Origin of the sequence: Paenibacillus sp. FSL R7-0312 (assembly GCF_038004445.1) — a bacterium.
Taxonomy (GTDB): domain Bacteria; phylum Bacillota; class Bacilli; order Paenibacillales; family Paenibacillaceae; genus Paenibacillus_AQ.
In genome coordinates, this window is record NZ_JBBORE010000001.1 from 3,687,662 (window position 1) to 3,745,332 (window position 57,671).

Here is a 57,671-nt window from a genome sequence, read left to right on the forward strand (position 1 = left end):
GCTGATCACTTCTTCCTGCAAAACACCGGAGATTGCCGCACGCTGGGCGGACCAGTTCTACACGAACGAAGCGAGCATTCAGAACTTCTGGGGAGCAATCGGAACGGTTATCCAGAAGAATGATAACGACACCTATACACTGATGGACCCTCCAAGCGGAACCAGCGCAGATGCCTGGTACTGGGATCAGTCCCTGCGGGACTTCGGACCGAAATATGTCAGCCCGTCCTTTGAACAGAAGATCGTACTTAACCCGGAAGCGGGCGACGGTCTTAAGCTGGAGCTCGACAAGCTGGGCAGTGAATATGTAACGACACCGTTCCCTAACGTAATGTACACTTCCGAGGAGTTCGAAGAGCTTCCGACGTTGACCACGGATATCGATACTTATGTGAACACCATGCGTGCACAGTTTATCAGCAAAGGGGATATCGACGGGAACTGGGATGCTTATGTGAAGAAGCTGAACGATATGGGTCTGGATAAGCTGGTGAAGATCCGCACGGATGCATACGGACGTTACAACAGCGTGAAATAAAGGCCATAGCTCTAAAGATTCCACTGATCCGCGGAAGGAGGCTTCTATAATGACGGTTACGATGGCAAAAGTCGCCCGGAGAGCGGGAGTCTCCATCTCCACGGTCTCCCGGGTGCTGTCCGGTCGGCCGGTGGTCCGGGAGGAAGTCTCCCGCAAGGTGAAGCAGGTGATGGAGGAGCTGGGGTATACGCCGAATATCATCGCGAAGAGCCTGGTGTTGAAGTCAGCCCGTTGCTTCTGCATTCTGCTGCCGGGACCTTCAGAGCAGGCCATCTTAGGTCTGATGTTCATGGAGACCCTGCGCGGAATTATAGCGGAGGCGGGCCGCTTAGGATATGACACGATCATCTGTTCAGGTGCGGATGAGCAGGAGGAACTGAAGGCTGTCTCCGGTCTCTTGAAGGGGCACCGCGCAGACGGAGTCATTCTGCTGCCATCCAGCGGGGAAGAGGCTGTGATGGGGTATTTGCAGAGCAGCGGCTACCCTTTTGTCTTGGCAGGCCGCTGCGGCGGTGATGAAGGGATCATAAGTGCGGGTACGCAGCAGAATATGTTTGAGGCTGCGCAGCATCTGGTCAGGGAGGGATATGAGCTGGGAACTCTTGCTGTCCGGGCATTAACCGGGAAGATCAGGCTTCCAGAGCATCTCAAGGCAAGCAGAATCGTGTAACCAATAGGAGTGTAAGTATGGCTAAATTAACGGAAGTAACCCTGCGGAACCAAGTAGTCTATTCCATCTATGTGCGCAATCACAGCGAAGAAGGAACCTTCAAGGCGGTAGAGAAGGATCTGGGGCGCATCAAGGAGCTTGGTGTGGATATTATCTGGCTGCTGCCGGTGCACCCGATTGGCCTTGTGGCCCGCAAGGGCGGGCTTGGCAGTCCTTATGCCAATCAGGATTACCGGGAGATGAATCCGGAGCTTGGCAGTCTGGCGGATTTCCGGAGTCTGACGGAGGCCATTCATAGGCTCGGGATGAAATGCATCATTGATGTGGTCTATAACCATACTTCGCCCGACTCCTGGCTGGTGGAACATCATCCTGAATTCTTCTACAGGACTCCGGAGGGCAAGCTTGGTAACCGTGTTGGCGACTGGGGCGACATTGTGGATCTGGACTATAACAATCAGGAGCTGTGGGATTATCAGATCGAATCGCTGAAAATGTGGGCCGGAATGGTAGACGGCTTCCGCTGTGACGTAGCCCCTCTGCTGCCGCTGGACTTCTGGCTGAACGCCAGGGAAGAGGTGGCTGCGGTTAACCCCGGCTGCCTATGGCTTGCCGAATCCATCGAACCGGACTTCACGATGCATCTGCGTTCCCGGGGCATGGCCAGTCTGTCCGACAGCGAGGTGCTCCAGGCGTTTGATGCCTGCTATGACTATGATGTGTACCCGTATTTCACGGGCTATCTGAACGGCAGCGTTACGCTGGGCAGCTATATAGAGAAGATCAATGCGCAGGAGTATATCTATCCGGGCAATTATGTGAAGCTGCGGTTTCTGGAGAACCATGACCGGCCGCGGGCCAAGGCACTGTTCCCGGAGGAGAATGAGCTGATCAACTGGACGGCATTCATGTATTTCCAGAAGGGCATGCCGCTGATCTACGGCGGGCAGGAGACGGAGAATGAGGTCTGTCCCGATCTGTTCGACAAGTGTACTGTCAGCTGGAATACGGGGAAGGACCTGTCCTGGCTGTTCAAAGCGCTGTACCCCATTAAGCACAAAGCAATTATGGCCCATGGTGTCTGTCAGTTTACGGCACATGAAGAAGACGGAATGGTCTGCGGCATGCATACCTGGGGTGAGCAGAAGCTGGCTGGTGTGTTCAGCCTGAGAGGCAGGCAGGGAGATGTGGAGCTGGAGCTTCCGGATGGAGCGTATGTCAATTTGATTGACGGCAGCGCGGTAAACGTGGCCGAGGGCAGATTGCACTGCAGCGGCCGGCCGGTGATCATCGAAGCATGAAATAAGCAGTGTGAGCAAGCTTCAGGCTGCCTTTTGATAAAATGCCGTCCCGCAACGATGTCTGCTGCAGGGCGGTATTTTTGTTGACGAAGGGAAAGTCCCTTTGCTCCCTCCGGAAGTGGGCGGAAAGAGGGAAATAAAGGGATAAACCCCTTTAATTCCGCCGTGAACGCTGGATGGGTTAAGCCTGATTCGCAGTATGCTGCAGGATTTGCCTTCCGGAAGCATCCGTTCCCTGCTCAGGTGTCCGACATATGGGTTTATGCCCCAAAAGTCCGGATAACGTTAGCGGAAGTCTGCATACCGTCTGGCTTAGTGTCTCCCGGGTAACGGGCCGCGCGAAGTTCTCTCCTGCGGACAACGAAAGTCCGGTTTACGCTGTGAGGAGGTCCGGCTGGCGCGGCGGGGGGCAGGTATACTGAATGAAAATATAGATAAGCGTAGGCTACCGGAGCGAGTTTTGCCGAAGTCGATCATGAAGCTTATGCTAACAAACTCAAACTTTTAGGAGGGGTCACAATGAAATCCGGTCAGTCCAGTCCGGCAGCAGCCATCGGACAGATCAAACGAAACTGGGGACTGTATCTATTGCTGCTTCCCGCAGTTGTGCTTACGTTATTGTTCGCATACAAACCGATGTACGGGGTGCTCATCGCCTTCAAGAATTACAGCCCGGCGCTGGGAATTGACGGCAGTCCGTGGGCGGGATTCAAGTATTTTGACAAGTTCTTCAATTCCTATCAATTCTCGAACACGATTAAGAATACGCTGATTATTAGCGTGTACAGCCTGATCACCTTCCCGATCCCGATTATCCTTGCGCTAATGGTCAATCAGATGCGGCCGAACCGGTTCAGACGTTTTTTCCAGACCGTGTCATATATGCCGCATTTCATCTCCACAGTCGTAATGGTAGGCCTGATGATGATTCTGCTCTCGCCAAGCACCGGGCTGGTCGGTAATCTGTACAGCCTGTTCGGCGGGGAGGCTCCTGATCTGATGGGCTCGACCTCGCTATTCAGCAGTGTGTATGTCTGGTCGGATGTGTGGCAGCATGTCGGCTGGGACAGCATTATTTTCATTGCCGCGCTCTCGTCGGTCGATCCGAGCCTGTACGAAGCTGCTACGGTGGATGGGGCCAGCCGCTGGAATAAAGTCCGTTATATCGATATCCCGATGCTGATGCCGACGGCGATCACGCTGCTGATTCTCCGGGTGGGCGGTCTGCTGGGCGTAGGATTTGAGAAGGTCTATCTGATGCAGAATGATCTGAATATCACCTCCAGTGAGATTCTGTCCACCTATGTTTACAAAATCGGCCTGCTCAGCAGCCAATACAGCTTCTCGTCAGCGATCAACCTGTTCAATACGGTCATCAACTTTATTCTGCTGATCATGGTGAACCAGCTTTCCAAAAAACTTAGTGAAAACAGCCTGTGGTAGAAAGGGGAGCAGCACAATGGGAGTACTAGAGCCTGCAGCCAGCAAGAGAACTGGCAAAATCAAAAATAACCGGTCCTCGGATTCGGTAATGGAAATTATTATGTATGTTATCGCTGTCCTGTTTCTGATCATCCTGATCTATCCGCTGTATTTCATCGTCATTGCTTCATTCAGTGATCCGTCTGCGGTGGCGGGCGGCAAGGTCTGGCTGTTCCCGAGGGGGTTCACGCTTGACGGTTACCAGGAGCTGCTGCGGCATAAAAACATCTGGATTGGCTACCGGAATACCATCCTCTATACGGTGGTGGGGACGGTCATTGGTCTGGTTGTGAATATATCGGCAGCCTACGCACTGTCCAGAAAAGACCTGGCGGGACGCAAAATCCTCTCGCTGTTCTTCATCTTCACCATGTTCTTCAACGGCGGGCTGATCCCGACCTTCCTGACGATCCGGGACTTCCACATGTATGATACCTTCCTGGTTATGGTGCTGCCGTTCTCGGTTGGCGTCTACAACATTATCGTAGCCCGGACCTTCTTCCAGACGAGCCTTCCCGGAGATCTGTGGGAAGCGGCGCAGATTGACGGCTGCGGGAATCTGCGTTATTTCCTGCAGGTGGTGCTGCCGCTGTCCAAAGCGATTATTGCCGTGCTCGGCCTATGGATTGCCGTCGGGTATTGGAACTCCTACTTCAACGCGCTAATCTATCTGAAGAATCCGAATATGTATCCGCTGCAGCTGATTCTCCGTAACATTCTGATCACGAATCAGATGCAGTCGGGCATCGGCAGCGGTGAAGCGGCACAGATTGCCCTGCGTCTGGCTAATATGATGCGCTATTCCGTTATTATCATTGCTACAGTTCCCATTATGTGTGTGTATCCGTTCGTCCAGAAGTATTTCAATCAAGGCGTCATGATTGGTGCCGTGAAGGAATAGACAGATTGCTTATCTACGCAGAAATGAGGTTTATCGATGAAAACAACAACTCAAGAGCTGCTGCCGCTGCCGGAGCACTTACGGTTCGCATCTGAACCGGCCGCAAGTGCTGGGGCAGTCATTCAAGGCGAATGCTACCGGTTCACAGTGCTTACTCCGGCGCTGATCCGGATGGAATACAGTCCTAAGGGAGGCTTCGAAGACCGGGCGACCCAGATGGTGATGAACCGTAAGTTCCCGGTTCCTGACTTCCGGGTGACCGATCTCGGGAACAGGCTTGAAATTATGACGGACCGCCTGCAGCTCACCTATGACAAAGCGCCCTTCTCCCGGCATGGGCTGAGTGTGAAGGTGAGGAATGAATCCGGACATTTGCTGAGCGTTTGGCACTATGGGGATGAGGAGCAGGATCTCGGCGGTACCGCGCGCACGCTGGATAATGCCGACGGTGTCATTCCGCTGGAGCCGGGGTTGCTGTCGCGTGGAGGCGTTACGGTGGTGGATGACAGCCGTTCTCTGCTCCTGGAAGCAGACGGGACGGTGCAGCAGCGGGAGCAGGAGGGAATCGATCTGTACCTGTTCGGCTATGGACATGAATACCTGAAGTGCCTGAAGGATTTCTACCGGCTGTGCGGCAGCACTCCGCTACTGCCGCGGTATGCGCTTGGCAACTGGTGGAGCCGGTATTACCGGTATTCCGAGGAAGAGTATATTACGCTGATTGAACGTTTTGAACAGGAGCAGCTTCCGTTCTCCGTAGCGGTGATGGATATGGACTGGCATCTGGTCGATATTGATCCGAAGTACGGCAGCGGCTGGACCGGCTACACCTGGAACCGGGAGCTGTTCCCGGACCCGCAGCGTTTCCTGGACTGGCTGCATGGCAGGGGCTTGCGCGTAACGCTAAATGTCCATCCCGCTGACGGGGTACGGGCCTTCGAGGAGCCGTATCTGGCAATTGCGGGGGAGTTGGGCATGGACCCGGAGCAAGGGGAGGCAGTGGAGTTTGATATTACCGATCCGCAGTTCCTGCAGGCCTACTTCAAGTTCCTGCATTATCCGCTGGAGGAAGAGGGCGTTGACTTCTGGTGGATCGACTGGCAGCAGGGCGGGATGACTAAGGTTCCGGGTCTTGATCCGCTCTGGATGCTGAATCACTATCATTACCTGGACAGCGGCCGGCGGGGGAAGCGGCGGCTTACCTTCTCGCGTTATGCAGGTCTTGGCAGCCACCGTTATCCGGTAGGGTTCTCCGGCGACACGATCATCACCTGGGAGTCGTTGGACTTCCAGCCGTATTTCACGGCAACGGCGTCCAATAGCGGGTATGGCTGGTGGAGTCATGATATCGGCGGCCATATGGGCGGGTATCTGGATGATGAGCTGGCATTGCGCTGGGTGCAGTTCGGCGTATTCTCCCCGCTGCTGCGGCTGCACAGCTCAGCCAGTCCGTTCAACAGCAAGGAGCCATGGCGGTTCAATCGAATTGCCGGGGAGGCTATGAAGGATTCCCTGCGTCTGCGGCACCGCCTGCTGCCCTATCTGTATACGATGAACCGTTATGCCAGCCGGGAAGGACTTCCGCTGGTGCAGCCGATGTATTACCATCACGCGGAGCAGCGGGAAGCTTACGGGGTGCCGAATCAGTATTATTTCGGCACCGAGCTGATCGCATGTCCGATTACCCGGCCTGTACATTCCAAGACAGGCGTGGCGGAGTTCAAGGCCTGGCTGCCGGAAGGGCTGTGGACCGACTTCTTCAGCGGAAGAGTCTATGACGGCGGCAGAAGGCTGTCCTTGTACCGCACGCTGGAGCATATTCCGGTGCTGGCGAAGGCGGGGGCCATCGTGCCGCTGGCCGATCTGACGGAGTATACGTCATCGGTGGCCAACCCGGAACGGCTGGAGGTACGGGTGTTTGCCGGAGCGGACGGCCAGTTCCAGCTCTGGGAGGACGCAGGTGACACTGCGGAAGACCTGGACGGGAACTGGTGTGTTACCGGGATGGCCCTGGCATGGGGACAAGCCGGACAGTCGGCGGTCTTCACCATTCAGCCTGCGCAGGGTAATACTGCGATGGTGCCGGAGCGGCGGAGCTGGAAGCTGCTCTTCATGGGCTGTGCAGAGACAGAGGTGACAGTCATGGCTGGAGGAGGAGCGGTTGCGGCCGAAACTAAGTATGATGAGGCTTCGCATACCCTGACCGTTACTGTGCCGGAGCTTGAGGTGACTGAGGAGCTGGCGGTAATGCTCACTACGGCGCGGGTTGCGGTGAACAGGGTGGAGGAGGAGGTATTTGCGCTGCTAAACCATGCGCAGATCCGGTTCGACCATAAGGAGCAAATCTACCGGCTGGTGAAGGAGAACGCGGGTCCTGCGGCGGCACTTGCCGCGCTATCCTCGCTGGAGCTGGAGCCTGCGCTGTATGGGGCGATATGTGAGATTGTGACGGCCCGGTTGTAAGCGGCCTGCGTCTCCGGATGTGAAGCAAGGAGTATAACGTGAAGCGCGAAATGTGAAGCATGGAGCATGAGGCATGAGTATTGAGCATAAGCATTCAGCATGAACATGAGTATGAGTATGAGTATGAGTATGAGTATGAGTATGAGTATGAGACATAAGCATGAAGCATGGAGCGTTCAGTGTTGTCCCCCTGAGAATTACCCGTCTGCATAAACGGGGAATTCTCAGGGGGACTTTTTGAAGCCGAACAGGTGGAGCATTCAGGATGGAGAATTAGATTCTGATAGGTGGATACGGAAATTCTTACAGTTTCTAGCATATATTAGCGGCTTTATCGCATGGTACACCTGTTACGGACTGAGGAGACCTTATTTCCTCGAAAAGCACCTTTTTTCTGTGCTAACGGACTCAGATGCAGCTATTTGCCAGGATTCACCTGAAATCGGCTCCGTGGCGAGACAATAAGCGCGCTGGAGTCCGTTGGCCTGGCGAATCGTGCCCAGGACTGAAAATAAGCGCGGTACAGTCCGCAAGGAACAGGTTAAAGACCTAAGCAAGTCAGAAGCAAGTCAGAAGCAAACCAGAAGCAAACCAGAAGCAAACCAGAAGCAAACCAGAAGCAAACCAGAAGTGAACAGCCAAGCTAGCGATATGTATTCCAAGGAGATTAAGGCCTAACCACCTCATCATACCCGGCATTCGTCCCGGCATCCGTCCCGGCATCCGTCCCGGCATCCGTCCCGGCATCCGTCCCGGCAGCGGTCCCAGCAGCGGTCCCGGCATCCTCTCCATCCTCATGGCTTCCCTTCAAATGGCTGTTGAAGAAATCCAGCACAAGCTGATTCACAATTTCATTGCTTCGCCCGCCGTCAATGCCGCCCGTCATTCCGGTGTACTTCAGCAGGCTTGAATAGAGCTGCAGATCTGTAAAGTTGAAGTGTGCTGTGCCTTTGATATAGAGCTTGCCGCCCCCGCTTAGCCTGGCGTTATTCATTATTTTTTCCTCGGCATCGATATCCGGATCTGAAATCTGCTTCTTCCGGTTATTGTAATCCTCTGACTCTATGAACAAAAACGGTTTACCCAGGGACGGACCTGTGAGGGTATACAAGCTTCCATCCAGATCAATTCCCGCTTTAAGCTCAGGAATGGAGAACATCGCCTCGTACGCAGCTGCTCCACCGAAGGAGTGTCCTGCTATCCCGATGAGATCAGTATCTATGTAATCTGCGAATTGCTGCTTCAATTGGCTGAGGACAAAGCGGTTATCGTCGTTCCATACGTTGCCCAGCTGCTTTCCTGTTGCTATGAAATGATCACTGCTTAAAGACTCGCTGAACTCGGTAACTGTGCCGTCTGGAAATAAAGTAGCCGCTGTACTGTAAGTATGATCTACGGCCGCTACAATATAACCGTTCGCTGCCAGGTTCTCTGCAAGTGTGGTATGCAGCAGACTTGAGGTACCGAGGCCGTGATTGATCAGAATCAGCGGATAAGGTCCCTCTGAGCGCAGCCAGTCCGCATTCCGGTAAGCATACGTATGAATATATGCCCAATAATCGAGGGAGAAGGATGGGATTCCTAATGATCCGGCAAAAGCGGACATAACCTTCCGGTTGCTCTGTTTATCACCAGGCAGCAAAGGTGCAGTCTGGTGACCCTTCTCCGCCGGGGCCGGATACCAGACATAAACCATCAGCTCTCGTGAGTCCCCGGGGTCAGGTGTCTGAGATTCAGGCCGGCTGCTGTCGGTGAGATGTAGAGTCTGCATGCCAACGGCAAAAGGCCCTGAAGGAGCGGGTAACTCCACAACCGGGATCATGGAAGAGAGCACTGCCGAGCAGATCACTATAAGTATACCTGCTGCGGTACCTGCTATTGCCCAGCCGCGTTTCAACTGGCGGAATGCAGATTTCCTGGTTTTTTGGCCAGTGGACAACAGCTTCCGCGAACGGCCGCTAATTATTCCTGCAATGCGGATGATTAGGCCAAGCAGCACAATTACATACACGCCCGCCATTTGCCAGCGGTACCCTTCGAGCCCAAGCTGTGCTGCGCACAATGTGCCGCTAACCGCAGTTAAAGCTATTTTCACCTTGAGAACGCCATTGCCAGACACGAAGCTGAACATTAATAATAACGCGGACACAGTCAAAATAATCTCCAATACTCTCATATGTACCTCCTATATTTACATCCCCAGTAAGACCGCATGTTTCATAGATTCAGCCTATCTAAAGTGTACATATGGAAGGTTAAATACCGGTAGCTGCCGGGTTTAAATTTGGGTTAAAAGGGTTCTTCGGACAGGCGTTTCCAATGGAATCACCGGCAAATGTCGGCACAGGCGGCTGTGAAATGGTAGAATAGTAGTCATAGTCTTTGACGGGGAGTGAATTTCTTATGAAAAAGATTGCTGCCGGATTCATTGCCGGGGCGATACTGATGGTGGGTGCGCAGGCGCTGGGCGCTTCGGCAACACTGGTAGGAAAGGCAATTCAGGCGGAGTATACCGTGAAGGTGTATGGCAAGAAGCTGGCCGATCCGGCCATCGTAATTGACGGCAAAAGCTATGCACCCGTCCGTGCAATCGGAGAATTAGCCGGATTCAAGGTTTCCGTAGAAGGTAAAACGATCAGTCTGGATGAAAAGACAGAGGGAGGCGCTTCTTCCTCAAGCGATAAGAATGCCATTCTTGGTCCTGTGCCGATTGTTACGCCTGATCCCGCCTTGAGCGTGACCAAGAGCAGAATCGAAGTTATCGACGCTAAAATTGATACGGCGGTCAATAATATCCTGGCCACCAGCAGCCTGCTGAAATCGAGTCCGGACAGCGCCGATTTGAAGCTGAAGCTGGAGCAGTACAAAGCGGAATACGCTGATCTGCTGAAGCAAAAGGATCTGGAGCTGCAAAAATAAACAGAGGCAGCTGTGAAAAAGCATGAAGAAGCAGGAAAAATTGAGACAGGATGTCCCTAAAGCCGAATGTAATGGATCATGGGCTTGGGGCATCCTTTTTGCTGTGCATTCGATCGAATAAACAGTTATCTGGTACGGCCTTAGCCAGCTCTTTCAGCGGCTGAAGAATTCCCGTTAGGCAGGGCCAGCCTGCGGACGAGCGGAGGCAGGGCGAATCCGTAATACACGCTGACCAGCAGGGTGCATAGGCCCAGAATGTAGTGAAGCCAAGTGATCGACACGACAGCCGGAAACGCAATAGCGACAAAACCAAGCGCCAGGGAATGGCCGAGCATCATCACCGGCTCAATCATTGCATTCACCCGCCCCATGTTCTGCGGGATGACCAGCTCCGGCAGCCAGCTGCCCAGCGCGATATTCACCGGCGCAATGCAGATGCCTTCGATCAGAACGAGCGGGAGATAGATCCAGAGGGTGTCCGCCGAGCCCAGGGCAACAATCAGCAGGCTGGATAACAGCAGTCCGAAGATCAGCACCCGGGGGCGTGTGAACCGGTGGATCAGCGCGGAGCCGGCGAGGCTGCCGATCAGGAAGCCGGTGCCCAGGCAGAGGGTGATCAGCGAGGCGTGAAGCATATAGTTATCCGGGCTGAGCTTGTATTTCATTGCAAAAATAGGCAGGACGGCAAATACGCCGTTGACGATGCCGAAGAACAGGAAACCGGAGATGAGTGTAAGGAGCAGCTTGTGCCCGAGGATATAACGCAGCCCTTCACGGAAATCTTTAAGCAGCTGCGGAAACCGGATATCCCGCAGTGCGTAGTGTCCGCTGGGCATCCGCACTTCAGCTGTGAACCGGCAGCTTAGGATCAGGAGTCCGGAGATGAGGAAGCTCGCCCCGTCGATAAGGATAGCACCTTCAATCCCGAGAAAGCGGTAAGCTGCCGCGCCAAGGCTCATGCCGAACAGCATAAACAGCCCCATAATCATCTGGTTCAGGCCCGCTGCCTGAACATATTGCGCCTGCCCGATGCTGCCCTGCAGCAGGCCCATCTCGGCGGGGCCGAAGAACTTCGCAATGGCGCTGCGCAGGAACAACACCAGGAAGCATAAGGTAAGCAATTGACCATGTACGCATACCAGGAGCAGCAGCGTTAATCCGGCCCGGATCCAGTCGCTGTAAGCGGCAATCTTCTTGCGGTCGAGCAGGTCGGCGATGACTCCGACAAGCCAGAACACGGCAAGGGTGGGCAAGGAATACATCAGTTCAGCCGTTGCCGCCAGTGCCGGACGCGTGCTGAAATGGTCCACAAGGTAATAGGCAAAGGCCATGTTCCCGACAACTGTCCCGAGCTGTGAAGCGAAGGCGGCCAGGAACAGCCTGGTAAAGACGGGATTGCGGAAGAGTGCGGACATGTGGCGGGGCCTCCTATTCTTCAGCCGGGCGGCGCCCGGGCTTCAGTAATTGCTCCAGATAATTAAGCAGCGCGTTAATCTGGAATTCCGTGTGAGCGAGCTCCGGGCCTACGGCAAGAGTGTGGGTCATGATTCCTTCCTGGTAAGAGGCTGTAATTCTCGCCAGCTGCGCAAGCGGCATAAGCGGGCTGAATTCCCCCCGCTCCACGCCTGAGTGCAGCAGTGCCTCAAACCGGGCAATTCCGGTCTCGTACCGCTTCAGCAGCAGGCTTCGCCGCCGTTCATCCCTGGAGCCGCCCAGGAAATACTCATAGAAGGCCGGAAGGAAACTTCCGCCCGGCATGCGCAGCAGCTCTGCCTGCTGATCGGCGTACATCTGCCGGATGACTTCCCACACCCCAGGGTGTGCCGATAACAGGGCTGCTGTATAGGCCTCATATTCACTATCCTGCTGATCGAGCAGCGCTTCAAATATTTCCTCCTTGGTCTGGAAATACAAATAGATCCAGCCCCGGCTCATCCCTGTTTCCTCCAGGATATCTGTGAACGTAGCTGCTTCATAGCCCTTGGCGGTGAACACCACTTTGGCGGCACCGAGGATCTGCATCCTCCGCTGTTCTTTTTGCTGGTCGGATATTCTGGGTGACATCTCACTTCCCCCTCTCAAATAATGACACGCTTGTCATTAATATTATAATGACATCATTGTCATTTAACAAGTGGCAGTTGAATCCGCCGCTATATCCACTCCCCGGCCAGCAATATTCTCAGCACCGTATTGTCTGGCCTGATCCGGCATGCTATATTTTGACGGTAAAAGCAATCCAGCTTCGCAGAAAGGAATCAGCCTATGATGAAGCGGACAAGTCTCCGGGTCCGGCTCCTGGTCATCATGATTTGCCTGACCACATTGCCGGTGCTCACTGTTACCACCATTGCCACGTACAATACGCGGCAATCCGTGGAGAAGGAAATGATCAATGCGAATAACTCCCGGATGCAGTGGGCGGACCAGTATCTGGATGAGCTGATTGAGCAGCTGGATACCCTGTTCTACACCCTGCAGATTAACCCTCAGCTTATGGCGGGGTTAACGGGTACGGACAGCCCGGACATTAGTGTCCAGTACCGTTCGCTGAACAATATCCGCGAAGCCATAACCTCGCAGTTCTATACGAACTCCCGGAAGGTAGACGAGCTGACACTGTACATGCATGACCAATTAAAAGCCATCTCCGTTGACTTCGTGAATAGTGGAAGCGTTTCCCCGCTGGATATCGGTGAGGGCCCCTGGAGCCGGCTGCCCTACGGGCCGGTCAATATGTATTTCAAGCAGAACGGCACCGGCATCTATGCCTACCACGGCATTAACCGGTTCGAGGATCACCGGCTGCTCGGAGGCATAGGCGTGCGGATCAATCGGGAGGTATGGGAGGAGGTCAGCCATATACTCCAGTCCGAGGACGAGAGCTCGGTCTTCCTGCTGAATGATGAGGGCGAGCTGCTCTCCGGCTCGAGCATTTCCGAGAGCTCCGGTGATATCGGCAGGCGGCTGCAGAATCTTGCCGTCTCTGAGCATGAACTTGAATTCCGGCAGGAGGACGGCTATTTCTTCTTCATGAAAAAAGTGGCCGATGGCCAGCTTACGGTCGTGAAAGCCATTCCCTTGTCCACTGTCGCCAAGAGCGCACGGCCTACGATTGCTGCCGGTTTTCTGACCGGAGGCTTGTTCATGATTGCCTCCATTCTGCTGTCTATCCTGTTCTCGCTGCGGATTACCCGCCCGATTGTCAGTCTGGCGGTGTCGATGCGCAAGGCGCATGTCAGCAACTTCGAACAGCACTCGGTGCAGAGCCGTGATGAGATCGGGCTGCTGGAGCGCGGCTACAACTCGATGATGGAACGGATACGGGAGCTGATTGAGGTGGAATACCGCCAGGAGATTGAGGTCAAGAATGCCCAGCTGCTCGCTCTTCAGGCCCAGATCAATCCGCATTTCCTGAACAATACGCTCCAGCTGATCGGGGGGATGGCTTTGTCGAGGAATGCTGATGATATTTATAACATCACCCGGGTGATTGGCGACCTGCTGCGTTATTCGATCAGCAATGAAGGCGGGCTGGTGAAGCTGGAGGAAGAGCTTAAGCATGTGCGCAACTATGTGTTCATTCAGGAGAACCGCTTCCTGGGGCGTTGTACAGTGGTGACTGAGGCGGATGAGTTCTCCCGGGCCAGCCTGCTGCCGCGCTTCACGCTGCAGCCGCTGGTGGAGAACGCTTTTGAGCATGGCTTGCAGCCACAGCGCGGGCAATGGAGGCTGCTGATCCGGATCCGGACCGTTGGCAGCCGCACTGTATTCATGGTTAAGGACGAAGGCGTAGGCATGACGCCGGAGCGGCTCGAGGAGATCCGTGCGGCACTCCGGGGGAATGTCACGATGCTGGCCGATCCCGGAGCGGGAGAGCCCCGGCGGAGAAAGGGCATCGGCCTGCACAACGTCCATTCACGGCTGGTGCTGCAATTTGGAGAGAAGTATGGAATGCGTATATACAGCAAGGCCGGGGCGGGAACACTGGTTGTGATCCAGTGGCCTGCGGCCGCAGAGGGGGGAGAGCGGAATGCTGAAGGTTCTGATTATTGACGATGAGCCCTGGTCCAGACAGGTCGTGAAGTCGCTCGGCGCCTGGGAAGAACACGGAATGCAGGTGATCGGCGAAGCGGAGGACGGAATCGAAGGACTTGAGCTGGTGGAGAAGCTTCATCCGGGGCTAGTAATTACCGATATGCGGATGCCCGGACTGGACGGGGTCGAGCTGCTGGAAAGACTGAAGCATCAGTACCCGGAGGTGCAGATTATTGTGATGAGCGGATATGATGACTTCGTCTACCTGAAGCAGGCGATCCGCTCGAAGGCGGTTGAATATCTGCTGAAGCCGGTGGACCGGGCAGAGCTGAATAACGTGCTCTCGGAGTGCGCGAAGGAGCGGGAACGGCAGCGCTTAACCGGATCACCGCTGATGCTCATGGATCAGCCGCTGATGGAGCGTTATCTCGCCTACCGCCAGCGGATCTATGATCAGCTGCTCGCGCTGAACAAGCCGGCGGCAAGAGAAGAGCTGGAGAAGCTGGGACGGGAGCTGGAACGCTCGGTGCCGCAGCATCAGCTGGAAGCAATGATCGAGCGGACTGCCCGTGATCTGCTGCTGCTAGCCGGTGAAGCTGCGAAGACAAACGGGGGTGTCACGGCGGCGGATACGCCGGATACGTCCGATAGGCCCGATAAGCCATGGCCGTCAGTTCAGACCATGGTAACGGGGCTTGGGGATCACTTCACAGAGCTGATCAACACGCTTCTGGAGCAGCGCAAGAACCGCGTTAAGCTTGATCTGGCGGAGGTTGAGGATTATATCCGGAATCATTACCTGGAGCAGGTGTCGCTGGAGGGCATCGCCGTACATTTCCTGGTGACGAAGGAGCATCTCAGCCGCGCTTTCAAGGCCGCAACGGGAGACACGGTACTCGACCGGATTACCCGGCTGAGAATGGAGCGGGCCAGAGAGCTGATCGCAGGGCGTGACATGCCGATCAAAGATGCTGCTGGACTCTGCGGGTACGAGGATCTGGCATACTTTTACCGTGTCTTCAAGAAGCACTACGGCATTACCCCCGGAGAGCTGCGGAGCGAGAAGTGAATTTTGCGGATGATAAATAAAAATGAAAGCGTATCAATATAATGCAACTCCCGATGTTAATATCCTTAAAAGACGCTGCCCCTTATATCCCCTAGACTAAAGAGGCAGACATAACAGAAGGGGGTAACAGAAATGAAGAAAGCGCTTAATACAGCAATGGCACTGATGCTTGTTCTGGGGATTGTATCGGGGTGCAGCTCCGGTTCAAATGGAAATACGCCAAGGGAGAGCGCAAGCAGCAAGCCGTCAGAAAGTGCGGCAGCAGCAGCGACTGAAGGCCCGGCCCAAAAAGTGGAGCTGAAGGTATTCATGAGCTTCCCGCGTTTTAAGGATCAATTCGATAAATATTTCGAGCAATTCAAGGCCAAGGAGCTGGCGGAGAAAAATATTGATGTCACCGTCAAGCTGGAGATGCCGAACCCGGATCAGGCCAAGCAGATTCTGGAGACCCGGATGGCCTCAAATGATGCGCCGGATGTATTCACCCTCCATGCGATTGCGGATGTGCCCCGGTATTACAAGGCCGGCTATCTGAGCGATCTGTCGGATCAGGACTTCGTACCGAAGCTGTATGACAGTGTCCGGCAGACCGTTACCTATGATGATAAAGTTGTAGCTTTGCCGCTGGAGAGCCTGTCCTGGGGATATCTGTACAACAAGCAAATCTTCAGCGAGCTCGGCATTCAGCCGCCGCAGACACTGGATGACATGCAGGCAGCGATTGACAAGCTGAATGCAGCCGGGATTAAGCCGTTCGAGCTGAGCTTCCAGGAATCGTGGATTCCGCAGCTGATGATGGCGCTGTCTCTTGGAGGCATCGTATCCTCCGAGCATCCGGACTGGGTGGAGAAGATGAACAAAGGCGAAGCCTCCTATGCCGATGTGAAGGATGTCTTCAACATTATTGATCTGATTATGGCTAACGGCACGGATAAACCGTTTGAGGTGGGCAGTGCGGCAGGGTCCACGGATTTTGCGAACGGCAAAGCGGCAATGTGGGTGCAGGGACCGTGGCAGGCGGAATCCATCCTCAAAGCCAATCCTGATATGGAATTTGGTGTGGCTCCGCTGCCAGTCAGTAACGATCCCGCGGCTACACAGATTAATCTGGCGACCTCGACATCTCTGGCGGTATCCCCTAACAGCAAGAACAAGGCTGTGGCGCTGGATCTGGTGAATTATGTGCTGGATGACCAGGATTCTTCGGCGCTGTTCGAGGAGCTGAAATTTAATCCGGTGGCGAAGCAGCACACCTACAATACCTATCCGTGGGTGACCGAGGCCAGCTCTTATGTCTCCGAAGGCAAGGCTTATCTGGATCTGTCGCTCCCGAACGGCGTAACCGATGAGACGGCCAAGCTGCTGCAGAGCTATTACACCAAGGGTGTAACTCAGGAGGAATTCATTAAGACGCTCGACAAGACCTGGGCCAATGCGGTAAAAGCAGGTAACTAAGGAAACCCAGAAACAGCATAGGAGTGATAGAGATGAGTGGAAGCAGTAAAAGCAAACAGTCGCTCATTCTGCTGGCCTTCGTGTTTCCCGCCCTGCTGTTCTACGCCGTATTCATGCTTGCTCCCGCCTTCGGCGGGGCATGGTACAGCTTCACGGACTGGAACGGATTGAATCCCGCCTACCATCTGGTGGGATTCGCCAATTACATCGAAGCGCTGACGGATGATGCTTTTTTCATCGATTCAGTCTGGTTTACCCTGAAATTTGTAGTTTTTATGGTCGTGCTGCAGAATGTGCTGGCGGTGCTGCTGGCTGTGCTGATCGAATCCCGCCGCAGCAGCAAGGCCTGGTTCCGGACGATCTTCTTCATGCCGAACATGATCAGCATGATTATCGGCGGATTCATGTGGCTGTTTATTTTCACCAAAGCACTGCCTTATATCGCTGAGCATGCGGGCCTGGCTTTTCTGGACCAGTCGTGGATCGGCGACCCGAAATATTCTTTTCTGGCGATTGTCATTGTCTCCTTGTGGGGCGGCGTAGGTTACCTGATGGTGATCTATATTGCGGCGCTGCAAGGGGTGCCGGATGCGCTCAAGGAAGCGGCTGCCATTGACGGCGCGAATAGCTGGCAGACCTTCCGCAGCATTACACTGCCTATGGTCTATCCGGCTGTAACGATCGGTATCTTCGTGACGCTGAACAGCTCGTTCAAGGCTTTTGACGCCGTGTTCGCGCTCACCGGGGGTGGACCGGGAAGAGCGACCCAGGTGCTCGCGCTGAATATTTTTGAGGAAGCGTTCAAGATGAGCGGCCGCTACGGCTACGCCAGTGCCAAGGCGATGATCCTGTTCCTGGTGGTCCTGGTGATCACGCTGATACAGCTGAGCATTATGAAACGAAGAGAGGTGGAGGCATGAGTACCGTCCGGTTGAATTCAACATTGAAGTCCGGTATTGCGGGGCGGCGCAGATTGTCTTCGTTTATCGTCTTTCTTTTCCTGCTGGCAGGTGCCGTAATTACGCTCTTTCCAATCTACATGGGGGTGCTCAACTCTCTGAAGACGGAAGGGGACATGATGAATAATATTCTGGCCATTCCGAGTAAGCTGGAATTCGGCAACTATAGTGATGCTTTTGAGAAAACCAATTTCCTGCGCAGTCTCGGCAATACGGTGGTAGTCGCGGCTACTGGTCTCGTCGGTATTATTCTATTCTCGTCCATGGCCGGCTATAAGCTGTCCAGAACACCCGGCAGACTGAGCACGTTCCTGTTCAACCTGTTCGTCCTGTCGATGCTGATTCCGTTTCATTCGATTATGATCTCGCTGAACCGGATCTCCATGAAGCTGGCGGTGCAGGGCACCACGGTCGGCCTCGGCCTAATCTATATCGGGCTGGGTGTGTCGATGGCCATCTTCCTGTATCACGGATTCGTCAAATCGGTCCCCCGGGATCTGGATGAGGCTGCGGTAATCGACGGCTGCGGGGAGGTCAGGCTGTTCACTACGATTATTTTTCCGCTTCTGCTACCGATTACGACAACTGTGGCGATTCTCAACCTGCTGTGGATGTGGAATGACTTTCTGCTGCCGCTGCTCATGCTCACGGATGCCGATCAATATACGCTGCTGCTGTCCACCAATATGCTGTTCGGGCAATATGGCAATAATGACTGGTCGGCGATTCTGTCTTCGCTGGTGCTGACGATGCTGCCCGTTGTGATTCTATATCTGCTGCTGCAAAAATACATTCTGAATGGCATTGCCGAAGGCGCCGTCAAAGGGTAAAGGGAGGAAAAACAAATGATTCACCCGGACCATCATGAAGTAAGCGGGTTTCTCTATGCAGACGGGCACCGCTTAAGAAACGGGGAAGGGCGCGAGCTGCTGCTGAGGGGTGTGGGGCTTGGCAGCTGGCTGCTGCCTGAAGGGTACATGTGGCGTTTCCCGGAACAGGGAGACCGTCCGCGCCGGATCGAAGCGATGATTACAGCGCTAATTGGTGCTGACGGGGCGGAGGCGTTCTGGGAGACCTATTATGACCGCTATGTGGCCGAAACGGATATTGCGCGGATTGCCGCAGAAGGCTTCAACTCGATCCGGATTCCGATTAACGCCCGCTATATCCTGCGGGAAGAAGAGGGAGTGTCCGGCTGGCATGAGGAGCATCTGGTGCGGCTGGATCAGATCATTGGCTGGTGCAGGGAGCACAGAATCTACGCCATTCTGGATCTGCATGGAGCACCCGGAGGCCAGACCGGAACGAATATCGACGACTCCGCGCGGGATCTGCCGGAGCTGTTCACAGATGAGCGTAACAAGCAGCTGACCATCGCCATCTGGCGGATGCTTGCGCAGCGGTATAAGGACGAGTGGATCGTAGCGGGTTATGATTTGCTGAACGAGCCGCTGCCGGACTGGTTCTCGCAATACAATGACCAGGTGATGCCGCTGTACAGCGAGATTATTGCGGCTATCCGGGAGGTCGATGCCCTGCATATGATTATTCTGGAGGGCGTGCACTGGGCGACGGACTGGTCGATCTTCGAGGGATTGCCTGATAATAAGTTGCCGGATGATAATGTAATGCTGCAGTTTCACAAGTACTGGAACAACCCGGATACGGAGAGCATTCAGAAGTATCTCGACGTAAGAGAGCGGCTGAATGTGCCGCTGTTCATGGGGGAGGGCGGGGAGAATAATAAGGACTGGTATGCCGGCGCTTTCCAGTTGTTTGAGGATCACGGCATCTCCTGGAACTTCTGGACCTGGAAGAAGCTCGACACGGATAACTCCCCCTGCTCCATCGTTCCTCCTGAGGGCTGGCCTAAGCTGGTCCGCTATCTGGAGGGAGGTGCGAAGCCGGAGCGTGTGGAGGCTCAAGAGATTCTGGACGAATATTTGCTCAATCTGAGCCTGGACAACTGTGTGTACCATTCAGAGGTGGTCCACTCGCTGTTCCGGCGGCTGCCGGTGAGGATTCCTGCTATATTTTATGGCTACAAGGGGAGCGGTCTCAGCTTCGGGAGAGCTTCCGGCAGACAGGCTGCGGTAGGCACGGGCTTCCGGGAGGAGGACGGAATGAACTTCCGCTTCGTGGAGGGAGACCGGACGGTACCCAATTTCCAGCACGGCCGCGGCCAGGCCTGGCTGCCTGAGGAGAGGCTGTGTGTGGATCTGGCGGAGGGGGACTGGGCAGCGTATGAATTTACGGTTGCGGTTGCGGCTGGGGATATGGAGCTGCTGAAGCTGGGGGACTTGGAGGGCTTGCTGGCTCTGGAGCTGCGGGTCCTGATGAGCGGCTCGGACAGTGAGCTGATGGTGAAGCTGGATGGTCAGGAGATCGGCCGGATTCACGGTAATGCCTCGGACTCCGGGCAGGACTGGCAGACGGTGCGGATTCAGAGTGGTCAGCCGCTGGAAGCTGGAGCACATGAGCTGACAGTCAGCGCTGCATCGGGTGCGGCATCCCTGGAGTGGCTGGATTTGCGGTAGTGCAAAGGTGCTGTAAAGGTACAACATGAAGGTACAGTATGGATGCAGAGAAGGAACGGCGAGGGTGCAGTAAAAGTAGAGTAAATGGTAGGGTAGAGGTAATGTAAGAATAGAATATAGTTAGAGTGCAGGAAAAGTAGAGGTACAGCGAAGGTACAGCGAAGGTACAGCGAAGGTACAGTAAAGGTACAGTATGGGAATGCAGACAAGCATGCCCGTCTGCGCTAACAGGATCATTCAGCTAATGTGATAAGGCTCGTGAATTGCGTTTCCGCAGTTTACGGGCCTTTTTGTATGCAATAATACTTTGTTACCTTTGTTACCTCAGGAATTTCCTCATTCATCCGCTTTCCGTGGCAGGTAGCGGGTGACTATTTGTGAAATCCTGCACAAAATACAACATTTTCCGCCTAATATCGATTCAAATCCAATATTGTTGTATCAAATGCAACATTTTTCCTGTTTCAGACGGCTTAGCCGGATTATTCTTGTATTTTATACAACAATCCTCCCGAACACCGAGCTATCCGTGAATCAAAGTTGTAAAACATACAACAATTATGATTACAGGGCTTCCTGGATGTCTCCATCAGGGGGAGTAGATTTTCAGCCGGTACCGAATTAAGTGAAGTGTGGTTATGGAACGCGGATAGCAGATAATTGTATGCAGCGAGCAAATAACTGTATTTCGTACAATTAAAAGCCGGGAAAAGCCGGTTTTATTCCGCTAACTGTATTCTGTACAACTAAAACCGGCAAATGGTGATGCTCTAAGGAATAACTTTAAATATAACTGCAGAGAGAGAGTGTGCAACTATAGTACTCGTCTGACAAAATCTTGCTGTTTTAATTGCACTAAATACAGTTAAAGCCCGAAAGCTCCTCTGCTTTAGGCAGAAGTCCGATTCGTTCCGAAAGCTAGCACAAATTCATCTGCGCAATGCATAAGGCGAAAAGTCAGCAGGCATAAAAATGAAAGAAAGCGCTATACAACTTTTGATAACACGTGTTATACTCTCGGTGAGGTGCTGATATATGGGCAAAAAAAGAGTGACCAGCTTTGACGTAGCCAAGCGGGCAGGCGTGTCCCGCAGTGTGGTATCTGCGGTGCTGAATGATACTCCCGGCATCGGGGTTGGAGCGGAGACGCGCGAAGCCGTGCTGGAAGCCATCCGCGAGCTGAATTACCATGTGGACGCCGGAGCGCGCAGCATGAAGACGGGAAGAAGCATGACGCTTGCCGCTTTCGGTGATACGCGTCATCCGCTGTTCACCCGGCTACTGGAAGGCATGCAGCGGGAGTGTGAGCTCAGCGGGTATCATATTCTGCTCTGCTCTCCGCGCCATAAGGGGAACGCCAACGGCAGGACCGAGCTGCTGGAGCTATATCACCGGCGGAAGATCGACGGGATTGTGACGCTGGATCATACCAGCTACCACGATGAGGAGTGGGCTTCCCGCATAGGGAATGCCGGAATCCCCTATGTTTCTGTGGAAGGGTACGCAGAAGTGCCTGGAGTGTTTTCCGTGCTGGCCGATTATTCGGGCAGTGTGGAGACGGCGCTGAATTATTTGCTGCGGGAGGGTACACCGCAGCAGCCCGGCCCGGTCTATGCCGAGGTATACCATGAGCATAGCGCGGATAACTGGGCGGAGCGGAACCGCCGCGATGCCTATACCGGCTGGTGCAGCGCACATGGGATGGAGCCAATCGTGATCCGGCTGGAGGAACACCATGGCGACTGGACAGCGTGCCTGCAGAGGCTGGCGGATAGCGGGCCGCAGCATGTGCCGCTGCTGGTCAACTGGTCAAGCGCAATTCCCGATCTGTACAGGGCGGCTCACAAGCTTGGCCTGCGTATCGGTGAAGATGTGCGGATCATGGCGGCAGATAATACGATTCAGGGTCACCGTCTTAGCCTGCCGTCTCTAAGCTGCGTAGAAATCCCTTATGTGAGTATGGGGGAAGAGGCGGTACGCTGCTTACTTACGCAGATGAACGGCAGGAACGAAGCAGTACAGGCGGACAAAATCTGGCTTCCAGCAGTATTAAGGGCAGGAGAAAGCGCGTAACCGCGCTTGGTATGAAGGGGAGGCTAAGCCATTTAGGGTGTTGCACTTGCTGCCGGCACAGCCTGAACAGCTTCTGCTGGGGGACGATGTAGCTTTAGCTTGCACATAGTCTGAGCCGGCTGAGCTAACAGGCAATATGCCTTAAGCAGCGATTCACTTTGTAGTGGCAGCTTATCCTAATTAGCAGGGAACGGTACCATCCTTACACGGATGGACCGTCTTTCTGCCCATTTTATAACACGTGTTATACAAAAGGGAGGAAAATCGGAATGGGAATGTTTTGGACTGAAGAGAAGCTTGCACTGCGGTTGAAGGAGCTGGAGGGTTACCGGTACCGTGAGGTTATTACGCTTGATGAATGGCTGGTTACAGAGGATCAGGAGGGTGACAATGGTGTCTATCCATCCGCCCCGGAAGGAGACAAGAAGCTTCGTATAGGGGATTACTGGACCGGCAGTGATGTGTATTTGTGGCTGCACCGCAAAATAACCGTACCCGCAGCTTGGCAGGGGAAACGTATTGTAGGTATATTCGATTTCGGCCGGACAGGCGGAGGGAACAACAGCGGCTTCGAATCCCTGCTGTTTCTGGATGGCAAGCCGTATCAGGGCGTGGATTCCAATCACCAGGAGGTGTTTCTTGAGGATGCCGCTGGCAGGGAGCTGGACTTCACCTTCCGCTTATGGTCAGGCCTGAACGGAGACGGCCAGCTGATTGCTCAGGAACACCGGATCAAGCAGGCTGAGCTGGCATATCTGGATGAAGCGGCCGACAATCTCTATTATACAGGCCGGGCGGCACTGGGTACATTCAAGCAGCTTGCCGACAGCCAGATCGAGAAGCATGAGCTGCTGATGGCATTGAACCGCTCGTTTAACAAGCTGGACTGGTCAAGGCCCGGCAGCGCGGATTTCTATGCTTCAGTCCAGGAGGCCGAGAAGAGCCTGCTTGAGGCCCTGGTCTTGCTGGAACAGCAGCATCCGGTTACGGTAACCGCAATCGGCCATACCCACATTGATGTGGCCTGGTTATGGCGGCTTACCCATACGCGGGAGAAAGCGGCCCGCTCCTTCTCTACGGTGCTCCGGCTGATGAAGGAGTTCCCTGAGTACATCTTCCTGCAGACCCAGCCGCAGCTCTATGCCTACATCAAGCAGGATTATCCGGAGATTTATAGCGAAATTAAGCAGCGGGTGGAGGAAGGGCGCTGGGAAGCCGGAGGTGCAATGTGGCTGGAAGCGGACTGCAATCTGACCAGTGGCGAGTCGCTGGTGCGCCAGATTCTGTACGGGACAAAATTCTTCCGCGAGGAATTTGGCGTAGACTGCAAGTACCTATGGCTGCCGGATGTGTTCGGCTACAGCTGGGCGCTGCCGCAGATTCTGCGCAAGTCGGGCATTGAAACCTTTATGACGACCAAGATCAGCTGGAGCCAATACAACCGCATGCCGCATGATACGTTCCACTGGAGAGGGATTGACGGCAGCGAGGTACTGACCCACTTCATCACCACACCCGAAGCTCCTGATTCCAGCGCCTGGTACTATACGTATAACGGCCTTATCGAGCCTTTCTCTGTGCAGGGAATCTGGGACCAGTACCGCGACAAGAACCTGAACCGTGAGCTGCTGCTCTCCTACGGGTATGGAGATGGCGGCGGCGGTGTGAACCGCGAGATGCTGGAGATGCGCCGGAGGCTGGATACCATGCCGGGGCTGCCGCAAGTGAAGCCGGGCCGGGCGGATGACTATTTCGAGCGGCTGCATGAAACTATAGAGGGCACCGATCAATATGTGCATACCTGGGACGGGGAGTTGTATCTGGAGTTTCACCGCGGGACATACACCAGCCAGGCTTATAACAAAAGAATGAACCGCAAGCTGGAGCTGCTGTACCGCGAGGCGGAGTGGCTGCAGATACTCCTTGCTGCGGAGACAGGCGGATATGCACAATATCCTGCAGAGTCGCTCCTGGAAGGCTGGCAGATTATTCTGCGCAACCAGTTCCATGATATTATCCCTGGCTCCTCGATCCATGAGGTCTACCAGGATTCACGGCTGGAATATGCCGAAGCAGAGCAACTGGGCCGGGCTGCGCTTAATGCTGCGGCTGCGGGACTCATCAACCTTAACAGCCCTGATGCTGCATCAGCGGGTGAGGATGACCCGGCGTCTACCGATTCACACATGGAGTACACGCTGTTCAACAGCTCCCTCTTTGGAGGTCCTCGTCTGGCAGCCGTCCCACACAGCGCAGAGAATGCCGTCTGGAGTGATGCCGCCGGCAACCCGCTGTCCGCCCAGCGCTCCGGCGGCCAATGGCTGGTTGAGGTAGAAACCGTTCCGGCGATGGGCAGTGCAGTGATCCGCGCTGCACAACCCGCCGCTTCCGGAGAGAATACGGAACCCTCCGTTCCTTTTACCTGGCAGGATTCTACGCTAACTACCCCTTATTACATTCTGGAGTGGAATGCAGCCGGACAGCTGAGCCGGATCTTCGACCGCAGAGAAGCCCGTGAGGTGCTGGCACCGGGCGAATGCGGCAACCTGCTGCAGGTATTCGAGGATAAGCCGAAGATGTATGATGCCTGGGATATCGATCTGTATTACCAGGAGAAAATGCGGGTGGTGAGCGATCTGCGCTCTGTAGAGCTGACCGAATGCGGCCCGCTGCAGGCGGTGCTTGAGTTCACCTGGAAGTACATGGATTCCTCGATCACTCAGAAGGTTAGGGTATATGCCGGAAGTGCACGGATTGATTTCGAGACCCTGGTGGACTGGCATGAACAGCATCAGCTGATGAAGGCAGCTTTCCCGGTTGCGGTTCGCGCGACGGAAGCTACCTATGATATCCAGTTCGGGAATGTGAAGCGGCCGACCCACTGGAATACGAGCTGGGATTATGCGCGGTTCGAGAGCGTCGGCCACCAGTGGGCGGACTTGTCGGAGCGGGGCTATGGCGTCAGTCTGCTGAACGACTGCAAATACGGATACGACATTAAAGATCACACGATGAGGCTGTCGCTGATCAAATCGGCAACCAGCCCGGACCGGCTGGCTGACCAGGGCGAGCACCGCTTCACGTATGCCTTGCTTCCGCATAAAGGGGATTGGGCTGCGGCAGGCACCGTGCAGGAAGCCTGGGCGCTGAATAATCCGCTCCTCGCTGCAGAAGGGGGTTATGCCGCCGGTAACGGCAAGTCGCTGATCACCTGTGATGTGCCGAACATTGCCGTCGATGCCGTTAAGCTGGCCGAGGATGGCAGCGGATGTATCGTCAGACTGCATGAGTATACGGGAACACGCAGCACGGCGAATATCGGCAGCGATTACTCCGCCGTCTCCTGGCAGCTGCGCGATCTGATGGAGCGTCCGCTGGAGACTGAAGCGGTGGACGGACCGGCCATCCGCCTTGATTTCAAACCGTATGAGATTCATACGCTGCATGTTGTCTTTGCCTGATGTGAGCGTTAATTATGCATTGATTGACCGAAAGATCCCCGGACTCCGGGGATTTTTTGCTTTTTTGCGGGAGAAAAGCCGCCCTGCCGAATAATGGTAAGCCGGACCAAATCAAACCGAAAAGAGGCGATCCCCTGATGTTCAAAGGACAAAAGTATTAGATTGCGGGTACTTTCATTAAGCGCAGGATTGTTTAAATACTAAGCGAATACCCTAGATATGATGGGTTTTACAAATCAATTGGTGGTTTTTTTATGAGGAGGAGGGCAAATGTCAAAATTAATAACCGCATCCTTAGAGGCTTTAAAGAAGGTAATTTACAATAACAAAAATTTTTCTATACAAAGAAATTTAGGATTTCAGCTTACATGTAGATTTTCATTTTCTAAGCCCGTCTTATTGAAAGAAATCGAGGATTTTGAAGCGGAGACGGAGTTAAAGCTGCCTGAGGATTATAAGTTCTTTTTGTCTCTTCATAACGGAATGGAATTATATAAGGATGTTGAAGAATCGGCACCTCATTGGCATATTTTTGGAGTGGATGAAATTCTAGATGCATTGGAAAAGTTTCCAACCCCTGAGCACGTATACGTTATAGCAAAATTCAGTGAGACTTTAATATGTGTAAATAGCGATTATGTAAAGCAAGGCAGAAAAGACTATCTGTTTGACCAGTCAATCTATACCTCAGCTCGTGATAATGGTGAGCCGCTTAATTTAAGCTTTGAACTATGGCTCGATCGATTACTTGTATCGCAAGGGGATCAATTTTGGTTATGGAACGGCATCACACCAGAGAATCTTAATAAATATTTTCCATAAAACAGCAAAAGAAACCCTAAATATAAGGCTTCTTTTGTCGTTTTTTTCTGACAGGTGAATCCTATTTAGTTATCATTTACAGCTGTTTAATCAGCTCCTCCAGCTCATCCATCAAACCTTGTGCAAGTTCGAAATTAGCAGCTTTCAAAGCCAACTCGATTTTCGTTTCAACAGCTTTTTTATTTTGTTCCAGTTCCAGATAGTCTTTATCGAAATGCCGGGCATAAATCATCTTTTTGAATTTCTTGATCGTCATCTTTCTAATCGTCTTGCCGTCAATGATCAGAACATAATCCATCCCGTTTACCACCGAATAGAAATCATGCGAAATCATGAGAATCGCACCTTTATAGTTCTGGATAGCGTTCTCCAGTGCGATTTGTGTATAGGTGTCCAAATGGCTTGTCGGTTCATCAAGCAGCAGTACGTTCGCTTTACTGGCCGAAACTTTAGCTAACTGAAGCATGTTTTTTTCGCCGCCGGATAAGGATTCTATTCTTTGCTCAAGGATTTCCCCTTCAAAGCCGTAGCTTGAAAGATGCGATCTAATCTCATCATACGTTGCGAACCCGGCATCGATGAATTCCTCCAGGATGGTATTAGAATCCTTCAGCATTTCACCTTGAAGCTGAGATAAATAAGTCACTTTAGCATCCGGATTTACTTCAATTGCATCATGATTATTCCTATAAATCTCCCGGAGTAATGTCGTTTTCCCGGTGCCGTTTGCACCGATAAGGGCTACTTTATCCGTAGATTTGATCTCAAAGTTAATATTTTCTAACAGCAGCTCATCAAAGGAAACGCTATAGTTATTAACATTTATAACAGTTGTGTCTTCCAGTTCTTGATCGAACCCGAAACGGATATCCGGCTGCTTAATCTCTACGAATGGAGCTTTAATTCTGCGCGCTTCCAGTCTTTCCTGAAATTTAACTCTGGCTTTTAGCGCTCTCCCTCTGGAGGCCTCAGAATTATAAGTTGCGATTGCTCTAAGGTTATTGACGATGCTCTCGTTTCTCGCAATTTCTTCCTCTTCAGCGATGGCGAGCTCCTGCAGCTCAATTTTGGTTTGCAGCAAGGAGAAGTTGTAATCCATATACCGCCCGTCAAACTCCTGGATCTCCTTGTTTTCAAGGTGCAGGATTTTGTTGAAGCAATGATTGAGCAGATAGCGGTTGTGCGTAACCACCAGCAGTATGCCTTTGTGGGCATTAATAAGATTCTTAAGCGAATTTAGGTTGTCAAAATCTAAAAATACATCGGGCTCGTCCATTATCATGAAGTCCGGACGGCTGAGCATTTCCTTCATTACTTGAATGAGCTTGAATTCCCCGCCGCTCAGGTCAGATACCCTGACATCCTTTAGCTTCATGAGGTTTGCCAGATTTAGCTTCTTATTAATATTGCTTTCGTAATCATTCCCGTCCATAGCATCGAAGGCGTCTAGCGCCAACTGATACCTTTCCAGCAGCGAATCCATATCCGAGGAGGTTTCCATTTCAGCCAAAATAGAATTTATTTCAGTCTGTACCTTAATAAATTCTTCGCCGATATATTCAAAAACGGTTGTATCTTTAGTTTTTTCCGGTTGGGAGAACTGGCTTACATACCCGATGCTGCAAGTAGGATCTATCTCTAACCTGCCCTCAAACAGATATCTTTCCGGGTCCATCAGAATATCGGTCAGTGTACTTTTGCCGCTGCCGCTTGTTCCAATGAAAGCACAATGCTGTGCGGCTTCAAGCGTAAAGGAAATATCTTTATATAGTTCTTTTTGCGGGAATGAGAAGGATAAGTGTTCTACTTTTATCATAGTGTTACCTTTCTTTCTAACTAAATTTGTGACTATTTTAGGATGTATTGAAGAGCACAGATGTTGAGATTACCGTTGATAGCCTAACACTATTTACAAATAACATCAATCATTCTGCGTTAAAGTTGTTCCTCCCGGCTCCGGGCCCTCCAAATGTTTCTTGCCGGACGCCTGCCGGTAGCTCCCCGGAGTGGTGCCGATAATCCGCTTGAACATCAGATTGAAGGTCTTCGGGTCACGGTAGCCGACCTGCTCCGCAATGAGCTGAACATGCGCCTTGGGCTGCTGGACCAGCAGCAGACAGCTTTGCTGAATCCGGACATTCTGCAGGTAATGGTGGAAGGTCTGCCCGGTATGCGCCTTGAACAGCCGCTGAAGATGTCGTTCACTCCAGTCAAAGCTGCGTGACAGACGCTTCAGGGTGATTTCCTGCACATACTCCTGGTTGACATAATTCAGAATCTGCAGGAATTGCGTCTGCTTGTTCAGCGGAAACTGGACCTCGTCATGCACGAGCCGGTAGATACTTATCAGCAGTTGAATGAACAAGGTCAGCAAATAGCTGCCCGAGCCGGTCTGCGGAAGATGAACCTCCCGGTGAAGCGCCAGAAACAGTCTCTCGATGGAGCCGTTCTGGTCCGTCACGGAGAATGCGGGCAGCTGATGATTGCGGATCTGCTCCAGATAGGAGGCAATCGGCGGGTCCGGAACAACGGAGGCAAGGCTGTCCAGCAGCTCCGGCTTGAACAGACAATTGTAGACTACGAGCGGTTCCCGGAGCGGGCTGGGTGAAGACGGACGGAAGACATGGGAGACTCCGACGGGAATGTAATACAGCTGACCCTTGCCGGTCTGCTGAGCCTGCTGCCCGATATAATGAAAGCCCTTGCCTTCGGCAACGAACGTCAGCTCTATGAAATCATGGGTGTGAAGCGGAAGATCATAGTTCTCGGTAGCGCGGTTCACATATAACTGGAGATTGTTCTGGAAGAAATACTCTCCTTTTAGCGTATGATTGGCCGAATGCATCAGCTCACTCCTCCAAACAACAAAATGTCCTTTTTACCCCGGTGAAATGTCCATAATGCAGGTCATTTAAATGCTGCGGAATTCTATAATTGTAATAGAAAGCGTTTCATATTTATAGGGTCATTATTAGAAAAGACGGGGTGGAGTCCATGATAGAAGTCCGGAAATTACGTGTGGAGTACAAAGACAATCCGCTGGGACTGGATGTCCGTTATCCAAGAATCAGCTGGCAGCTGAGTGCGGATGAGCGGGATGTCATGCAGCAAGCGTATCAGCTTCAGGTAGCAATAGATCAGGACTTCGTAAGCACGGTATGGGATTCGGGCAGAGTGGAGTCCGGACAATCCCTTCATATTGAGCTGAAGGAGCTGGAACTGCAGCCTAAGCAGCGCTATTATTACCGGATTAGAATATGGGATCAGCAGAACCGGCCTACAGAATGGTCGGATACCGCCTGGTGGGAGACGGGCCTGTTCTCGCCGGAGGATTGGGAGGCAGAGTGGATTACAGCGCCGCTGGCTTGCCTGGATGTCCAGGCAGAGCAGGCTCCGCTGCTGCGGCGGAGCTTCCATGTAGACCGGCAGGTCACCCGGGCCAGAATGTATGTGACCAGTCTCGGTCTCTATGAAGTGGAGCTGAACGGTACAAGAGTCGGCGAGGATTATTTGACCCCCGGCTGGACCAGCTACAGCACCCGCCTGCAGTTCCAGACCTATGACATCACAGGGCAGCTGGCAGTGGGGGACAATGCGGTTGGCGCCTGGCTGGGGAACGGCTGGTACAAAGGAAACCTGGCCTGGGATAACAAAAAGCATGTGTTCGGCGACCGCACGGCCTTGCTGATGCAGATTCATCTCATCTATGCGGACGGGGTGGAGCAGATCATCCGGACGGATCAAGAGTGGATGGTATCGCCCGGACCGCTGCTGATGTCGGAGATCTATCACGGCGAAACCTATGATGCCCGTCTGGAGCAGACCGGTTTCAGCAGGGCGGAGTACGATGACCAGTTATGGACGCCTGCGGAGATCCTTCCGTACACCAAGGATATTCTGCTGGCCCAGGAGAATGTTCCCGTAAAAGCTATTGAAGAACTGTCACCCATCGCACTCCTGCGCACTCCGGCCGGGGAGACCGTGCTGGATATGGGTCAGAATATGGTCGGCTGGATGCGGTTCTCCATGGAAGGGCAGGCAGGACAGGAATTTCAGCTGCGGCATTTCGAGGTGCTGGATCAGGAAGGTAATGTGTACACAGACAACCTGCGGGCAGCCAAACAGACAGTTACTTATATTGCCAGAGGCGGAGGACGGGAGAGCTTCCAGCCGCGTTTCACCTTCCAAGGCTTCCGGTATGTTCAGCTGATAGGCTTCCCGGAGGACCTCAATCTGCAGGATTTCGCAGGGATTGTCTTACATTCGGATATGGAGCCGACCGGCAGCTTTACCTGTTCCAATCCGCTGCTGAATCAGCTGCAGCATAACATTCTCTGGGGGCAAAAAGGCAATTTCGTCGATGTGCCGACAGACTGCCCGCAGCGCGATGAACGGCTCGGCTGGACCGGGGATGCGCAGATGTTCATCCGTACGTCGGCGTATCTGATGAATGTGGCCCCCTTTTTCAGCAAATGGCTCAAGGATCTGGCTGCCGATCAGCTGGATAACGGCGGTGTTCCGTTCGTAATTCCCCACGTGCTGGATGAGAATTCCCATTCTTCCGCTGCCTGGGGCGATGCGGCTGTCATCTGTCCGTGGACGATTTATCAGTGTTATGGCGACAAGCGGATTCTGGAGCAGCAGTACAGCAGCATGCAGGGCTGGGTGGAGTATATCCGCCGGCAGGGGACGGATGAATTCCTGTGGAATACCGGCTTCCATTTCGGAGACTGGCTGGGCCTGGATGCCAAGCCGGACAGCTACATCGGCGCTACGGACAGGGATTATATCGCGACTGCCTTCTATGCCTATTCTGTAGAGCTTATGGGCAAGACGGCGGCAGTGCTAGGCCGAACAGAAGACGTGCAGTATTACTCGCAGCTGCATGCGCGGATCAAACAAGCTTTTAACCGGGAATTCATCACGCCTGCCGGACGGATAAGTGTAGCTACACAGACGGCCTGTGTGCTGGCATTAATGTTCGGACTGGTGGAGGGGAAGGCGGAGGAACGTACAGTCGCCAAGCTTATAGAACTGCTGGAAGAGAGCAAATATCATCTTACAACGGGCTTCGTCGGCACACCTTATCTGAATCTGGTACTGGCCGCGGCGGGCCATTATGATGCTGCCTACAAGCTGCTGCTGCAGACCGATTACCCTTCCTGGCTGTATCAGGTAACTAGGGGAGCAACGACCATCTGGGAGCATTGGGACGGAATTAAGGAGGACAGCAGCTTCTGGAGCAAGGATATGAATTCCTTCAATCATTATGCGTATGGTGCGATTGGCGATTTTTTGTACCGCTGTGTCGCCGGTATCAAGCAGTTGGAAGAGTATCCGGGCTATAAGCAGTTTCTGATCCAGCCGCATCCGGGAGGCGGACTGACTTCGGCTGCTGCCGGGCTGGAATCCATGTATGGGAAGATCCGCTCCGAATGGACGATAGCTTCCGGCAAAATAGAGCTGGTGGCCGTAGTTCCGCCGAATACCTCGGCTACTGTGCATCTCCCGGACTCTGTGCTGGCGGGTGTACTGGAGAACGGGCAGGAGCTTCAGCAGGTCCGCGGCATTCATGCCGTAGAGCAGCTGGAGCAGGCTGTGAAGATTACGCTCGGGTCCGGTGAATACAGATTTGAGTATACCCTGCGGACGATATAACATTACATTATGCAGAGCTCCTAGGGGACAACGGGCTCTGTTTTTTTAAAAATTGATATGCTCCGCGCATAAATTGTCCTTATCTTTCTCGCTGAAACGGTACCGTCCTAAAAAAGGACGGTAAAGCCGTATCCATTTGTTTGGTCATCGATCATAGAAGGAAATGGAAAAGGGCTGCCCTCTTGTAGCACCCGCTTGCATTCTCTCCTTATAGGGGTTATTATAGATCAATAAAGTCCGTGATTGAGGTGAGACATGTACGATGAAATACTCAAAGGCAACGAACTATGCGTTGCATACGATGCTGTTCCTGGTAGCGCACACCCCTGATAAGCCGGTAGGCGTGCAGCAGCTTGCCGAGCGGCAGAATGTATCGCCTACTTATTTGTCCAAGATCCTTACGAAGCTGGTAAAGGCGGGGCTGGTTGAATCGGCATCCGGTGCGAACGGCGGGTACCGCCTGAGACGCAGGAAGGAAGAAATATCGTTCCTCGATATTATTCATGCGATCGAAGGCACGGCTTCGCTGTTTGACTGCACGCTTAATCATTCCAGCGAGTGTCTGATCCAGCAGGAGATGGTGAAGGCCGAGGGTCAGATGGAGGAGTATTTGCGCAATAAGATGATGTCGGAGCTTGCCGATAAGATGATGCAGAGTCACTAAGTCTGAAACGGTATCGTCCTTATTCAAGGACGGCAAAGCCGTTTCTTCTTGGGGTTTTGTAGATATTCAAAGTCTGTAAAGTCTGTAAAATAAGAGAGGATGAATCAGAGATGATTAACGGATTATTTGATGCAAAAGTATGGGAACAGGCCTGGAAGGAAGATCCCAAGGCAATGGCCAACAAGTTCAAAGCAATGGGAATGAACCCGCACACCAGCTTCGATCATAAGGCGAAGGTGTTTAATGAAGAGGTGTTCAGCAGCGCGGGGAGAGACAGAAGTGAGCGGATTATCAGCTGGATGGAGGGCCAGGGAGTAGATTTCAAAGGGCTGACTGTCCTGGATGTGGGCGCGGCTTCTGGCGGCTTCACCGTACCTTTTATCGAGAGAGGGGCCAAGGTAACAGCAGTAGAGCCTAACATTCCACTGTCTGAACTGTTTCTGCACAACACCGCAGGCTACGCCCCTGGTCAAGTGGAACTGGTGCGCGAACCGTTTGAGGATATTGATATTGCGGCAAAAGGCTGGCTGAACGCCTTCGATCTTGTATTTGTGTCCATGTGTCCGGCGGTATTTGACTGGGAGAGCACGGAGAAGGTCATTAGCTGTGCCCGGCAATACTGCTATATCAGCACATCGGCGGGGGTTCAGGAGCATAGCCTCATGAATGAAGTGCTGCCTCTGCTCACGGGCCGGGCAGTGCATGCGGAATCTTCGGATATGGCCTACCTGATGCAGCTGCTGTATTTGAAGGGGTATTCCTATGAATCGATTGTGACCCGCGAGACGAAAAGCAAGGAGCTATCCGTTGAAGCTGCGCTTGCTGAAGTAATAGAGATGCTGCCTATGCATCATTTGGACGGGAAAGAGGCTACCCTGAAGGTCGTCACGGATTATTTGCATACTGCTTATTCTGATCAAAAGGTAGTGATACGCCAAGGCGGACGGTTCGGCAAGGTACTGATTAAGCTGCAGGATCTCAATATGTACAGCAGAGCAGCTGCAGCCAAGCAGTAAATCACAACAGCATATATACATGACATTGTCTTTCCATAGAAAGATGCTATCATAGAGAGTAGATCCCCACGCGGGATCTATTTTATTATTTGGGAGGACTGAGGGCTATGAGGTTGAGTAAGCGTATTTTCGAGCATGACCTGATGAAGAAAGTGGGTGAAATCTACTATGAGCCATAGTCTCGTTACGATTTCCCTGCGCCAGGAGCTGGTGCAGCAGCTGGTCTATCTCGATGAGCATAAATTTGTTATTCTGGACCGGGGAACATGGGAGTCACCGGCCGAACGGGCGGAGATTCAGTCCCTGATCAGGAAGTATCAGGAGGCGGTAGAGCAGATTCTGTCCGGCGGGGATGAAGCGCTGGAGCAATCCACTGTTCTGGTCGGGTCGCGGGTATCGCTGCGGATCGGCCAGGAAACGCTGAAGGATGCCTATAGAATCGTAATTCCCGGTGAAGCCGAGCTGGATGAATTCTGCATCTCCCTCTGGTCTCCGATGGGCAGGGGGCTGATTCTGGCACGTCCCGGCGATACCGTCACAATCCAAACCCCGTTTGGCAGCGATGAAGTGCTGATTCTGGATAATGTGTATGATTGAACGGGCAGGAAGTGCAGTAACTGTCTAGGGCGGTTAATAAAAAAAGGCGAAAATCAGCAGAGCAGCGATCCTCCAATAACGCGAGGATTGCTGCTCTGTTTTAAGATTGAAGATACGATTCCCGCTTAAACAGCGGAGAGGACAGAACGATTGTGTAAAAGCGGCAGCGGTCGCCTTTGTCCCCGGATTTTCACCGCTAAGGAGAATGAATAAAATCTGGGGACAACAGCGATTGGAACAACGGTCTGTTCGCGGAGCGTCCTCACCAGCGCCCGGGCGGTGATTACAATTCTTCGATTTCCCGGAGCCAGAGTGCAGCGGAAGCATCACTCGGCATGCGCCAGTCGCCGCGCGGCGAGAGGCTGACGGTACCCACCTTCGGTCCGTCCGGCAGGCAGGAGCGCTTGAACTGCTGGGTGAAGAAGCGGGTGATGAACACCTTCAGCCAAGCGACCAGCTGCTCCTTAGGGTAGGCCTCACCGAAAGCGTGCTGCGCAAGGTAGAGCATTTTGCCGGGAGAAGCCCCTGTGCGCAGCATGTAATACAGGAAGAAATCATGCACAATGTAGGGCCCCAGAATATTCTCGGTGAGCTGGACGATCTCTCCGGTTGCCGATGGCGGCAGCAGCTCCGGGCTGATTCCGGTCTCGATGATGCTGTACAGGAACTTGCCCACCGTCTCATCGGCTTCATGATCCGCATACCAGGCGACGACATATTGGATCAGTGTCTTCGGAATGCCTGAATTCACGCTGTACATCGACATGTGGTCGCCGTTATAGGTACACCATCCTAGCGCCAGCTCGGATAAATCGCCGGTTCCGATGACAATGCCGCCGTTTTTGTTGGCGAGATCCATCAGAATCTGCGTACGCTCCCGGGCCTGGACATTCTCATAAGTCAGGTCATGTACATCTTTGTCATGGCCGATATCCTCGAAGTGCTGGAGGCAGGCAGCCTTGATATCAACGACCTTAAGCGAGGCGCCGAGCGCTTTGATCAGGCCGACGGCATTGTCGTAGGTCCGGTTCGTCGTGCCGAAGCCAGGCATCGTGACGGCAAGCACATCGCTGGCCGGACGCCCGAGCAGCTCCATAGCACGCACAGCTACCAGCAGCGCAAGCGTAGAGTCAAGGCCGCCGGAGATGCCGATTACGGCTTGCTTGGTGCCGATGTGACGGATACGCTTCATCAGGCCGGAGGTCTGGATGGAGAGGATTTCCTGACAGCGTTCGGCGCGCTGCAATGGATTGCCAGGGACAAACGGATTGACACCTACTGTACGCTTCAGCTCCCGCTTACTATTCTCGCGGACTGGAGAAGTGAAGAGCAGCTCGCGGTAATTGCGGCCGCCTTTGCCGGCCCGGAAGGTGCCCATCACGGTGCGGGAATACTGAATCCGCGGCAGGTCGATGTCGGCGGTGATCATCCGGCTCTCGTGGGTGAAGCGTTCAGACTCGGCCAGCAGCTGGCCGTTCTCCGCGATCAGCGAGTGCCCGCCGAAGACAACATCCGTTGTAGATTCACCGGTATTGCAGCCGGCATAGACATAACCGGCCACACAGGAAGCAGACTGGCTGCCCACCAGCTGGCGGCGGTAATCGGCCTTGCCTACCAGCTCATTGCTGGCAGACGGGTTGAACAGCAGCGTGGCCCCGGCCTGGGCCAGGAGACTGCTTGGCGGAACAGGAACCCAGAGATCCTCGCAGATCTCAACGCCGAAGGACAAATTCCCGTTACTCTCGCAGGCAAAAATCAGATCATTACCGATCGGTACTACAGCTCCGCCGATCCGAAGTTCTGCCACTTCCAGCTCTTCAGCTCCCGCGAACCAGCGCGGCTCATAGAATTCGCTATACCCGGGAATGCAGGTCTTCACGACAATCCCGAGAATATGACCCTGCTGGATGACAGCAGCGCAGTTGAACAGCCGGCTCTTGATGGAGATAGGCAGACCGGCAATAACGATCATTGTATATTCTGCCGTTGCGGCAGTGATCCGGAGCAGAGCCTCCGTTGCGGCATCCAGCAGCTTGGGCTGCAGGAACAGATCGGCACAGGTGTACCCCGTGATGCACAGTTCCGGGAGTACCAGGTACTCAACCTCCTGTGCCGCGGCATTATTTATCACTTCAATAATTTGTTCGGAATTGAATACGCAGTCGGCCACCTTAAGCTCGGGGGAAGCGGCAGCGACTCGCGCGAATCCGTGATTCTGCATGCATTTCACCTGTCCTTTACCTGTCCTTTAGTAGAAGTACACTATCTAAATATTGTACCCATGAAATGGCATCGGTAACAAGCGGGGATTTGCAGCAATAAGCAGCAACCGAACGGGACGCGCTTTTTGATAGATTAGGAAATCACAGCATTGGCAGTTGGCAGGAGTGAGTGTGGTAGCGTTGGCGGCAGGCAATAGGTGGATTTTCTCCACTTGATCATGAACGGAGGCGCATTTGCCGGGCAGCTGCTAATTTCAATGCGGGATTCAGCCGGTACCTAACCATTAATTTTTGGGGTGGACTAACGGACCGGGGGGCTCCCCTTCTCAAATCCATAATCTCTTTCCACCTTGCAGATTCTTGTTTTATAGGTCAGATACCAATCCTCAATCCCTTTGCTCTGGGCGACCAGATGCCGTTCGTTGTGCTTCCATTGCTGGATAGCTTCGAGCGAATCCCAATAAGAGACGGTGATTCCTAGACCTTCTCTGGCACTTTCTGCTCCGAGATATCCAGGCTGGGCGGCTGCGAGTTTATCCATTTCCTCGGCCATCTCCGCATATTGGTTATCCCCGTCTGTCCGTTCAGATGTGAAAATCACGGCATAATAAGGGGGCTCTGGTGTGTTGGCAATTTCACTCATGACTTTCCCTCCATTTGATTGGAATGTTGCTATTTCATTTATCTATTTTATTATCTAATTCTTTATCTATAGTAGTGCATCTATGATCCGGATGTATAGCCTGGCGGACGAACCGGCCTGTCAGAGCTTCATGAAGCAAGCGCCGGTCCACAGAAGCGGGATGTCAGGGAAGGGATTATGCAGCGGTAAGACAACGGGCGGAGGAGCAAAATCCGCGATTGAAGCCACGGGCCTGCTCGCTGCGTTTGCGTGCACGCTGGTTTTGGGGTAGAATTTTGCCGAGAAGAAGGGAGGGCATGTACATGCCGTTAACAGGAAAAGAATTGATCGAGGAAGTCTGGGCGACCGAGGTGCCCTATGGCTGTCTGGCCGTCTGGTTTCTGGGACAAGCCAGTGTGATTATCAAAGGGGCAGAGGTGACCGTTTATATTGATCCTTATGTCTCTCCTGACCCGGACCGGACGTTCCCGCCGCCGATTCCGCCTGCGGAGATTACCAATATGGACGTATGTCTGATCACCCATGACCACTCGGATCATCTGGATGAGCGGGCATTGCCGATGCTTGCAGAGCACAATCCCGCAGCCCGGTTCATGGCTCCGGCGGTCTGCCTGGAACGATTGCAGGGACTAGGAATACAGAAGGAGCGCCTAACCGCAGCATTGCCTGCTCACGCAGCAGAGCCTGCACCCGGCCTGCAGGTGTTCCCTGTTGCCGCAGCGCATGAACAGCTGGAGCGCGATGAACAGGGAAACCCCAAGTATGTCGGCTACATCCTGCAGCTGAATGGGGTCATGGTGTATCATGCCGGAGATACGGTTCTGTTCCCTGAGCTGATTGAGGAAGTCGGCAGCCGGAAGATTGATCTGGCGCTGCTGCCGATTAACGGCCGTGACTACTACCGGGGAAGCCGCAATATTGTCGGCAATATGAACTACCGGGAAGCGGCGGAGTTTGCGGCGACCAGCGGGTTTGAGACGGTCATTCCACTCCATTATGACCTGTTCGCCGGAAACGCTGAGAATCCGGGATATTTCGTCGATCACCTGTACCGCCACTTCCCGGAGCAGAAATTCCATATGATGGCCAGAGCCGAACGGTTTGTCTATGTATCGGCGCAGGCTTTTAAGAACAGCACTCCAGACTTCAAGTGAGCGCATTCATAAAATCAGCCCGATTTCTTGAATACCATCCACAAAAGCGAAATCAGACACACACCGACGGCGGCGAGAACCAGCGGAAACCACAGTGGAGCGGAGGTTGCAGCAATCTGGATCATCCCCATTCTGTGGTTCACCTCCTTCCGGTGCAGAGTGTGCACTACTGCAGCGCAGGATAGAGCAAAGACACCTGATATTTGCTTAAGAATTCAATCCATTCTTCGGACGGCCGCTGATCGGTGACGATATAATCGACCTTGTCGAAGCTGAACAGCCGGATGAAGGCGATCCGGTCGAACTTGGAATGGTCGGCCAGGAGCACAACTTTGTTCGCCTGCTGCTGCATCAGCACCTTGAGTTCGGTCTCCGCTTCGTTCGAATCACTGAGTCCGCCGGTCATGGAGAGCGCCTTGCAGCTGAAGATGGCCACATCCACATTATATTTCAGGATCGTCTGCGACGCCGTCGGCCCTACAAAAGAGCTGGTCTCCGGCCCCAGGATGCCTCCCGTAGAAATGAGCTTCTGTCCGGAATGCTGGAACTCTGACAATACCGCCAGGGAATTGGTGATGATTGTCAGATTTTTTTTGTCCTCCACGATTCTCCGCAAGCCTTCAAAAGCTGTTGTGCTGGTATCAGTCATCACACTGTCCCCGTCACTAATCAGCTCCAGCAGACATGCGGCAATCATCCGCTTCGCTTCAATGTTGACCTGATGCCTATGGGAGTAGGAGGGGTCCTCGTTGGTATGGGCGTTCAGAATCGCCCCGCCGTAATTCTTCTTGGCAATACCCTCTTTATCCAACCGGTCGAGATCACGCCGGATGGTCTCCTCCGATACACCAAATTTCTGCGCCAGGTCCGCTACGTGAACCTTCTTATGCCTGTATAGCTCGTTGATTACCAGATCCCGCCGTTCAAAAGCCTTCATCCCGTTGCCCACCCTTGATTAAATAGTTCTAGCCATAGTATATCAACTAGTTTACTACATATTTCTGCAAAACTTAAATAATTAAAACGGGTATAATCCCACACTGTATTTGAATTATATCACACAATACCACATAAATATCAAATAAAAAGTGTGGAATATTGTTGACTTTATGGGTTTAGAAATCTATGATGGAGAAGAAAATGATTAGTCGGCGGAGGATGCCCATAGTTTGCAGACATTTGCGGGCTGTATTTGATAGCGCTTACTAATCGGAGTATGCAGCTCCTATGTAATTATTTAATCCATTATTCATTCCGGGGAGGAACAGCAGTGACAGCAAATTATCCGAAGATTGGCATCCGGCCTACGATTGACGGCAGAAGACGCGGGGTGCGTGAATCGCTTGAGGCCCAGACGATGGGCATGGCGGAGCGTGTGGCAGCATTTCTACAGAAGAATTTATTTTATCCGGACGGTTCGCATGTGGAATGTATTATTGCAGATTCTACGATCGGCGGTGTGAAGGAAGCTGCTGCGGCGGCGCAGAAGTTCGCGGGTGCAGGTGTAGGCGTATCGATTACGGTGACACCGTGCTGGTGTTACGGATCGGAAACGATGGATATGGATGCCTCCATTCCGCATGCGGTCTGGGGATTCAACGGAACGGAACGCCCGGGGGCGGTATATCTGGCAGCAGTGCTGTCTGCTTATGCGCAAAAGGGTATTCCGGCCTTCGGCATCTACGGCGAGGATGTTCAGGAATCCAGCAGCGAAGAGATCCCGGCGGATGTGCAGGCCAAGCTGCTCCAGTTCGCGAAGTCGGCACTTGCAGCTGCATTGATGAAAGGGAAGTCTTATCTGTCGATGGGCTCCGTATCTATGGGGATCGCCGGTTCCATCGTCAACGAGCAGTTCTTCCAGGAGTACCTCGGCATGCGCAATGAGTATATCGATATGTCTGAATATGTCCGGAGATTCGAGGAAGGGATCTATGATCCTGAGGAATTGGGGCGGGCGCTGGCCTGGGTGAAGGACAACTGCCGGGTGGGCGCGGACAATAACCCGCAGCATCTGCAGCTCAGCGAAGAAGTGAAGGAAGAGCAATGGGAGACCTGTGTCAAAATGGCGCTGATTGCCCGCGATCTGATGATCGGCAATCCGGAGCTTGCGAAGCTTGGCTTCGAGGAAGAAGCAAACGGTCACAACGCTCTGCTGGGCGGCTTCCAGGGCCAGCGTCAATGGACGGACCATTTCCCGAACGGTGATTTCATGGAGACGATTCTTAACTCCTCGTTCGACTGGAACGGCAGACGGGCGCCTTATATTGTCGCGACCGAGAATGACAGCCTGAACGGGATCACGATGCTGTTCAATTATCTGCTGACGAATACGGCGCAGATTTTTGCCGATGTCCGTACCTTCTGGAGTCCGGCTGCAGTGAAGCGTGTGACCGGATACGAGCTGGAGGGGGCAGCGGCAGGCGGTCTGCTGCATTTGATTAACTCCGGTTCAGCGGCACTGGACGGAACCGGTGAGCAGAGCATTGACGGCAAGCCGGCGATCAAGCCATTCTGGGACATCACGGATGAGGAAGCGGCTGCCTGTCTCGCACAGACCCAGTTCCGCCCGGCCTCGCAGGAATATTTCCGCGGGGGCGGCTTCTCGACAGACTACCTGACCAAGGGCGGAATGCCGGTCACCATGGCCAGGCTGAATCTGGTTAAGGGCCTCGGGCCTGTGCTCCAGCTGGTGGAAGGCTTCACGGTGGAGCTGCCAGGAGAAGTGCATGATACGCTGGATCAGAGAACGGACCCTACCTGGCCGACAACCTGGTTCGCACCTAAGCTGACAGGCAAGGGCTCGTTCCAGTCTGTATATGATGTGATGAACAATTGGGGCGCCAATCACGGAGCGATCAGCTACGGGCATATTGGAGCCGATCTGATTACACTGGCCTCGATCCTGCGGATTCCGGTCAGTATGCATAACGTGGAGGAATCGCGTATTTTCCGGCCGCGTGTCTGGTCGCTATTCGGCACAGAGGATCTGGAAAGTGCTGACTACAGAGCCTGCCGTAACTTTGGGCCGCTCTACTAAATCTTCAAAATGAAGCGGGTGCGGAGAACATGGGCGAAGAGATAATCAAGCTGCTGGCCATCGATCTGGGTGCCAGCTCCGGCAGGGCCATGCTGGGAACGTATGCTGGAGGGAAGGTGGAGGTGGAAGAGATCCGCCGCTTCCCTAACGGGCCCGTAGAGGCTGACGGGCAGTTGTACTGGGATGTCCAGCAGCTGTTTCATGAGATGAAGCAGGGGATTCTGGAGGCCGTGAAGTCCCGCGGCCCATTGCAGTCTATAAGTGTCGACACCTGGGGAGTCGACTATGGCTTCCTGGATGCAGAGGGAGAACTGCTGTACTCCCCGCATCATTACCGGGATCAGCGGATGGAGGGGATTGCTTTGGCGTTGGAGACTGCCCTGCCCCCTGAGGAGCAGTTCAGGCTGACGGGCAACCAGTCCAGTCCGATTAATACGGTGTATCAATTATTTGCCGATCTTCAGGCTAATCCGGAGCTCCGGGGGAAGGCGAGTCAGCTGCTGATGATGCCTGACCTGTTCAATTATATGTTCAGCGGCACAGCTGTGGCGGAGCAGACCATCTGGAGCACCAGCGGCCTGCTGAATCCGGATTCGTCTGCTCCGGCAAGCGAAGTGCTGCGCAGGCTGGAGCTCCCGGTGGAGCTGGTTCCCCGGCTGGTGCCGGCAGGCACTGTAATTGGCGAACTTCGGCCAGGCTTGCAGGAAGAGCTTGGTTCCGGCCCGCTCAAGGTCATTGCCGGGGCTTCGCACGACACAGCTTCCGCTGTGGCTTCCATCCCTTACGGACTTGGAGGCTTCTCCAGTCCGGCAGGTTCCGCCGCCTTCATCAGCTGCGGAACCTGGTCGCTGGCCGGGCTGGAGACTGCGGAGCCCGTACTTAGCGCCGAGGCCGCCGCCTACGGCTTCACCAATGAGAGCTGCTTCGGCGGCACGAACCGCCTGCTGAAGAATATCACCGGCCTGTGGCTGCTGCAGGAGACCCAGCGCGGCTGGGCAGAAGCGGGAGAACCGCTCAGCCATCAGGAGGCGGCAGAGCTTGCTGAGGGGCTGGACCGGTCGACAGCGCGCATAGCCGTTCTGGACCCGAACGATCCCCTCTTCAGCACCCCGGGGGATATGCCGCTGCGGATTGAATCGTATTGTATCCGCACAGGCCAGCCTGTACCGCAGAGCCGGGCTGAGATCATCCGCACCATTCTGGAGAGTCTGGCCCAGTCTTACGCCAGCACGATCCGTGAACTGGAGACACTTACAGGCAGCCCGGTCAGCTGCATTCATATGGTCGGCGGAGGCATCCAGAACAAGCTGCTGTGCCAGCTTACAGCGGATGCCACAGGCAAAGAAATCATTGCCGGACCGGTAGAGGCAAGTGCAATCGGCAACGTATTGGTGCAATTGACGGCACTGGGAGCGATTGAAGCATCCGAAGCCAGAACAATTGTAGCCCGTTCCAGTGCCCCTGTCCGGTATCAGCCGGCTTTATCAATTATCCATAGCGATCAAGGAGGACAATGATGAATACGAAGGAAGAGGAATTGCGCCGGCTTATCTGTGATATCGGCCGCAATCTGTTTAATAAGGACTTTATTGCCGCCAATGACGGCAACATCTCGGCACGGCTGTCGGCTACAGAGGTAATCACCTCACCAACAGGAGTCAGCAAAGGCTATCTGCAGCCGCATATGCTGGTCAAAGTGAATCTGCAGGGAGATATCCTTGAAGCTGCGGAAGGCTACCGGCCATCCACAGAAGTGAAGATGCATCTGAAGATTTACAATGAGCTGCCGCAGATGGGCGGTGTAGTTCATGCACATCCGCCATATGCGACCGCTTTTGCCATCAAGGGTGAAGCGCTCGACAAGATGATGATGCCTGAGTCTGTGATTGCCATGGGGGACATTCCACTGGCGGTATACGGGACGCCTTCAACTGAAGAGATTCCGGATTCGCTAATCCCCTTCCTTGGCAAGAAAACCGCTGTACTGCTGGAAAGTCATGGTGCCCTGACCTGGGGCAAGGACGTAATGAGCGCATACATGAATATGGAGCGGCTTGAGTATACAGCGAAGCTGACCTTCCTGACCCGGATGATTGGCGGGGAACGTGAGCTGCCACAGCACCGGATCGAGGAACTGGTAGCTTTGAGATCATTCTACGGCATGTAAGCTGCTTCGACTCAGAAATGAAGGAGGATGCTTATGCTCAAAAAAATACCCAAGCTGCTCTCCCCCGAACTGGTCCGTACCCTGATGGAAATGGGCCATGGGGATGAGCTGGTTCTCGCAGATGCTAATTACCCGGGCCATGGGCTTCATTCAAGAGTGCTAAGAGCAGACGGAATCGGTATTCCCCGGCTGCTGGATGCCATCCTGGAGCTGCTCCCGCTGGATCATTATGCCCCGGCCCAGGCCGCATTCATGGCTGTAGTGGAGGGAGACCCCACGGTTCCGGTGATATGGGAGACGTATAAGGAGATCCTGGCCAAACATGACGCTGCGGCTCAGGTAGAGTTTGAAGAGCGTTTTAAGTTCTATGACCGCTCGAAGCGGAGTTATGCCATCTTAGTTACTGGAGAAGAGGCGCTGTACGGGAATATTATTCTCAAAAAAGGCGTAATTCCGCCTGATGCCGGGGTATAAAGGTTCAAGTCTGCTTAATGTCGCAGGATAAAGGATACACACTTAGGACCGGAGCGAACGACCGATTACTGTTAATTGCTCATTTCTAGTATTGAACCAGCCCCTAAACCGGATTCAATATAAACAAGTGCCCCGTACGCTATATGGCCGGGGCACTTGTTCATATTTCGTTATACATCCTCCGCAGCAGCTCTGCACTGCCGCACATATGCTCTTCGGGGGTGCTCTCCAGCAGGCCCTGAATATGGGGACGCTTATATTTCATGTAATGGAGCAGCGGAGCGAAGTTCAGTTGTCCCTCTCCTGCTGGGACGATCTCAATCCTGCCGTCCCTGAGCGTGAAATCCTTCAGATGCAGAACGGCAATCCGGTCACCCAGCAGCTCAAGAGCCTCTGCAACAATACTCTCCTGCTGTAAATAGTTATCCGGCGTTATCAAATTAGCGGCATCGAATATAACCTGCAGATTATTGGAGGCCACTTCGTCCAACAGCCGTCTGGTCAGCTGAGCCGTATGAAGCGGGTGGTTAATCCCTGCCTCGATGCCGACCGTTATCCCGAAACGCTCTGCTTCCGCAACCATTGCTTTAACAGAAGCCACAACTTGTTCAAAAGCTTCCTCCGTGAAATTATCCGGCGTATATCCATTTCCAACACTGCCTGTCTCGGTACCTACCAGACTCGCCCCGAAATCACGGGCCAGCCGCAGATGGGCATGAAAATCGTTCAATGCCTGTGCGCGCCGTTCGGGATCAGGATCGATGATGTTTACATAGCAGCCGAGCACGGCAATCCTGATGCCGGCCTGCCTGAAGGCTTCGCCATAATAGGCAGCCGTTCCGGGACTGAGTGCGCTGAGTCTGGGCGCACTCTCCGGAAAGGACTTATGCAGCGCGAACTGAACAGAGGAGAAGCTGTACTCTTCCAGCTTCTGAATCAGCTGCGGCAAAGGACACGGGTTGAAATCATGGGCGCGGACGCCGAGGTGAAACGGAACGGTCATATGGTTTACTCCTTTGTTCTGCAATTTTCCCGCAAATAAGGCCGCCTGTGTCCGCAAGGGCACATGGCGGCCAATTTGAGTCATCAAGTGAAGCGGCTTACTTGCGCTATACCCGCAAGTAAGGCTGCAGTGCTGAGAGTCCCGCAGTCTGTTCCATTGCTTCCGCAACCAGCGAGGCGATCCGCTGTGCGCCAGCCTGCGAGAAATGAGTGTCATCCGCGATCCCGTCCGGGTAGTTGGGATGACTGCCCGGCGGCAGATGCATGAACAGCTGTATCGAAGCGTGTACTCCCATTGAGCGATAGAGCTGCTGGGAGGAGGCGAAGATATCGAGCAGCGGTGTACCGGTCTCTGCTGCAACTTCGCGCATGGCCTGCGGATAAGGTCCAACAGCCTCAGGATCAGGGTCACCCTCCGCTGTGAAGCGGCGGCGGCTCACAGAGGTTAACAGCAGCGGGAACCCGCCGCGGCTGCGGGCGGAATCGATGAACACCTTGAGATTCTGGCGGTATTCGGTATCCGGATCCGTATAACGCGCCGGATCTTCGATCTTCTGGTCATTATGCCCGAACTGGATCAGCAGGAAGTCTCCAGCCTGGAAGTCCTGCTCGATCTTTGCAAGCCTGCCTTCAGCCAGGAAGGAGCGTGTGCTCCGTCCGTTCACTGCCCGGTTTTCAATCCGCATCTCCTGTCCTACATGCCTGTGCAGAAATTCTCCCCATCCGGTCATCGGCGATTCGGAGGCCGCCTTCCGGGCTGCGGTAGAATCGCCGGCAATATAAATAGTTGGCATCTTCAGCACTCCTTCACCGGGTGGTAACCTCCACAGAGCTGCCGGAGGTCTGGAAGCCGAAATAGCCTGCTGCATTATTGTAGGAGATATCCTCTACCATAGCGCCCAGTAAGTCTATGTCATCCGGTGCCTCGCCGCGTTCCACCAGTTCCCCGAGCAGCTCACAGAGCACCCGGCGGAAATATTCGTGCCGGGTATAAGAGAGGAAGCTGCGTGAATCGGTCAGCATGCCGACGAAGTTCCCCAGCAGGCTGCCCTCAGCCAGCAGGGTCAACTGCTGGCGCATACCGCTGCGCGTATCGTTGTACCACCAGCCGGAGCCGAGCTGGAGCTTGCCGGCGGTATCCTTCTGGTAACAGCCCAGCAGGGCCAGCAGGGCTGGGTAGTCGCCGGGATTCAGCGAGTACAGAATCGTCTTCGGCAGTCCGCTGCCGCTCTCAGCACGGTCAAGCAGCTTCGACAGCGGTGTGGTGAGCGGCAGATCATTAATGCCGTCGTATCCGGTATCCGGCCCGAGCTTCCGGAACATCGGCGTGTTGTTGTTGCGGTATGCATGCAAATGAAGCTGCATGGTCCAGCCTTTGGCCTGGTAGAAGCCGATCAGTGCAGTCAGCAGCTCTGTACGGTAGAGGGTAATTTCCTGCGGTGACAGGGAAGCGCCCTGAAGTCTTTTGGCGAAGACCGCCTGGGCAGCTTCCGGTTCACCAGCCTCGTAACGCAGCACATCGAGGGCATGGTCCGACAAGCGGCAGCCATTCTCATGGAAGAAGTCCACACGGTTACTCAGTGCCTCAAGCAGTGCCTGATAGGTCTTGACCTGCTGGCCTGCAGCTTCCTCCAGCTTGCCGATCCAGGCGCTGAAGCCCTCGGCATCGATGTTCAGTGCCTTGTCGGGACGGAAGGTCGGGAACACCTGGAACGCAGTCTCAGAGTCTCTGAGCAGCTTGTGGTATTCCAGCGAGTCTGCCGGATCATCCGTAGTACAGATTACCTTGACGTTCGAACTGCGGATCAGACCACGCCGGGTGAATGACGGTTCGGCCAGCTTGCGGTTCACCTTCTCCCAGATTGCCGGGGCTGAAGCTTCGTTCAGGAGATCATTCACTCCGAAGAAGCGGCGGAGCTCCAGATGGGTCCAGCTGTACAGCGGGTTGCCGATGGCTTTCGGGAGTGTACGGGCCCAGGCCAGAAATTTATCATAATCGGAGGCGTCCCCGGTAATATGCGATTCCGGCACACCGTTCGCGCGCATCAGCCGCCATTTGTAATGATCTCCATAGAGCCAGGCTGCGGTGAGGTTCTCGAACGGTTGATCTTCATAGATTTCGCGCGGGTCCAGATGGCAATGGTAATCGACAATCGGCATTGCTTTGGCATGCTGATGAAAGAGCTGGCGTGCGGTATCGCCGCATAACATGAAATCTTCATTAAGAAACATGGATAAGATCTCCCTTACATGAATTTGGACAGGGTTTATAGCGTAACGCCGGTTTTGAAAATAGCCAGCTCACGCACTTCGTTCTGCTCGTTCCGTGTTTTCTGGCCGCTGGCGACATCAATGATATAAGTGATGAATTCCTCCAGTACATCGGCCATCGGTGTTTCCAGCAGAGGACCGGCGTTGAAGTCCATCCAGTGGCCTTTTTTGGCAAAAAGATCGTTGTTGGTGGCCACCTTCACCGTAGGCACGAAGCTGCCGAACGGCGTTCCGCGTCCGGTAGTGAACAGCACCAGCTGGCAATCCGAAGCAGCGAGAGCGGAGGCGGCTACCAGATCGTTGCCGGGAGCCTGCAGGAGGCTCAGCCCTTTTTTGCGCAGCTTCACGCCGTATTGCAGCACATCCACCACCGGCGAGGTTCCAGCCTTCTGGGTGCAGCCCAGCGACTTGTCCTCCAGAGTGCTGATGCCGCCGGCTTTGTTGCCGGGGGAAGGATTCTCGTATACAGGTTCGCCGTAGGAGAGGAAATACTGTTTGAAGTTATTGATCAGCGAGACGATCTCTTCATAGACCTCATGGCTTTCTGCACGCGCCATCAGCATTTTCTCTGCACCGAACATTTCCGGCACTTCCGTCAGTACCGAGGTTCCGCCCTGGGAGATGATGAAGTCGGAGAACGCCCCCAGCAGCGGATTAGCTGTGATCCCGGAGAACCCGTCAGAGCCGCCGCATTTCAGGCCGATGTTCAGCTCACTAAGCGGAACAGGCTCACGTACATCGTTCTTCGCAGCTTCATACAGCTGCTCCAGCAGCTCAAGACCGGCTTCTACCTCATTGCCCACCTCCTGGGCAACCAGGAATTTCACCCGCGACTCGTCATAATCGCCCAGCATGCTGCGGAATTCGGAGACGATGTTGTTCTCGCAGCCGAGTCCGAACACGAGCACCCCTCCGGCATTCGGATGGTTGACCGCGTCGAGCAGAATACTGCGGGTCATGCGGTGATCATCGCCGAGCTGCGAGCAGCCGTAAGGATGCTTCAGTACCGTGAAGTTATCGAAGCCGCCGAGATCGGGATGCTCAGCCTTGAACTCCTGCAGCATTTGCTCGGCAATCCCGTTCACACAGCCGACGGTCGGGATAATGAACAGGTCATTACGGATGCCGACTTTGCCATTGCTCCGGCGATAGCCCTGGAAGGTCAGATCACGGCGGGGATACGTAACCTGATGAACATCCGGCACATACTCATATTCCTCTTCGCCGGACAGATTGGTCTTGATATTATGCGTATGAATCCAGTCCCCTGCGGCAATTGGAGCGATGGCATGGCCGATAGGATAACCGTATTTGGTGATAACCTCATCAGTCTGGAAACCGGTCAGGGCAATCTTGTGGCCCTGCGGAATATCCTGGGCTGCCTGAAGCGTCAAGCCGTCTATGGTAAGCTGCTCCCCGGCCGATATCGGCCGCAGGGCTACAGCTACTGTATCTCTTGGATTCATTTTCATTAAGTGCTTCATGTTGACCCTCCTAAGTTTGATAGTTATTCCTAGCCGACAAGCTGCTGCAGAGCGGCGCGGGAATCGTGCTGCTCCAGCTGCTGAAGATGGGCGTTAATCTCAGCTGTGAGTCCGGACAGCAAGGACAAATCCTGTCCCCACAGGCTGGTGTTGCTGAGAATGGTGCCTGCGAAGCTTGCCGGATCACTCCATGCCTGTGTGAAAATCTCCAGGATTTCCTGACTGTCCTGCAGCGGCACTCGGTCACCGCGGTAGCTGAGCAGGAGGGCGGCGAAGGCGAGCGTAATCCGCTCCGGAAGCTTGCCGCGTTCCTGCTGGTAGCGGAGCAGCACTGGAAGTAGCCGGGTTTTGAATTTGGAGATGCTGTTCAGCGAGATGGAAGTCAGCTCATGGCGGATGAACGGATTTCTGAACCGTTCCTGCACGGCATCCGCATAGGATAGCAGCTCTTCAGCAGGCAGATCCAGCATAGGAATCAGTTCGTCTTCGATCAGCTGCTTCACGAAGCGGGAGAATGTTTCGTCATTCATAACATCCTCAACGGTTTCCAGACCCGTCAGTAACCCCAGTGGAACCATTGCCGTATGCGGCCCGTTCAGCAGATGAACCTTGCGTTCGCGGTAAGGCGTCATATCAGGAGTGACTATAACGTTCAGTCCGGCCTTGGCCAGCGGCAGGCGCTCAACCAGTGATTCCGGCCCTTCAATGACCCAGAACAGGAAAGGCTCGGCAGTAACCATCACATGGTCCAGATATCCCAGTTCAGCTTCCAGCTCAGCGGCCTTATCGCGCGGATAACCCGGAACGATCCGGTCAACCAGACTGCAGCAGAAGGTATTCTCCTCCTTCAGCCATTGCAGGAATTCCCCGCCCAGATTCCAGTCAGCGGCGTATTGCTGTACAATTTCCTGCAATTTCTCACCGTTGCGGTCGATCAGCTCGCAGGGGATGATGACGAAGCCTTTTTTGCCTAGCTCGAAACGGCGGTGGAGCAGCGCAGTCAGCTTGCCAGGGAAGCTCTTCGGCGGCGTGCCGTCTGCACGGTCGCCCGGAAGATAGGCAATACCGGCTTCCGTAGTGTTAGAGGTGATGAATTCCAGCTCATCATTCTCTGCAAGCGCAAGATAACTCCCGTAATCGCTATAAGGGTTAATAACGCGGCTGACCGAAGAGATGATTTCCCGCGTGTTGACCGTCTGGTTATCCATAATGCCGTTCAGCAGCACGGTGTAGAGATTGTCCTGGGCGGCCATGAATCCGCCGACTCCCCCGGGTCCTTGTTCAATCGGCTGAATCAGTACGGCGCTTCCGTTAAACAGGCCAAGATTGTTCATTTGCTGCAGCTGCCAGTCAACAAAGGCGCGCATAAAGTTGCCTTCGCCGAATTGGATCATCCGTTCAGGATGCAGGGTTAACCCCGGGTGGGTACTTCTGGATAAACGGTTTGTCATAATGGTCATGATCTCCTTTTAAAGTATAATATCATAAATGCACACGTTAACATTTTATTTAGAGCAAACCCTGAAATGCGTCATTGTAAGACGTTATTCGTGTCTGCTGAAAATACAAAGCGGGGCAAGCCGGGGAGCCCGGCACGTGCGGGTAATTCACTGCGCAGAACCAGCACTCAACTCAGATCTTGGCGACAGTATCGCGTACCATGAGGCCGGTCTTGACGAATAGCTGCTGCGGCTCTGTTTCGGGCTGCTGCAACAGCTGAATCAGCATTTTCATACCGAGCTCACTGATCTCCGCAATGGGCTTGCGGACGGTGGTCAGGGCAGGATTCGTATAACGGGCGAACATAATATCGTCGAATCCAATCAGGGATATCTGTCCCGGCACATCTACCTTATGGGCATAACAGGCGTTCATCGCGCCAATGGCCATATCATCGTTGGAGCAGAATACAGCCGTAGGCTGATCCTCAAGGCTGAGCAGCGCGGTCATTGCCGCATAGCCGCTCTCGATGCTGTAATCTCCTGAAGCGAAATAATCGGGATTAAGCGCCAGACGGCCTGCAATCAGGCTGTCCATGAACCCTTGCTTGCGTTCGCTTGACGATTTGAAGCCGGGCTTCCCTTCAATAATGGCCAGCTTCCGGTGCCCTTGAAGCACAGCGTAATCAATCGCTTCCTTTACGCCTTCGCGGTCATTGGCTACAACATTCATAATGCCCGGGTCCTCCAGATGGCGGTTCAGCACCACAAGCGGTATGCCCATCTTCTTCACATGATAGATGAAGGCATTATCCTCATCACTCTGGCTCATGACCAGAATGCCGTCGAAACGCTGGGGCTGAATATTGCTGAAATTATGGACACCGTCTATTCCGTTAACGGTCAGATTGTAGTTCTCATCCAGGATATGCGTAATGCCTTTGACCGCATCAACCAGGAAGCTTGCTGAAGTACCCTGCTCAATGCTTGAGAAGAACAGCCCGATGGTGAATGATCTCTTCGTAACCAGACTCTTGGCGCTGTAATTCGGTACATAATTCATTTCCGCGGCGATTCGCTCAATCTTATCCCGGGTGACTTTCTTGATCAGCGGGCTGCCGTTCAGCGCTCTGGATACAGTCGTGTGGGAGACGCCGGCGACGCGTGCAATATCTTTGATAGTAATCATAATATCTCTCCGGGAAAATAGAATTGTTAACGATTTCAGTTTAGTGCTACAACCGCATCAAGTCAAGACATTATTGAAATGCACACGTTAAAATTTATCTGGAATATTACTGTGAAGTGGCGGTATAATTTACGTGACAAAGAATGCCGGTTTGAACAGGACCTGTTTCTTCAGGGGGGACGAAGCAATGCTGGTGGGCAAGCGGGACTTTTGCGATTACCAGAGTATCAAGGGAGCGGTGGATGAACTTGAACGGGATCCGCTGGAGAAGCCGGTGACCCTGTATATTATATCAGGTGTGTATGAAGAGGCGGTAAGAATATACCGGTCCAATCTTAATAGTGGGCATCGGGTAAGTGGTAATGACCATGAACAGACAAGCCAAGGCGCTGCTACACCCTACACTGTTCCTCGGCGGCCGGAAGCTGATGCTTGAGAACCTGATTATAGCGAACAGAGCAGGGCAAGGAAATGACATCGGGCAGGCTGTAGCGGTATCGGCCCATTGTGGGGAAACCAATTGGAATTCACTTCCCCCAAGCAGGAGAACTCCGGCCCAAAGGGGAAAGTACATCATAGACCTGTTAGCGGCGTGGGGCTTGATTGTGCTGGAATTTGGTAATATCGCGGGCATAATGCGAGACAGTGCCGTCGAATCTTTTGAGCCGCACATATTCCTCGGAGAACTTCTCTACAATTCCGACTCCAACCTGGGAGTACATTCCATCGGGGTCAAGCTGCAAGGCGGACACGAAGGTCTGCGATAAAGCGGCAACCCAGAAATCAGCATTTTGGACCAGTGTCTGCGGCATAATCCCAGCCCCTTCCATTTGTAATATGAATATAACGTTGAAGAATCTTAAGCACTATTCTACGACACACAGCGGGTTTTGAAAATAGGATTTCTTTTCTGAAATAGTTGAAAATTTTCCCGGAATTGTGCTTGAAGGCCGGACGAAGGATGAAGGTGGCTGTTCCCTCGTGAGTGTTGGGAGAAAGACGGTTTATACTACCCTGGCGTTAATGGTTATGGTGAACAAAAAAATATAGCAAATAAGGTGGAGGGCAGTATGGAAGCAGAAACGCGGCAAGCACGGGAGATATTCATCCGGTATCTGGGCAGCCCGGCCCAAATGCACCGTGAAGGTGCCCTTAAGCAGTACAAACAATATGGCATTGTCCGGGAAATGGAGCTTCAATGGTTTCAGGAGATGATCGCGGAAGGGTGCGGGCGTCTGTCGATCAGGGACTGGGAGGCTGTTGCCGGGCTTGAAGCCTTGTCCAAGAACTATCAGGACCCGGTCATTGTGGACAAGACAGCTTCTTTCGCCTCCCGCAACCTGATGAGCGCAGACAGTATAGTCAGACTGATGTATGCAGAAGCTCTGGTAGACATCATCCGCGCCCATAAAATAGTAATTACCCGCGAACTGCTTTTCAGCGCCTGCCGGATCGCCGTGCAACTGCTAGAAAGTGTGGTAACACAGCCGCTGGTGACAGACCCCGGCCATGAGCTGCAGCAGCTCGGACTCAAGGACAAGCGGGCGCTGAACAGCCGGGCGAAGAAAAGCATTGAAGAAGTGGAGCGCCTGATTAACTGACCGGCATAACCGTTATTATGGAAGGGGAAACTCAGATGCAGATAAGAACCGAGACAGCGGCGCAGGATTATAGTCAAGTATTTGAACTGAATGTCAAGGCATTCGGAACCGGGAGGATGAATCCAGGCTGATTGAGCGGATCAGAGCTTCGGAGGAGTTCGTGCCGGAGCTGTCCATTGTTGCCGAGCAGGATGGCGCTGTCGTTGGGCATATTTTATTAAGCCGTGCCAAGGTATTGGACGGGAATCATTTTAACGTGACATAAGGCTGTCCAGTTTGTTATGTTACGCTGTTCTGACAAGTGATCTGAACACAATCAGCAGGAGGAATCATAGGATGGCGGAACCATTAAAAGCAATGTACAACAAGGAATTCCTGCGCAGCCTCGGCACTAAGATCCATGCCGTATACGGTTCATTTGATGCGGAGGACTTCACCGCTGCGGCAATGAAAGAGCCTTGGGAGGAACTGGAGCTTAAGGCGCGGATGCGGCGGATCACAGAGACTCTGGGGGCATTCCTGCCATCGCGTTATGAAGAAGCATTAGATATTTTGTACGCCATCGATAAAGACTGTGTCGGGTTTCCGTATCTGATCTTCCCTGATTTCATCGAGGTGTTCGGCGGCAGGGAGGAGCACTGGGAGTTGTCCATGGCGGCGCTGGAACGGTTCACGCCGAAATCCTCGGCAGAGTTCGCCGTCAGGCCGTTCATGCTGCGGGACCCGGAGCGGATGATGATTCAGATGCTGGCCTGGGCAGAGCATCCGGATGAGCATGTGCGGCGTCTGGCCAGCGAAGGCAGCCGGCCCCGTCTCCCATGGGGCCAGGCGCTGCCGATGTTCAAGCGCGATCCGTCCCCGGTGCTGCCGCTGCTGGAGAAGCTGAAGGCGGACCCGTCGCTCTATGTACGCAAGAGTGTGGCCAACAATCTGAACGATATCGCGAAGGATCATCCGGCTGTCGTCATTGAGACAGCCCGCCGCTGGAAAGGCAACAATGTGAATACGGACTGGATTGTGCGGCATGGCTGCCGGTCGCTGATCCGTAAGGCGGCCCCGGAGATTATGGAGCTGTTCGGTTATGCTCCTGAAGAGAGCGGTGCGCCGCTGGTCACCGCTGCTGTCCTCGCGGCAGAACCGGCTGAGCTGCGGATCGGTGACCACTGCGAACTGCAGTATGCCCTCACCATCCGGGAAGGTGAACCGGTGCGTATCCGCATCGAATACGGGATAGACTTCGTGAAGGCAGGAGGAAAGACCTCCCGCAAGCTCTTTCTGTTGTCAGACAAAACAGTCCCCGGGGGTTCCAGACTGGCTGGTGTACGGACGCACCGCTGGGCCGACCTGACCACCCGCCGGCATTATCCCGGACAACATACCGTGACGCTGCTGGTAAATGGCCGCGAAGCGGCAAGCACATCACTGCTTCTCGAACCTCAGAATGAAAGGGGAACGGTTTAATGATTACGAACAATCTGTTAATCAAGCTGAAGGACAACAGCCCGGAGCGCATTGCTGAAACCCGTGAAGTGCTGCTGGGCATGCGTGGTCAAATCGGCCAAATCCATGAATTGAAGGTGGAGGTGGATGTCCGCAGCGGCTCTTACGATCTGATGCTGATTGTGCAATATGAGAGCATGGCGGATCTGGAAGCCTATCTGGTTCATCCGGTGCATGTCAGGGTTTCGGAGTACATTACTGGTGTTCTGCAGTCGGCAGCTTCCTTCTGTTATGAATCCTGATTCGGTAAAAGTCAGGGATTCAGCGAATCTTGAGGGATATGCGGATAATCCGCAACCTCCTCCTGCACCAACCTGCACAACAAAGCGGATGTCCATGCAGCCCTCTCAGGGCTTCCGGAACATCCGCTTCTTTATTTCAGCCAGCCTGTGTTCACCGCATAAAATATACGCCAACACCAGCCCTGTCTAATCTTTGATATTGCCTGCCATCTTAAGCCGTTTGGCAATCTCCTTGAATTCCTCGGCCGAGATTCCCGGTGCGAATTCCTCCTTGGACTCGGGAGCCTCGGGGATCGGTACACCTTCAGGCACGCCTTGAATAACCTCAAGCGGAAGCCCGTCCTCTGGATGGGTGCCCTTCCAGATCTGGTCAATGGAGCTGAAATCCTTATCACTCCAGGTGTACAGCTTCGTATGCACGCCTTTTTCTTCATACTTTCTAGCTTCATTGAACGATTTGTTGTCAAGGGAAGGGATCGGCACAAGCTTGGTTACATTGACGCCTGTGGCAATCTCTAGTGCCTTGGCATAAGCGACCACATGAACGCCTCCACGGACAAGGAGGAAGCCGACAACAGCACGTGCAGCCGGATGGTCGGTCATTTCGTAGACCTTCATTTTATGTGTTCTGGCCCCGCATTCCAGGAAGAAGTTATGCAGCAGATCTTCCACGAGGTTGCCGCTGTTGAACACATTGGCCCCGGTCCAGGGGTTACCCATGGAATCGAACGGCATGGCACCCTGGGCTCCGGCCAGGAAGTGATAGGACAGCCGGGCATCTTTTACAGCATCCAATGGAGTAGAGTCCGGCTTCTTATAATCCGTGGAACCTCTAAGACATTTGTTAACCGCGTGGGAGACGAGTTCGACATGGCCTAACTCCTCTGCGGTAATGCTCATTACCAGATCGTAGAAGGGCTTCAGCTTCTCCTTGGAACGGAAGTTAAAGGACTGATACAGATAGTTGTTGAGTGTTGACATCTCACCAAATTTACCGCCAAGCAGTTCCTGTACAGCCGCAGCAGCATTCGGATCTGGTTTCTCGACGTCCGGAATCTCAATCATAATCTCATCCATGCGTTTGAACATTGGCTTGTCATCCTCCTTAGCGCTTCAGCAGTCATGATATTGCTGTACAGCCCTAAATTAAACGCAATCCTTCATGCTCAAACATCAACGGACCGGAAGCTGTACATGCAGCTGGTGGTTGTTCTTCTGCTCCCGTGCAGCCATGCTCAGGACATAACTTCTAGTCCCGCTGGCGGGGGCCTTCTGCCAGAGGCGGTAGCCTTCCGTGTTGATTACAGCCGCATTGTCAGTACTGGCGGTCCCTGCAAAATAAATCTCATTCAGCCGGCCGACCACATCCGCCATCGCTTTCAGCTCGGTATCCGTGTAATTAGCATAGGCTGTGTCCGCGGTCAGCCGGGAATAACTGCGGGTCGCGGAGCGCTTGCGGAAATTCGCTTCGCTGTAAGTGTTGAACTGTAGCAGATTCTGATCTGTGCTGCCCGAGGCTGCGGCCCACAGCTCCATCCCTAATTTAGCCGTATTGTAATCCAGGGTCTGATTGGCAGCTGAATAGTTTAAGATGCCGTATTGATGCGGGAATACCGATAAGGCACTGTCTGCGATGTCAAAGATGCTGTTACCGTCCTTCTGATATTCACTTATATCCTGAATATGAATGTGGCCGCTGAGTGTGGTATGGATATTATTGCGCAGCAGGGCGTCAATAACCTGCCCGTTATCATCGACAGTGAAGCCCTCCTGGATGAAATCGCTGTGATCCAGCAGGCTGTGATGCATGACTGCTACGATCTGAGCATCATGTGCCGCAGCCATTTCACCGCAGGTATCAATCCATTTGAGGGTCGAAGCGCTCACCTTGCCCTCAAGCTGCGGATTTCCCAGAATTTTATTATTCTTGTACTGCGCGGTGTCGAGCATAAGCAGCCATAAATCATCCGACGGGGCGGCGAGATAGCTCAGCGAATCCTCATCCTCCAGCAGCGCTTCATCGTAACCGAAGCTGCCATAGAATTTGCGGAATTCTTTGGCTGTAACGGAATCCGCAGGGGATTGGCGCGGGCCTTTGAATTTGCGGGCCCAGGGATTCTGAATATCGTGATTGCCGGGAGTCACATATACCCGGGTCCCGGTCTCCTGTTCAATGGTCTTCAGATGTTTGGCCAGGTCCTTATGGCTGGCTTCTTCACCATTGTTGCTTAGATCCCCGCTAATGATGACGGCATCCGGCTTACGGATGCCAATGTCGTATCCGAGGGCTTCCATCATTTCGTTGCTGTATCCCAGCTGTTTACCATCTCCGGCAGCCAGAAACTGATTGAAGGCAGGCCCGAGATCCCGCAGGCTTTGAGATAAATAGTGCGTATCGGTAGTCGTAAGAATACTAAGATCATGGCCGGACTGTATACGGTATTGCGGTTGTTGATTCTCTTCTTGCCCGCTGCAGGATGAGAACAGCAGCAGCAATAGGGAGAGTATGACGGACTTACGGACGGATAACATGGGTTCTGCACCTCTTTTCCTGGTAGAAACCGCAAAAAGGTGTCCCCGGCAAGATTGCCCTGAAGGGAACACCTCCTGTACAGAATAACTT

47 protein-coding genes (2 of these 47 running past the window's edge) are annotated in these 57,671 nt (G+C 53.6%); 29 read left to right on the plus strand and 18 right to left on the minus strand.

Annotation, left to right across the window (positions count from 1 at the left end):
- The 6 genes from MKX70_RS15980 to MKX70_RS16005 all read left to right on the plus strand — a co-directional run.
- Positions 1-538, plus strand: the 3' portion of a protein-coding gene (locus MKX70_RS15980; protein WP_042238065.1) for an extracellular solute-binding protein. The gene continues 1,070 nt to the left of window position 1, outside the view; 538 of the gene's 1,608 nt are visible here — the last part of the coding sequence; the start codon falls outside the window, past its left edge; the stop codon is at positions 536-538.
- A 49-nt stretch (positions 539-587) separates the two neighbouring features.
- A complete protein-coding gene (locus tag MKX70_RS15985; RefSeq protein ID WP_340840331.1) occupies positions 588-1,208 on the plus strand; it encodes a LacI family DNA-binding transcriptional regulator in 621 nt (206 codons plus the stop codon).
- Positions 1,209-1,225: 17 nt separating this feature from the next.
- Positions 1,226-2,509 (plus strand): alpha-amylase family glycosyl hydrolase, encoded by a 1,284-nt coding sequence (locus MKX70_RS15990; protein ID WP_340840332.1) that lies wholly within the window; start codon positions 1,226-1,228, stop codon positions 2,507-2,509.
- A gap of 519 nt (positions 2,510-3,028) precedes the next feature.
- Positions 3,029-3,952, plus strand: a complete 924-nt coding sequence (locus MKX70_RS15995) for an ABC transporter permease (protein WP_042238062.1) — start codon at positions 3,029-3,031, stop codon at positions 3,950-3,952.
- Between the two features lie 16 nt (positions 3,953-3,968).
- On the plus strand, positions 3,969-4,892 hold the full coding sequence (locus MKX70_RS16000; protein WP_042238061.1) for a carbohydrate ABC transporter permease: 924 nt from the start codon (positions 3,969-3,971) through the stop codon (positions 4,890-4,892).
- A 36-nt stretch (positions 4,893-4,928) separates the two neighbouring features.
- Complete coding sequence (locus MKX70_RS16005; RefSeq protein ID WP_340784207.1) at positions 4,929-7,355, plus strand: glycoside hydrolase family 31 protein; 2,427 nt, start codon at positions 4,929-4,931, stop codon at positions 7,353-7,355.
- A gap of 667 nt (positions 7,356-8,022) precedes the next feature.
- Here MKX70_RS16005 and MKX70_RS16010 read toward each other — a convergent pair.
- On the minus strand, positions 8,023-9,531 hold the full coding sequence (locus tag MKX70_RS16010; protein WP_340840334.1) for an alpha/beta hydrolase family protein: 1,509 nt from the start codon (positions 9,529-9,531) through the stop codon (positions 8,023-8,025).
- Between the two features lie 227 nt (positions 9,532-9,758).
- Here MKX70_RS16010 and MKX70_RS16015 point away from each other — a divergent pair, with 227 nt between their 5' ends.
- Positions 9,759-10,274 (plus strand): hypothetical protein, encoded by a 516-nt coding sequence (locus MKX70_RS16015; protein ID WP_042238060.1) that lies wholly within the window; start codon positions 9,759-9,761, stop codon positions 10,272-10,274.
- Between the two features lie 140 nt (positions 10,275-10,414).
- Here MKX70_RS16015 and MKX70_RS16020 read toward each other — a convergent pair whose 3' ends face one another.
- Together MKX70_RS16020 and MKX70_RS16025 are read right to left on the minus strand one after the other, a co-directional pair.
- Positions 10,415-11,689 (minus strand): MFS transporter, encoded by a 1,275-nt coding sequence (locus tag MKX70_RS16020; protein WP_340840335.1) that lies wholly within the window; start codon positions 11,687-11,689, stop codon positions 10,415-10,417.
- A 13-nt stretch (positions 11,690-11,702) separates the two neighbouring features.
- Positions 11,703-12,338 (minus strand): TetR family transcriptional regulator, encoded by a 636-nt coding sequence (locus MKX70_RS16025; RefSeq protein ID WP_052416619.1) that lies wholly within the window; start codon positions 12,336-12,338, stop codon positions 11,703-11,705.
- Between the two features lie 201 nt (positions 12,339-12,539).
- Between MKX70_RS16025 and MKX70_RS16030 the strand changes: the two genes are divergently transcribed.
- From MKX70_RS16030 to MKX70_RS16070, 9 genes are all read left to right on the plus strand, one after another.
- The gene (locus MKX70_RS16030) at positions 12,540-14,330 is read left to right on the plus strand and encodes a sensor histidine kinase (RefSeq protein ID WP_052416616.1); all 1,791 of its coding nucleotides are present in this window, start codon (positions 12,540-12,542) and stop codon (positions 14,328-14,330) included.
- On the plus strand, positions 14,308-15,381 hold the full coding sequence (locus tag MKX70_RS16035) for a response regulator transcription factor (protein WP_340784215.1): 1,074 nt from the start codon (positions 14,308-14,310) through the stop codon (positions 15,379-15,381). Before MKX70_RS16030 ends, MKX70_RS16035 begins: the two co-directional genes overlap by 23 nt.
- Before the next feature lie 132 nt (positions 15,382-15,513).
- Positions 15,514-16,836, plus strand: coding sequence for an ABC transporter substrate-binding protein (locus tag MKX70_RS16040; RefSeq protein ID WP_340784218.1), 1,323 nt, complete (start codon positions 15,514-15,516; stop codon positions 16,834-16,836).
- A 32-nt stretch (positions 16,837-16,868) separates the two neighbouring features.
- Positions 16,869-17,756, plus strand: coding sequence for a carbohydrate ABC transporter permease (locus MKX70_RS16045; protein ID WP_340784220.1), 888 nt, complete (start codon positions 16,869-16,871; stop codon positions 17,754-17,756).
- Positions 17,753-18,625 (plus strand): carbohydrate ABC transporter permease, encoded by an 873-nt coding sequence (locus tag MKX70_RS16050; protein ID WP_340784227.1) that lies wholly within the window; start codon positions 17,753-17,755, stop codon positions 18,623-18,625. The genes MKX70_RS16045 and MKX70_RS16050 overlap by 4 nt, the downstream gene beginning before the upstream one ends.
- 15 nt (positions 18,626-18,640) lie before the next feature.
- A complete protein-coding gene (locus MKX70_RS16055) occupies positions 18,641-20,332 on the plus strand; it encodes a cellulase family glycosylhydrolase (RefSeq protein WP_340784230.1) in 1,692 nt (563 codons plus the stop codon).
- Positions 20,333-21,367: 1,035 nt separating this feature from the next.
- Entirely contained in the window at positions 21,368-22,405 is a 1,038-nt protein-coding gene (locus tag MKX70_RS16060) for a LacI family DNA-binding transcriptional regulator (protein ID WP_340840336.1), read from the plus strand.
- A gap of 275 nt (positions 22,406-22,680) precedes the next feature.
- The gene (locus MKX70_RS16065; protein ID WP_340841670.1) at positions 22,681-25,866 is read left to right on the plus strand and encodes an alpha-mannosidase; all 3,186 of its coding nucleotides are present in this window, start codon (positions 22,681-22,683) and stop codon (positions 25,864-25,866) included.
- Between the two features lie 270 nt (positions 25,867-26,136).
- Positions 26,137-26,688 (plus strand): SMI1/KNR4 family protein, encoded by a 552-nt coding sequence (locus MKX70_RS16070; protein ID WP_042138830.1) that lies wholly within the window; start codon positions 26,137-26,139, stop codon positions 26,686-26,688.
- Positions 26,689-26,764: 76 nt separating this feature from the next.
- Here the strand turns inward: MKX70_RS16070 and MKX70_RS16075 are convergent, their stop codons facing one another.
- Entirely contained in the window at positions 26,765-28,504 is a 1,740-nt protein-coding gene (locus tag MKX70_RS16075) for an ABC-F family ATP-binding cassette domain-containing protein (protein ID WP_340840337.1), read from the minus strand.
- 105 nt (positions 28,505-28,609) lie between these two features.
- Positions 28,610-29,533: a helix-turn-helix transcriptional regulator gene (locus MKX70_RS16080; protein WP_340840338.1), complete on the minus strand. Its 924-nt coding sequence runs from the start codon at positions 29,531-29,533 to the stop codon at positions 28,610-28,612.
- 149 nt (positions 29,534-29,682) lie between these two features.
- On the opposite strand from MKX70_RS16080, the gene MKX70_RS16085 reads away from it, so the two are divergent.
- From MKX70_RS16085 to MKX70_RS16100, 4 genes are all read left to right on the plus strand, one after another.
- A complete protein-coding gene (locus MKX70_RS16085) occupies positions 29,683-32,346 on the plus strand; it encodes a glycoside hydrolase family 78 protein (RefSeq protein ID WP_340840339.1) in 2,664 nt (887 codons plus the stop codon).
- 262 nt (positions 32,347-32,608) lie between these two features.
- Positions 32,609-33,010: an RrF2 family transcriptional regulator gene (locus MKX70_RS16090; protein WP_042238039.1), complete on the plus strand. Its 402-nt coding sequence runs from the start codon at positions 32,609-32,611 to the stop codon at positions 33,008-33,010.
- A gap of 110 nt (positions 33,011-33,120) precedes the next feature.
- Positions 33,121-34,026: a class I SAM-dependent methyltransferase gene (locus tag MKX70_RS16095; protein WP_042238037.1), complete on the plus strand. Its 906-nt coding sequence runs from the start codon at positions 33,121-33,123 to the stop codon at positions 34,024-34,026.
- A 168-nt stretch (positions 34,027-34,194) separates the two neighbouring features.
- Positions 34,195-34,623: a GreA/GreB family elongation factor gene (locus MKX70_RS16100; protein WP_042238035.1), complete on the plus strand. Its 429-nt coding sequence runs from the start codon at positions 34,195-34,197 to the stop codon at positions 34,621-34,623.
- A 283-nt stretch (positions 34,624-34,906) separates the two neighbouring features.
- Here MKX70_RS16100 and MKX70_RS16105 read toward each other — a convergent pair whose 3' ends face one another.
- Entirely contained in the window at positions 34,907-36,844 is a 1,938-nt protein-coding gene (locus MKX70_RS16105; RefSeq protein WP_340784249.1) for an NAD(+) synthase, read from the minus strand.
- 302 nt (positions 36,845-37,146) lie between these two features.
- A complete protein-coding gene (locus MKX70_RS16110) occupies positions 37,147-37,488 on the minus strand; it encodes an antibiotic biosynthesis monooxygenase family protein (protein ID WP_340784251.1) in 342 nt (113 codons plus the stop codon).
- Between the two features lie 302 nt (positions 37,489-37,790).
- On the opposite strand from MKX70_RS16110, the gene MKX70_RS16115 reads away from it, so the two are divergent.
- Positions 37,791-38,642, plus strand: a complete 852-nt coding sequence (locus MKX70_RS16115; protein WP_340784253.1) for an MBL fold metallo-hydrolase — start codon at positions 37,791-37,793, stop codon at positions 38,640-38,642.
- Positions 38,643-38,808: 166 nt separating this feature from the next.
- Here MKX70_RS16115 and MKX70_RS16120 read toward each other — a convergent pair whose 3' ends face one another.
- The gene (locus tag MKX70_RS16120; RefSeq protein WP_042238027.1) at positions 38,809-39,579 is read right to left on the minus strand and encodes a DeoR/GlpR family DNA-binding transcription regulator; all 771 of its coding nucleotides are present in this window, start codon (positions 39,577-39,579) and stop codon (positions 38,809-38,811) included.
- 333 nt (positions 39,580-39,912) lie between these two features.
- On the opposite strand from MKX70_RS16120, the gene MKX70_RS16125 reads away from it, so the two are divergent.
- Genes MKX70_RS16125 through fucU form a run of 4 tightly spaced genes read left to right on the plus strand, consistent with a single transcriptional unit; the run spans position 39,913 to position 44,320 of the window.
- Entirely contained in the window at positions 39,913-41,679 is a 1,767-nt protein-coding gene (locus MKX70_RS16125; protein ID WP_340840340.1) for an L-fucose isomerase, read from the plus strand.
- Positions 41,680-41,708: 29 nt separating this feature from the next.
- Positions 41,709-43,196, plus strand: a complete 1,488-nt coding sequence (locus MKX70_RS16130; RefSeq protein WP_340840341.1) for a rhamnulokinase — start codon at positions 41,709-41,711, stop codon at positions 43,194-43,196.
- Positions 43,193-43,846, plus strand: a complete 654-nt coding sequence (locus MKX70_RS16135) for a class II aldolase/adducin family protein (RefSeq protein ID WP_339841432.1) — start codon at positions 43,193-43,195, stop codon at positions 43,844-43,846. The genes MKX70_RS16130 and MKX70_RS16135 overlap by 4 nt, the downstream gene beginning before the upstream one ends.
- Positions 43,847-43,879: 33 nt before the next feature.
- The gene (fucU, locus tag MKX70_RS16140) at positions 43,880-44,320 is read left to right on the plus strand and encodes an L-fucose mutarotase (protein ID WP_042238018.1); all 441 of its coding nucleotides are present in this window, start codon (positions 43,880-43,882) and stop codon (positions 44,318-44,320) included.
- A 160-nt stretch (positions 44,321-44,480) separates the two neighbouring features.
- Here fucU and MKX70_RS16145 read toward each other — a convergent pair whose 3' ends face one another.
- The 6 genes from MKX70_RS16145 to MKX70_RS16170 all read right to left on the minus strand — a co-directional run bounded on the left by MKX70_RS16145 (position 44,481) and on the right by MKX70_RS16170 (position 51,705).
- Entirely contained in the window at positions 44,481-45,323 is an 843-nt protein-coding gene (locus tag MKX70_RS16145; RefSeq protein ID WP_340840342.1) for a sugar phosphate isomerase/epimerase family protein, read from the minus strand.
- A gap of 106 nt (positions 45,324-45,429) precedes the next feature.
- Complete coding sequence (locus tag MKX70_RS16150) at positions 45,430-46,116, minus strand: rhamnogalacturonan acetylesterase (protein WP_042238015.1); 687 nt, start codon at positions 46,114-46,116, stop codon at positions 45,430-45,432.
- Positions 46,117-46,129: 13 nt separating this feature from the next.
- The gene (gene uxaC, locus MKX70_RS16155) at positions 46,130-47,554 is read right to left on the minus strand and encodes a glucuronate isomerase (RefSeq protein ID WP_340840343.1); all 1,425 of its coding nucleotides are present in this window, start codon (positions 47,552-47,554) and stop codon (positions 46,130-46,132) included.
- A gap of 35 nt (positions 47,555-47,589) precedes the next feature.
- Positions 47,590-49,077 carry a UxaA family hydrolase gene (locus MKX70_RS16160; RefSeq protein WP_042238011.1) on the minus strand — a complete coding sequence of 496 codons (1,488 nt, stop codon included), beginning with the start codon at positions 49,075-49,077 and terminating at the stop codon, positions 47,590-47,592.
- A gap of 29 nt (positions 49,078-49,106) precedes the next feature.
- Positions 49,107-50,528 carry a tagaturonate reductase gene (locus tag MKX70_RS16165; protein ID WP_340784272.1) on the minus strand — a complete coding sequence of 474 codons (1,422 nt, stop codon included), beginning with the start codon at positions 50,526-50,528 and terminating at the stop codon, positions 49,107-49,109.
- Between the two features lie 181 nt (positions 50,529-50,709).
- Positions 50,710-51,705 carry a LacI family DNA-binding transcriptional regulator gene (locus MKX70_RS16170; protein ID WP_081956602.1) on the minus strand — a complete coding sequence of 332 codons (996 nt, stop codon included), beginning with the start codon at positions 51,703-51,705 and terminating at the stop codon, positions 50,710-50,712.
- Between the two features lie 187 nt (positions 51,706-51,892).
- On the opposite strand from MKX70_RS16170, the gene MKX70_RS16175 reads away from it, so the two are divergent.
- Positions 51,893-52,141 carry a hypothetical protein gene (locus MKX70_RS16175; RefSeq protein ID WP_042238005.1) on the plus strand — a complete coding sequence of 83 codons (249 nt, stop codon included), beginning with the start codon at positions 51,893-51,895 and terminating at the stop codon, positions 52,139-52,141.
- A 148-nt stretch (positions 52,142-52,289) separates the two neighbouring features.
- Here the strand turns inward: MKX70_RS16175 and MKX70_RS16180 are convergent, their stop codons facing one another.
- Positions 52,290-52,517, minus strand: coding sequence for a hypothetical protein (locus MKX70_RS16180; protein WP_052416612.1), 228 nt, complete (start codon positions 52,515-52,517; stop codon positions 52,290-52,292).
- Between the two features lie 258 nt (positions 52,518-52,775).
- Between MKX70_RS16180 and MKX70_RS16185 the strand changes: the two genes are divergently transcribed.
- From MKX70_RS16185 to MKX70_RS16195, 3 genes are all read left to right on the plus strand, one after another.
- The gene (locus MKX70_RS16185) at positions 52,776-53,306 is read left to right on the plus strand and encodes a hypothetical protein (protein ID WP_340784276.1); all 531 of its coding nucleotides are present in this window, start codon (positions 52,776-52,778) and stop codon (positions 53,304-53,306) included.
- A 336-nt stretch (positions 53,307-53,642) separates the two neighbouring features.
- Positions 53,643-54,767, plus strand: coding sequence for a hypothetical protein (locus MKX70_RS16190; protein ID WP_340784279.1), 1,125 nt, complete (start codon positions 53,643-53,645; stop codon positions 54,765-54,767).
- Entirely contained in the window at positions 54,767-55,048 is a 282-nt protein-coding gene (locus MKX70_RS16195; protein ID WP_340840344.1) for a Dabb family protein, read from the plus strand. Before MKX70_RS16190 ends, MKX70_RS16195 begins: the two co-directional genes overlap by 1 nt.
- Positions 55,049-55,234: 186 nt before the next feature.
- On the opposite strand, the gene MKX70_RS16200 is transcribed toward MKX70_RS16195, so the two are convergent.
- The 3 genes from MKX70_RS16200 to MKX70_RS16210 form a co-directional block, all read right to left on the minus strand.
- Entirely contained in the window at positions 55,235-56,137 is a 903-nt protein-coding gene (locus tag MKX70_RS16200; RefSeq protein ID WP_039295366.1) for a manganese catalase family protein, read from the minus strand.
- Between the two features lie 84 nt (positions 56,138-56,221).
- Positions 56,222-57,580, minus strand: coding sequence for a metallophosphoesterase (locus tag MKX70_RS16205; protein WP_340784289.1), 1,359 nt, complete (start codon positions 57,578-57,580; stop codon positions 56,222-56,224).
- Positions 57,581-57,669: 89 nt separating this feature from the next.
- Positions 57,670-57,671, minus strand: a 2-nt sliver of a protein-coding gene (locus tag MKX70_RS16210) for a hypothetical protein (protein WP_042138799.1). The gene runs 559 nt beyond the window's last position; only 2 of the gene's 561 nt are visible here; the start codon falls outside the window, past its right edge — the gene reads right to left on this strand; the stop codon is cut by the window's right edge — 2 of its three bases fall inside, at positions 57,670-57,671.

Bases quoted from the DNA above. Each gene is read 5' to 3' on its own strand.
- MKX70_RS16000 (WP_042238061.1), top strand. From the start codon at position 3,969: ATGGGAGTACTAGAGCCTGCAGCCAGCAAGAGAACTGGCAAAATCAAA.
- MKX70_RS16035 (WP_340784215.1), top strand. From the start codon at position 14,308: ATGCTGAAGGTTCTGATTATTGACGATGAGCCCTGGTCCAGACAGGTC.
- MKX70_RS16150 (WP_042238015.1), bottom strand. From the start codon at position 46,116: ATGCCAACTATTTATATTGCCGGCGATTCTACCGCAGCCCGGAAGGCG.
- MKX70_RS16200 (WP_039295366.1), bottom strand. From the start codon at position 56,137: ATGTTCAAACGCATGGATGAGATTATGATTGAGATTCCGGACGTCGAG.
- MKX70_RS16190 (WP_340784279.1), top strand. From the start codon at position 53,643: ATGGCGGAACCATTAAAAGCAATGTACAACAAGGAATTCCTGCGCAGC.
- MKX70_RS16165 (WP_340784272.1), bottom strand. From the start codon at position 50,528: ATGACAAACCGTTTATCCAGAAGTACCCACCCGGGGTTAACCCTGCAT.
- MKX70_RS16130 (WP_340840341.1), top strand. From the start codon at position 41,709: ATGGGCGAAGAGATAATCAAGCTGCTGGCCATCGATCTGGGTGCCAGC.
- MKX70_RS16040 (WP_340784218.1), top strand. From the start codon at position 15,514: ATGAAGAAAGCGCTTAATACAGCAATGGCACTGATGCTTGTTCTGGGG.
- MKX70_RS16080 (WP_340840338.1), bottom strand. From the start codon at position 29,533: ATGCATTCGGCCAATCATACGCTAAAAGGAGAGTATTTCTTCCAGAAC.
- MKX70_RS16085 (WP_340840339.1), top strand. From the start codon at position 29,683: ATGATAGAAGTCCGGAAATTACGTGTGGAGTACAAAGACAATCCGCTG.
- MKX70_RS16030 (WP_052416616.1), top strand. From the start codon at position 12,540: ATGATGAAGCGGACAAGTCTCCGGGTCCGGCTCCTGGTCATCATGATT.
- MKX70_RS15990 (WP_340840332.1), top strand. From the start codon at position 1,226: ATGGCTAAATTAACGGAAGTAACCCTGCGGAACCAAGTAGTCTATTCC.
- MKX70_RS16005 (WP_340784207.1), top strand. From the start codon at position 4,929: ATGAAAACAACAACTCAAGAGCTGCTGCCGCTGCCGGAGCACTTACGG.
- MKX70_RS16180 (WP_052416612.1), bottom strand. From the start codon at position 52,517: ATGCCGCAGACACTGGTCCAAAATGCTGATTTCTGGGTTGCCGCTTTA.
- MKX70_RS15995 (WP_042238062.1), top strand. From the start codon at position 3,029: ATGAAATCCGGTCAGTCCAGTCCGGCAGCAGCCATCGGACAGATCAAA.
- MKX70_RS16070 (WP_042138830.1), top strand. From the start codon at position 26,137: ATGTCAAAATTAATAACCGCATCCTTAGAGGCTTTAAAGAAGGTAATT.
- MKX70_RS16045 (WP_340784220.1), top strand. From the start codon at position 16,869: ATGAGTGGAAGCAGTAAAAGCAAACAGTCGCTCATTCTGCTGGCCTTC.
- MKX70_RS16100 (WP_042238035.1), top strand. From the start codon at position 34,195: ATGAGCCATAGTCTCGTTACGATTTCCCTGCGCCAGGAGCTGGTGCAG.
- MKX70_RS16195 (WP_340840344.1), top strand. From the start codon at position 54,767: ATGATTACGAACAATCTGTTAATCAAGCTGAAGGACAACAGCCCGGAG.
- MKX70_RS16175 (WP_042238005.1), top strand. From the start codon at position 51,893: ATGCTGGTGGGCAAGCGGGACTTTTGCGATTACCAGAGTATCAAGGGA.
- MKX70_RS16105 (WP_340784249.1), bottom strand. From the start codon at position 36,844: ATGCAGAATCACGGATTCGCGCGAGTCGCTGCCGCTTCCCCCGAGCTT.
- MKX70_RS16050 (WP_340784227.1), top strand. From the start codon at position 17,753: ATGAGTACCGTCCGGTTGAATTCAACATTGAAGTCCGGTATTGCGGGG.
- MKX70_RS16145 (WP_340840342.1), bottom strand. From the start codon at position 45,323: ATGACCGTTCCGTTTCACCTCGGCGTCCGCGCCCATGATTTCAACCCG.
- MKX70_RS16160 (WP_042238011.1), bottom strand. From the start codon at position 49,077: ATGAAGCACTTAATGAAAATGAATCCAAGAGATACAGTAGCTGTAGCC.
- MKX70_RS16095 (WP_042238037.1), top strand. From the start codon at position 33,121: ATGATTAACGGATTATTTGATGCAAAAGTATGGGAACAGGCCTGGAAG.
- MKX70_RS16120 (WP_042238027.1), bottom strand. From the start codon at position 39,579: ATGAAGGCTTTTGAACGGCGGGATCTGGTAATCAACGAGCTATACAGG.
- MKX70_RS16010 (WP_340840334.1), bottom strand. From the start codon at position 9,531: ATGAGAGTATTGGAGATTATTTTGACTGTGTCCGCGTTATTATTAATG.
- MKX70_RS16185 (WP_340784276.1), top strand. From the start codon at position 52,776: ATGGAAGCAGAAACGCGGCAAGCACGGGAGATATTCATCCGGTATCTG.
- MKX70_RS16075 (WP_340840337.1), bottom strand. From the start codon at position 28,504: ATGATAAAAGTAGAACACTTATCCTTCTCATTCCCGCAAAAAGAACTA.
- MKX70_RS15985 (WP_340840331.1), top strand. From the start codon at position 588: ATGACGGTTACGATGGCAAAAGTCGCCCGGAGAGCGGGAGTCTCCATC.
- MKX70_RS16055 (WP_340784230.1), top strand. From the start codon at position 18,641: ATGATTCACCCGGACCATCATGAAGTAAGCGGGTTTCTCTATGCAGAC.
- MKX70_RS16110 (WP_340784251.1), bottom strand. From the start codon at position 37,488: ATGAGTGAAATTGCCAACACACCAGAGCCCCCTTATTATGCCGTGATT.
- MKX70_RS16020 (WP_340840335.1), bottom strand. From the start codon at position 11,689: ATGTCCGCACTCTTCCGCAATCCCGTCTTTACCAGGCTGTTCCTGGCC.
- MKX70_RS16115 (WP_340784253.1), top strand. From the start codon at position 37,791: ATGCCGTTAACAGGAAAAGAATTGATCGAGGAAGTCTGGGCGACCGAG.
- MKX70_RS16090 (WP_042238039.1), top strand. From the start codon at position 32,609: ATGAAATACTCAAAGGCAACGAACTATGCGTTGCATACGATGCTGTTC.
- uxaC (WP_340840343.1), bottom strand. From the start codon at position 47,554: ATGTTTCTTAATGAAGATTTCATGTTATGCGGCGATACCGCACGCCAG.
- MKX70_RS16135 (WP_339841432.1), top strand. From the start codon at position 43,193: ATGATGAATACGAAGGAAGAGGAATTGCGCCGGCTTATCTGTGATATC.
- MKX70_RS16205 (WP_340784289.1), bottom strand. From the start codon at position 57,580: ATGTTATCCGTCCGTAAGTCCGTCATACTCTCCCTATTGCTGCTGCTG.
- MKX70_RS16015 (WP_042238060.1), top strand. From the start codon at position 9,759: ATGAAAAAGATTGCTGCCGGATTCATTGCCGGGGCGATACTGATGGTG.
- MKX70_RS16170 (WP_081956602.1), bottom strand. From the start codon at position 51,705: ATGATTACTATCAAAGATATTGCACGCGTCGCCGGCGTCTCCCACACG.
- MKX70_RS16060 (WP_340840336.1), top strand. From the start codon at position 21,368: ATGGGCAAAAAAAGAGTGACCAGCTTTGACGTAGCCAAGCGGGCAGGC.
- fucU (WP_042238018.1), top strand. From the start codon at position 43,880: ATGCTCAAAAAAATACCCAAGCTGCTCTCCCCCGAACTGGTCCGTACC.
- MKX70_RS16025 (WP_052416619.1), bottom strand. From the start codon at position 12,338: ATGTCACCCAGAATATCCGACCAGCAAAAAGAACAGCGGAGGATGCAG.
- MKX70_RS16065 (WP_340841670.1), top strand. From the start codon at position 22,681: ATGTTTTGGACTGAAGAGAAGCTTGCACTGCGGTTGAAGGAGCTGGAG.